This window comes from Ruegeria sp. HKCCD6604 (genome assembly GCF_013110635.1).
GTDB lineage: Bacteria > Pseudomonadota > Alphaproteobacteria > Rhodobacterales > Rhodobacteraceae > Ruegeria.
In genome coordinates, this window is sequence record NZ_WVQW01000005.1 from 114561 (window position 1) to 172231 (window position 57671).

A 57671-nucleotide genomic window follows, 5' to 3' on the forward strand; every position below is an offset into this window, starting at 1 on the left:
ACGCTTGCAGTCGGGGCGGGGAACGTGCCGTGTTACGTGCACAAGTCCAAGGCGCGCGATCTGTCCGAAGTTGCCGAGATGATCGTGACGTCAAAAAGCTTCGACTATGGCACGGCCTGTGTCAGTGAGCAGGCCGTGGTCGCTGATCCTGAAATTGCACGCGATCTGCGCCATGAACTGAAACTCAAAGGCGCCTATTTCTGCACCCCGGCCGAGGCTGATCGGCTGGCTCGGGTCATCTTCAAGGGTGTTCAGGCAATGGATCCCGAACGCGTCGGCCAAAGCCCTCAGGCGCTGGCCGATGCTGCGGGGTTCTCGATTCCGCCGCGCACGCGCTGCCTGGTGTCGGAAGAGACCAAAGTGGGGTGGCAACGCCCGCTTTCGGCTGAAAAGCTGAACCCGGTGCTGGCCTTTTACGAGGCGAAGTCCACCGATCACGGCATCGAACTGGCGCAATCCATTGCCAAATTCGAAGGTTGGGGACATTCCTCGGTCATCCATTCCGATGACCCCGAGGTGGTCGCTCGGTTTTCCACCGTTCCCACGGGGCGGGTCCTGGTGAATACGCCGGGGATCATGGGCGGCATGGGGTATTCCACCGACCTTGAACCATCCTTCATGCTGGGTACCGGTACGTGGTCGGGGTCGATCACCTCGGACAACGTCACCGCCCTGCATCTCATCAACATCAAGCGGGTCGCGTATGAAAGCAGACCCTGGCGCGACATTTACGAGGAGTATGGCGCATGAGCGAGATCACGATCCGGGCGCTGATGCAGATCGACAACCTGCAACCGAAATTCGCTGCCTACAACGGCGCGACGGTGCAAGGGTCAGTGCCTTTGTCCGGTGACACCGTGCTGATCGGAGAGTTCGCGCCGGGCAATGGCGTGTTCTCGCTGATCGACCGGGCGCTCAAGGCGTCTTCGGTCGAAGCGACGACGCAGATGGTCGAGCGCGAATTCGGCTTCTTCATCCTCCGCTCACCTTCAAACGCCGAAGTATCCGCTGCACGGGACGCGATGCTGGCCGAACTTGGGGCTTCCATGACAGACCGGTTGAAGCCTGCCATCAGTTCCACGCAAATCATCACAAGTGTCGAACCCTATCAGGCGCAGCTTTTGAACAAATGGCGCAAGGGCGCGTTGATCGTGCCGGGGCAGACGTTGGGGATCGTGGAATGCGCGCCGGCCGCATATATCTCGATTGCCGCGAATGAGGCCGAAAAGGCCGCCGAGATTGACATCGTCGAGGTGCGCGCGGTGGGGCGGTTTGGTCGCTTGTTCATCTCGGGGTCTGAAAATTCGGTCAAAACCGCCGTCGAGGCCGCGACGCGTGCAATTGAGGCGGTGGACGGACAGGACGGCTGATGGCAACCCCTCGCGTCATAGGCTCGGATGCGGTCGAGGATGCGCGCCGCCGGGGCAGGATCGTATTCGAGGTTTTGCCGGGTGACATCGTGACGGCCCTTGCGCGTGAAACCGCAGAGCGTGTTGGTATCGCCTTGGTGGATGGCCCGCTGGAGAGACCGAAACCGCCGCGTACGGATGGTGCTGTTTCCATGCGCCGGGTGCTGTACCGCCGTTCACCCAAATGGGTTGCCCCTTCGCGTGTGCCGCGCAAAGCCCGCAGGCTGGGCAAACTTGCCTTGATCGGGGCAGGGGGTGTTGGCGGCAATGTCGCGCATCTGGCGGCGATGGCGGACATGGCGGATGAAATCGCGCTGATCGACATCACTCCGGGATTGGCGGCTTCGACTGCGCTGGATCTCAATCATACGTCCGGGATCACCGGTGCGCGGGCCCGATGTGTCGGTGGCGAAGCGATGGATCTGGTGGCCGGGGCGGATGTGGTCGTCGTCACGGCCGGACGAGCCCGCCGTCCGGGCATGACACGTGCCGATCTGATCGATGTGAATGCCCGCGTGATCCGACAGTCGGCCGAAGCGATCCGGTCGGCCGCGCCAAATGCCATCGTGATCGTGGTGACCAACCCGCTGGACGAAATGACGGTCGAGATGCTGCGTGCAACAGGTTTCCCCCGCGAACAGGTTTTGGGTATGGCAGGAACTTTGGACAGCAGCCGGTTTCGCAACGCGCTGGCGATGGCCGCGGGTGTCACGCCTGCGGACGTCGAAGCCTTCACGCTTGGCAGCCATGGGGACGAAATGGCCCCGATCCCCAGCCGTGCCAGGATCAAAGGCCGTCCGCTGGATGTATTTCTGTCCCGCGAACAGATCGAAGCCTGTGTTCAGGATGCGATCACCGGGGGCGGTCAGGTGGTTGCGCTTCGGAAGTCAGGCTCTGCAACGATAGCTCCGGCTCATGCCTCGATCGAATTGATTGATCACATTCGGGGCGCGCGCACGGGCCCGGTTCCGGTTTCGGTCATGCTGCACGGGGAATACGGCATCGACGGTGTCGTGCTGGGCGTGCCAGCCCATCTGGGTGCAGGCGGATTGGTTGAGGTCGAGGAGTTGCGGCTGACCGCCGAAGAAACCGCGGCATTGCAAAACGCGGCTGAAGCGATCCGGGTGAGGCTGGGCCTGTGACCCTGCGTTTTTGGAAATCCGGCGGACGGTTTGAAGAGGTGGCCTCGTACTCTCGGGCCAAGCGCATCGGCCCCTTTGTCTGGGTTGCCGGGACAACGGCCATCGAGCCGACGGGCCGCATCCACGCGCCCGGGGACGTTGGTGCGCAGACCTTTTACATCCTGTCACGCATCGAGGACGCACTGAAAGAGGTTGGCGCCGAACTGCGACATGTAGGGCGGGTGCGCGCCTACCTGACCGATCTGTCCCAAGCAGGCGCGTTTGCGCAGGCGCATGGCGAAGTTTTCAAGGGGATCGATCCGGTTCTGACCGCCGTTCAGGCTGGGCTGACGCAGCCGGGGCTGATGGTGGAAATCGACGTGGATGCCGTGATCCACGATGAAAACGGCGAAATCAGCGGATTCTGAACATGAGTCTTCAAGAAAGGAATTGATCGAACCATCTTCTTGTGTACTGTATACAGAATACAAGAAGGCATAATGAGACACAGGGAGCTAATGTGATGATCAAGACAGCGCTGCTCAGCGGAACATGCATCGCGCTCATGGCCTCGGCGGCCGGAGCGGAAATCAAGGTAGGATTCATTGGGTCGCTTTCCTCGGACACGGGATTGTCGACGCTGCGCGGGGCCGAGATTGCGATTGAAGAGCTCAACGCAAATGGCGGCGTGATGGGCGAACAGATCACTCTGGTCTCGGCGGATACCGGACAGGACCCGACCGAGGGCATCCGGGCCTATGAATACCTTGCGGAAACGGAAGAGGTCGATTTCATCATCTCGGGCTCGATTGACGATGTGTCGCTGGGATGGCTGCCCCGCATGCAGGAATACCGGATTCCGACGCTGGACACCTGGACATCCTATATCGGCATCATCGACATGGTGGTCGAAGACCCTGAAAGCATGGCGCCCTATTTCATGAACATCGCCTCGGATGAGGCGCTGGCCACGTTGTACATCAACTTTGGCGCGGATGTTCTGAAGGAAAAGATGGGGTGGGATTCCGTCGTCATTCTGGCGGAAGATACGGCCTTTGGCGAGGCGATCACCGGCCTTGTCACCGAAGCGCTTGCACCGGTTGCGGGTATCGAGGTCAAGGACATCATCACTTATGACGTCGCCACCGTCGATTTCGCTCCGATCTTCAGCCGCGCGCAGGATACCGGGGCGGACTTCATCTATCAGGTCTCGTCGGTGAATTCGCAGGTTGTGTCATCGCAATACGTGAAACTTCAGGTGCCGATGGCGATGACGGGCGTGAACGTCGCTGCACTGGGTATGGAGTATTGGGAAGATACGGGCGGTGCTGGCGGCGGTATCTCGACCCTGTCTCCGATCCCTTCGGTCGGGTTTCGGCTCGATCCGGCCAGCCAGGAGTTTGTCGATACCTATCAGGCGAAGTATGACAGCCGCCCGCTGCTACCGCATTTCAACGGGTTCAATGCCTATCATGGGCTGAAACAGGCGATGGCCGCAGCCGAAGAGGCCGGCGGTTTCGACAATGTCGAAGGCTGGGCCGATGCGATGAAGAAACAGGATCTGGTTCTGGAACTGGATGGCCAGCTGTGGCTGCGTTACGCCTTTTGGGGCGATGACGAGGTAGAGCCCGTGACAGGCCGGACTTATCCGCACAATATCCGTTTTGATCTGTCCGAGCCGTTCGACGATGCCGCGCCGTCAATGGTCGTGGTCCAATGGTACGAGGACGGCACCGCCGCCGTTGTCTATCCCGAGAAATACGCGACGGGTGAATTCACCTTGCCAAGCTGGGTCAAACAGTAACCTGTCCGTTCGCTTAGCTTGAAATGGGTGCGCGGGTGCGCGCACCCGCAGCCAGGGATCCTTACATGTTGCAAATACTGATCCAGGGGCTTTTGCTCAGCGGTCTCTATGCGCTTATCGCAATGGGTTTCACGCTGATCTTCAGCATCGGTCGGGTCCTGAACCTGGCCTACGGTGCCTATCTGATGGTCGGCGGGTACATGTATTTCTGGGTGTCCCAGACGCTGGGAATGCCAAAGCTGATGGGCGTTGCGGTGGCCGTGGTTCTGGGCGTTCTGATGGGGGTTCTGAAATACCGCCTGGTCGTCAAGACCCTGAAAGGGGATCACGTAGCCGTCGAGATCTCGACTCTGATCCTGGCGGTCGTGATTCAGGCCGGGATCGTTCTTGTATTTGGCGACAGCAGCAAGATCCTGCTGCCGATCGTGCCGGGCGTGATCAACGTGGCCGGAGCGTCCGTCACCTATAATATCCTGATCGCAACGATGATCAGTTGGGCCGTTTTGCTGGGCCTGTATGCTTTTGTCCGCCTGACACATACAGGGCGGGCGATGCAGGCGGTGTCGATGGACGCCAAGGGGGCCGCGATTTCAGGGATCGACCCGGATCGGATCAACCTGATCACATGGGGTATCTCAGGGGCACTGGGTGCGCTGGGCGGCGTGTTTTTCGCCAGCTATACGCAGCTTTCGCCGTCAATGTGGGTTGCGCCTTTGATCATCTCGGTGGCCGTCGTCATTGTGGGCGGCATCGGGTCGATCATCGGCACGCTGGTCGTTGCTCATATCGTCGGCTTTCTCGAAGTCATCGTTGTCGCCACCCTGGCGCCGGAACTGCGCGGTGTCTTCACCATGCTGCTGATCATCGGCGTGCTGGTGACGCGACCGCAGGGCCTGTTCGGCCGCGAGGAGTTGTAACATGGGTCTGCGCTGGTTTCACTTTGTCCTTTGGGGCGGCTTGATTGCGGGGATGCTGCTGCTGCCCCAGGTCGTCTCGAACGGGACGCTGCGCACGATGATCTTTGCCAACTATCTGGCCATCTTCGCTATCAGCTGGGATGTGCTGTCAGGCAGGACCGGGTATGTGAGTTTCGGGCATCCCTTCCTGATCGGTATCGGGGCCTATACGACTGCCATCCTGACCAAACGGTTTGACGTGCCGGTCGAAATCTCAATCCCTGTGGCCGTGTTGGTTACGATGATCGCAGGCCTGATTGTGTTGTTGCCCGCTCTGCGCATTCGCGGCAGCTACTTCGCGCTGGTCACACTGGCTTTCATGGAGCTGCTCTATCAGCTGGTTCAGGTGATCCGCCCGGATCTGACCGGCGGCACACGCGGGATGTCGGGAATTCAAACTCTGACACGCGGCGCGGCAAACGGGTACTACCTGTCCACGGCCCTGATGCTCAGCGTGGCGGTCAGCATGTGGCTGCTGATGAAAACCCGGCTGGGCACTGCACTGGCCGCCATCGGAATGAATGAAGAAAGCGTGCGCGGTTCGGGGCTCAGCACCACGCGGTTGAAGGCCTTTGCGTTTCTGACCAGCGCGTTCATCGCCGGTCTTGGCGGGGCGTTCTATGTCCATTACCTGGGCTCACTCGCGCCCCGCGCGCTGTTTGACATCAACTTTCTTTTCACCATCATCGTAGCGGCATTGCTGGGCGGAACATCGACCATCATCGGCCCCATGATCGGTGCGTTCTTCATGACGTTCCTTCTGGAATACCTGCGCCCCTTGCTTCCCGGGGCTGAACGGTATTTCGTCTACGGTGCCATCGCACTGCTTCTCTACATGTATCAGCCAAAGGGATTGGTTGAACTTGTGCAACGCGGCTTTCAAAGACTGCGGAAAGGGGGGCTGGCATGACCGTTGCGCTGAAAGTTTCCGGTCTCGTCAAACGGTTCGGCGGGCTGGTGGCCACGAATGATCTGTCCTTTTCCCTGCAAGAAGGAGAGTCGCTGGGCCTGATCGGTCCGAATGGCGCGGGAAAGACGACGGTATTCAGCCAGATCATGGGCGAATTGCGGCAGAACAGCGGTACGATCGAGCTGTTCGGCAATGAGATTTCGGCACTGTCGACGCCTCAGCGTATCCGGGCCGGGGTCAGTAGAACCTATCAGATACCTCGGCCGTTCGGCGACATGAGTGTTGCAGAAAACATCAGGGTTGGCCTGATGCCGGACGACATATGGCGCATGATCGTTTCGCGGCCGGATACGGACAGGGAAAAAGAGCTCGCGCTGAGTGTCGGGTTCACGGAAACGGATCTGAGCCGCTCACCCGCCGAACTGGCCATGGGTGATCTGCGCAAGCTCGAAATGGCCCGAACCATGGCCACCGCACCGCGTGTCATGTTGCTGGACGAGGTGTTTGCAGGTCTGACAGTCGGTGAAATCGCGCAGATCTCCGATCTCATACAATCCATGCGCAAGGACGGGATGACCTTTTTGATCGTCAGCCATGATTTGCCGGCGCTGGAACCGCTGATCGACCGCGCCATCGCCATCGAGCGGGGCACCATGATTGCCGAAGGCGCGTTCAGCGACGTGATGAACGACACGGCCGTTCAGGCCTCGTATCTGGGGAGCGTCTGATGTCCTATCTGGAAATCGAGAACCTGTCCGCGTTTTACGGCAAGGCCCGGGCGTTGACCGATATTTCGATCACGGTGCAGCCCGGTGAGATTGTCGCCGTGGTCGGCCCGAACGGTGCAGGTAAATCCACCTTGTTGGACAGCATCATGGGCCTTGTGAAAATCGAAGGCGACATCCGCTTGCGCGGGCACAGCCTTGCCGGTCGAAGCCCTTCGGAAATCGTGCGTCACGGGGTGGGCTATGCGCCCGAGCGGTTCAACCTGTTTCCCTATATGTCGGTGCGCGACAACCTGATGGTGGGGGCCTTCACCGCACGAGACGACATCGAAAACAACCTTGAGATGGTGCACAGTCTTTTCCCGCGTCTGCAAGAACGGGAAGGGCAGGAGACGTCGACCCAATCCGGCGGGGAAAGGCAGATGGTGTCCTTTGGCAGGGCCTTGATGACCAGCCCGGAACTGCTGCTTGTCGATGAGCCGACGATCGGTCTTGCCCCGAAGATCTGTCACGAGATTGCCGAAGTCGTCCGTCAGCTGAACAAGGAATACGGGCTGACCGTCGTCATCACGGAACAGAATGCCAATTTTGCCCTGTCGCTTGCCAGCCGCATCTATGTGCTGGAGTCCGGGCGGATGCAGACGTCGGGTACAGCTGACGAACTGAGAAATGACAAACGCTTGCTCGAGGCCTATTTCGGCGGCCATTGAGTGGCTTGGTTGGCAAGCCGGGCAGGTGCTGTCCGGCCATTCGATGGCGGGTGATTTCAGTTTCAGCCAAGTGCGGCCAGAACCTCGGTGCTCACGTCGATGCCATGGGCTTCGGCGGCTGCCCGATTTGCAAGGCGACCGTCCCCCGGAACCCGGGCGGATCCGTTGCCGGAAATCTCGGCGCAGATGCGGGCGACATATTCGTTGAAGGCCGCGTTGCCGAACCGGGTGGGATCGATGGCAATCAGGGTCGCACCACCTTTGATGTTCAGGGCGCCGAAGGATTCGCGTTCTTCGTTGTCCACGGACAGGGTCCCACCGGCCAGCGCGGCGCCCAACACCTCAACCATGAAAGCGATCGCGGCTCCCTTATGCTCTCCGAACGGCAATAGGCTGCGGGTTTCAAGGATGGCATTCGGGTCTGTTGAGGGCTCGCCTTGGGGATCAAGACCGGCAGGGCGGGGCAGGTCGTGCCCCTCGGCAGCGGCCATGCGGATATCCATGAGGGCCACCATGGACGAGGCCTGATCCCAGACCACGGGCGCGTCGCCGTCACGCGGGCAGGCAAAAGACATGGGGTTGGTGCCAAAAACCGGGCGAACCCCACCTTGCGGAACCACCATGGACAACGAGTTGATCACGGCAAAGGCCACCAATCCGGCTTCGGCCAAAGGTTCGGTGTCAAACCGTAACGCACCCAGATGGTGGCAGTTCGCACAGGTGAACGCGGCAATCCCGTTTTCCCGGGCCATCGCGATCAGGTCCTCGCGGGCCGCTGCCGCTGCAACCTGATAATACCCGTTGTCGGCATCACAGCGCAAAACGCCCGGGGCAACCTTTTCGGTTTTGGGCTTCGCGTGCCCGTTGGCGTAGCCGGACGTGAAGCTTTGGACATAGACCGGCAACATGCGCAACCCGTGACTGCGCGGGCCGTCCCGTTCAGACCGGGTGACGATATCGGCAAGTACATCACTGCTGCGCGAGTCCGCCCCGGCAGAAACAAAAACCGATTTGGCCAAGTCCCGAACTTCGGCAAGTGAAAGCGTTTTTGTCAGTTGTTCGGTCATCGGTTCGAGTCCAGTCTTTCTGTTTTCGCACTCAAGCGCGCGGGCGTGTGTTTGCGGGATCAACAGCACATGTGTCGATGACCACGGCGTCGCGCATCTCATTGTGGACCAGCACCTGCATTTTCGTTCCGGGCGCCGTCATGTTCTGTGGCACTAGTGCCATCGCAATGTCGTGGTTGCAATAATAAGAGAACCCGCCCGAGGTGACACGTCCGATCAGCTTGCCCTGAGCATAGACACCCTCGTCAAACATCACCGATGTTTCGCCAAAGGGCAGCTTCAGCGTGACCAACCGCCGGTACGTCCCTTCCTTTTTCTGTTTCAAAAGAGCGGCCTTGCCTATGAAGTCGCGACCATCAGTTACCACGAACCGATCAAGGCCGGCCTCGTATGGCGTCATGTCCTTGCAAATTTCGCGATTGATGGCGCGATAGGATTTTTCAAGACGCATGGATTCCAGTGCCTCAAGCCCGAAAGGTTTCACACCGGCCTTCAGCAGCAGGTCGACAAGATGGCGGTTGTAACCGACCGGGTGATGCAGTTCCCACCCCAGCTCGCCGGTATAGGACACGCGAAGCAGATGAACGCCCTTGGCGTACCCCACTTCACCCATTTGCGCAGAAAGCCAGGGGAAGGTTTCGTTCGACAGATCATTGTCGGTCAATGGTTGCAGGATCTCTCGTGCCTTGGGGCCAGCCAGAGCAATCACGCCCAATTGTTCTGAAAAATCTTCAAGAAGGACAGAGCTGTCATTGGGCAGCAAACGTCGCAGTTGATCCCAGTTGTAGGCGCGCCAGTTCGGGGTGGAGACCAGGTAAAAATCATTCTCGGCATAGCGGACGACCGTATATTCCGCATCCATGCCGCCCTTTGGGTTCAACAAAAGCGACAGGGTCATTCGCCCCACTTTGGGCAGCTTGTTCGCCATGAGGCCATCCAGCCATTCGGCGGCCCCGGGTCCGCGCAGGGTGAACTTGGTCATCGGTGACATCTCGATGAATCCGGCCACGTCACGGGTGGTGCGCACCTCTTCCTGAACGCGTTCCATGTGGTTGGTGCGACGGAAGGAATGTTCCGGAACAGCGTCCTCGCGCGATTTGGCGAACCAGCGCGGAAACTCATATCCGTTGGAGCTGGTCCAGACGGCGCCATGCGCGCTCAGCAAGTCGTAGGACCCCATCGTTTTCATCGGGCGCGCGTTGGGAAAATCTTCTCCGGGAATGTGCGCGTTCATGTGGGTCCCCCACGTTTCGCGCACCTTGTCCATGGTCCACCGCTTGGACGCGTAATCCGAAAAACGGCGTGGGTCGAGTTCAGACATGTCCATGCCCGGATCCCCATCGACAATCCAGCGGGCCAGGCGTTCACCAACAGTGCCCCCCCACAATATGCCGCCGGGCATGCCTTCGGCCAGCCACAGGTTTTCATGCCCCGGCGCAGGCCCCGCAAGCGGCAACTCGTCCGGTGTCATCTGGAACGGACCTCGGGTGTTGGCCTTGATACCCACCTCTGCAAGTGTCGGAACCCTCTCGATGGCACGTTCCCACTGCGTTTGGACCGCGTCGAAGTCTTCGGGCAAGAGGTCGGCACCAAAGTCAGGCGGAACGCGATCTTCGGCAAATAGCTTGAGGTCTTTGGTGAACTCATAAGGACCGAACTGAATGCCGCCCACATCTTCGCGCAGATAGGCACCGTAATCTTCATCCCGCAGGATCGGGAACTCGGGCAACCCTTGCGCGCGGCGTTCTTTCAGCAGCGGAACGGTTTCCGTTGTCCAATATTGGTGAACGATTGGAATGCAAGGCAGATCCAGACCAACACGGCGCGCGTTTTCGCGGGCATAGTTTCCGGTCGCGAAGACAAGATGTTCGCAAGTGATCTCACCCTGATTGGTTGTCACCCTCCAATGACCGTTTTCCAGTTTTTCATAAGCCAGCGCTTCGGTGTTCTGAAACACTTTGGCGCCTTTCTCGCGCGCCAGCCTGGCCATCGCCATGGTGATGTCGGCCGGGTTCACATAGCCGTCCTCGGTATGCAGGATGCCGCCGCGAATATGTTCCGATTGGTTTAGCAGAGGGTGCAGTTCGGCGATTTCCTCTGGCGTCAGCAGCTTGCAGGGCACACCGGCAGGTTCGGCAATCGAGACATAGGACAGGAACTCGTCCCAGCGTTCCAGCGTATTGGCAACGCGCAACTGGCCCACCTGGCGCAGCCCGACCGAAGCGCCGACCTTCTTTTCGACTTCGGAATAGATGCGGATGGTCTCCATCGTCATCTTCGAAACATTGTGGGATCGCACGAAGGTAACCAGCAGACCCGCCGCATGCCAGGTGGAGCCGGAGGTCAGCGTCGTTCTCTCCAGCATGACTGCATCTGTGCATCCATGCTGCGTCAGACCATAAAGAACCGAAGCCCCAACGCATCCGCCTCCAACGACGACAACCTTGGCATGTGACTGCATTCGACGCATTCCTTCCTAAGGCTGTTTTCGTTTCCAGAGGGTCAGTCAAAACGAAATCAGCGGGCTGAGAACTGATTGAACTGTTTACGTGAAATCCGCGTCAGGCAATTCGAAAAATTTTCCGGTCCAGCTGAGTTCAGTTAAACCATGATCGGGTTTGTCGATGATTTCACGCGGTCTGCGAGGCGGTGCGCAAAAATACCGGCCATCTCTTGTTTGGAATTGTTGTGGTAGCGCAAACTGTGCTGGTAAGGTCCGACATCGGCTTGGGGTGCGCTTTGCTGCGCCCGCGATCCGTGCGGCATACGAAGGGGGAAATCGCGTGTATCTCGGTCTGGATTTGGGGACGTCAGGTCTTAGGGGAATTGTGGTCAGCGAAGAGGGCAAAGTCGTTGCTGAAGCCGAGGCAGGTGTCGAGACATCGATTTTGCATCCCGGCTGGTCGGAACAAGATCCGTCCGATTGGGTAGAAGCCTGCCAAAACGTCGTTGCCCAATTACGCGCGTTGAACGGTGTTGCATTTTCTGCGGTGCGCGGCGTCGGTCTGAGCGGCCACATGCACGGTGCCACGTTGCTGGATCGGGATGGCAATGTGCTGCGGCCCTGTATCCTTTGGAACGACACGAGATCAGCGCAGGAAGCTGCGGAGCTGGATGGTCTGCCGTCGATGCGCGCGATCACCGGGAACATCGTTTTTCCGGGCTTCACCGCACCCAAGCTGGAATGGGTGCGCGGGCATGAGCCTGACATGTTTGCGAAGACATCCAAGGTGTTGCTTCCGAAAGATTATCTGCGTTTCTGGCTCACCGGTTCCTATGTCAGCGACATGTCCGACAGCGCCGGTACGGCATGGCTGGACGTTGGAAAACGTGAATGGTCAGACACTGCGCTGGATCAAAGCCATATGCGCCGGGATCAAATGCCAGAGCTGGTTGAAGGCAGTTCGGCAGGCGGAGAGCTGCGGTCAGAGATCCTTCGGCAATGGGGCCTGACTGGGCCCGTCGTGGTTGCCGGCGGGGCCGGTGACAACGCGGCAGCGGCCTGCGGCATCGGAAGCATCGGTGAGGGCAGCGGATTTCTTTCATTGGGCACGTCGGGTGTGTTGCTTGTCGCAAAGGAAAGCTATGCGCCCGCGCCGGAAACAGCCGTTCATTGTTTTTGCCATGCGGTGCCGGATCGCTGGATTCAAATGGGTGTGATCCTGTCGGCCACCAACAGTCTCAACTGGCTGTCCCGTCACCTCGGTCAACCCGTCGGCACGCTGGCATCGACCCTGCCGGATTCGGTGAAGGGGCCTTCAAAGATTACATTCCTTCCGTACCTGTCCGGTGAACGGACGCCTCACAACGACAGCGACGTACGCGGGGCATTCCTGGGGCTGGATATCGCATCGGAACCCGCTGATCTGACGCAATCCGTGACAGAAGGGGTTTCCTTTGCCATGCGCGATTGTTTGGAGGCGCTCAAAAGCACGGGCACCAATCCCGAAAGTCTTCTGGTCGTCGGTGGCGGTGCGCGGTCTCGGTTTTGGCTGGAAACGCTGGCCACGGTTCTGAACACGCCGCTTGCTGTGCCCGATGGAAGTGGGTTCGGCGCAGCCATAGGTGCGGCGCGTCTTGCTGCATGTGCGGTGGATGGCGCCGACCCCAAGGATGTCATGCTGGCCCCGGAAGTCGCTGAGCGTGTTGAACCACGTGTCGAGCTGTCCGGCGCATATGAGGCGGAATATCAGCGGTATCGCGAATACTATGCTGCTTTGTCCCCTTTGGCCGCGCGCTGATGGCTGATCCCAAACCCAGGCCTGTCGAGCAGGTCCTTCTGGAAGACGGCAACATGTCCGTTTCCCTGTTGAACTATGGCGCAATCACGCGAGGCTGGTGGCTTGGCGAAACACCTTTGATATTGGGCTACGAAAACCCGCAGGATTACCTGTCGGACCCGTTCTACCTTGGCGCGATGGTCGGGCGAGTGGCCAACCGCATCGGCGGGGCACAGTTTGCATTGCAGGGGCGCGTTCATCACCTGACAGCAAACGAAGGGCCGACAACGCTGCATGGTGGCCCGAGCGGGCTGTCGCGCAAATACTGGAATATCGTGAAAACCTCTCCAAATCAGGCGGTTCTGTCCTTGACTTCACCTGAAGATGAAGGCGGTTTTCCCGGTGAAGTCAAATTCGAGGTGCATGTCGAACTGACCTGTCCGCGTCTGATCTATACAATCAGCGCGCGCCCGGATCGCCCAACGCCGATCAGCATCGCGCAGCACAATTACTACACTCTGGGCTGTCCTGAGGATATCCTGGACTGCCGGCTCAGGCTGAGGTCGAACCGGGTGCTGGAGCTGGACGCGCGTTCCGTTCCTTCCGGAGATATCTCAGCCGTCGGCGACAGTGTGCCAGATTTCGCGTTGTCACGCATCGTCGGGGCAAAGGGGCGCGAGCTGGACCATTATTTTGTGTTTGATGACGGTGGAACCCATGATCATCCGGTCGCAGAGGTCACGGCACCTTCGGGATTGAAGATGAACCTGTATTCAGATCAACCCGGCGTACAGGTCTATGCCGGGGCACATCTGTCAGGCCGATTTAGCCCGTGTGCGGGGCTGTGCATTGAACCGTCAGGATATCCGAACGCCGTGAATGTCCCCGCGTTCCCGACCGTCATCCATACGCCGGACAGCCCGTATCAACAAACTCTGACACTTGAGATATCCGAGGAACGATCATGAGACTTCAGATTGCAGCACATGCCGTAGGCATCTGGATGTCGCTTTCAGTTGCTCAGGCGCAAGACCTTGGTCCGAAACCTGAATTCATCGAACCTGACTTTTCAAACGCAGAGTTGGGGCAACTGCTGTTCTACGATCCGATCCTGTCGGGCAACAAGAACATCAGCTGCGCAACCTGTCATCATCCGAAACTGGGAACATCCGACCGGCTTTCACTGGGTATCGGCGAAGGTGGCGCTGGGCTGGGTGGTCAGCGCAAGGTCACACAAGACAACAGGCCCGAGCAGCGCATTCCCCGGAACTCGCCCGCGATGTGGAACCTCGGGGCGCTGGAATTCACGACGTTTTTCCATGACGGTCGCCTCGAGACGGATCCGTCACAGCCCAATGGCATCAGAACCCCGTTGGGGACGCATATGAGGCCGGGGTTCAAATCGGCTTTGGCGGCGCAGGCGATGTTTCCGGTGCTGTCACCTGACGAAATGGCGGGGCATTATTCAGAAAACGAGGTGAGCAAGGCCGTACGACTCGGCTTGCTGACCCAAGAGGGTGGCGCCTGGGATCTGATCGCCGTGCGTGTGGCGGCGATACCAGAGTATCAAAGGCGATTTGATGACATCGCGCCCGGAGAAGACATCTCCTTTACCGCAATCGCCAATGTCATTGCCGATTTCATCGCGTTTGAATGGCGGGCTGACAACAGCCTGTTTGATCGTGCGATGCGAGGCGAAGACACGCTGCCCGAACAAGCGCAGCTGGGGATGGCGCTGTTCTACGGAAAGGCTGGATGCAGCGCCTGCCATTCCGGCTGGTTCCAGACCGATCACGGGTTCCATTCCATCGCCATGCCTCAGATAGGCCCCGGAAAATCAGCTCGTTTCGAAAATCATGTGCGGGATGACGGGCGACTGCGCGTCACGGGCGACAAGGATGATGCGTTCGCATTCCGCACGCCTTCGCTGCGCAACGTGACCCTGACGGCGCCATATGGCCACAGCGGTGCCTACGCACGGCTTGAGGATATCGTGCGCCATCATCTGGACCCGGTTTCCGCGTTGCGGAACTACGCCATCGAAATGGCTGACCTGCCAGAGTTTTTCGGGGCAGAGGATCAAAAGGCTTTGCTTGATCCCCGGCATGTCGAAGCCATAGCTGCGTCAAACGATCTGGCGCCCATCGACCTGAGTGATGACGAGGTCGATGCCATCCTGAGTTTTCTGGGCACGCTGGAAGATCCGGCTGTGCGGCTGGGTGTTCCCCAAACGGTTCCCAGCGGATTGCCCGTCGATCAGTGATCAACGGCCGAGGCGGATCACCTGATTGGCATCTACCTTCTGCCAATCTCCATGTTCACCATCAGGCCAGATCACCCGTACTTCTGCGGTTTCGAGGTCTCCTAAACCAAAGTGGTGGAACCCGGCAATTCCGCTGGCGTGCCCCCCGCCAATGGTCACTTCACGGGTTTGAATGCCCTCGGGCGTCCTGACCTCGATAAAACTGCCGACTGCCTGTCTGTTGGGGTGGCTCTGGCCGAGATCAATCATGAGCCAGTTGCCGGTCGTCGGTTCATTCTGAAAAACCTCTAGGTCCGAGCCACGATTGACCACCACCAAATCCAGCCACCCATCCCCGTCGAAATCCGCCAGGGCCCCGCCGCGGGACTTTGCCATGGACGCGACACCAGCCTCTGATGCTGTTTCGACAAACTGACCGGTGAAGGTCTGCATCAACAGATTGTTGGGGTCGTTCTGCGCCGCGTCGGGCATCTGCTCGACATTGCCTTTGGCGACGAAAATGTCGTCCAGCCCATCATTGTTGACGTCCCCGAACTGTGCATGCCAGCCGGTCGAGGGGCGGCCGTCTCCTCCTGCATGTGGCCTGTGTGCCGTTGTTCCACGGTCGTAAGTCGCATCCCGCCATGTCGGCCCATCTGATGCAGGGTCAAAAACCTGGTATTTCTGGTCCCCCATGGACGTCAGATAAACATCGGAAAACCCGTCACCGGTCAGATCCCGCGAGGCGATCCCCATGCCCCAGATCGAATAGGGTAGCCATCCATCGGCCTCGCTGTACAGGCGCGGGGTGTCTTCCATGGCCCACAATTGCTCTTGCCCGCCACGCACATAATAGTGGCGGTCATTGCTGACACGCAGATCCGCGCGACCGGTGCGCGCCCAGTCGGAAAACAGGATCGACAGGGAACAGTGACCGGGTTCCAAACGGACAGGATCGCCATACTTTTCGCCTTGGGGTCGGTACAAAAGCGTCGGCCCGCAAGCCTCAAAAGGTCCATTCGGATTGCTTCGGTCGACATAGGTTCCAAAGGCCAGCGTTGGCAGGGTTTGCCCCCGTTCCCAAGTGGCGGAAAAGCCGGTGGTCCAATGGTCCTGAGATTGAAAATTCAGTGCCGTGAACGGCTCGAACGCGCAGTTCGGTTTGCCACGAAGCAACAGGTCTTTGCCTACGCGCAAAACCGCAAGGTCCAGGAACCCATCGCCGTCAATATCCACCGGGTATGCGCCGGTCACACGGGTCAAGGATAGATGGCCGGGCGTATCCTGAAGAAAACGGACCTCTGTGTCGGCTGTGTTGATGAACAATTGCGCTGGGCTTGATCCGCCTGCCACGAACATTTCAGGGCGGTCGTCATCATTGCAGTCGAAGACCGCGACACCCCCGCCGACGAAATGTTCCCAGCCGCCATCGTAAACATGGCCGGGGGTTTCCACCTTTTGAAAGCGGGGTGGAACGGTGTCCGCAGCGGCAGCGGAACCTGCCGCAAGCAAGAGTGCCATCTTAGTTCGCATGAGCCGCCAGTTCCCTGACCTTCAGGATAGAGACTTGTTCAATTCCATAAGCCGCTGCCCCTTTTGCCCACATTGAATCGCCCCAGTGGTTGACCTTGATTTCCGGCAACGGCGCGTCGACGCTGACGACGCCGTTTTGGACACGTGCCATCACCTCGTCTGAATGCAGGTAGTCAAATCGGCCTCTGGCGCCGGACAGGATAATGCACTCGGGGTCGAACAGATTGATCAGGTTCGAAACTCCCATCCCGAACATTTGGCCCGCGCGGGCCAGAACGGAAATGGATCGGGCGTCGCCGGCTTTTGCTGCTGCAAGTATATCGACAAGAGTGCGGGGATCCGTTGCTTCACTGGCGATCGTGGCTTCGCGGATCAGGGCGTATTCCCCCACATAGGCCTCCAGGCATCCGCGCTGGCCGCACTGACACAAGGCACCGTCCAACTGAACTTTGAGGTGCCCGAATTCTGCGCCGCATCCGCGTTCACCGCGATAAAGCTTGCCATCAAGGACGATGCCCAGGCCGATGCCATGTTCGATCGTAACAACCAAAAAGTTCTTCAGCCCCTTTCCCAACCCAAAAAGCTGTTCCGCCTTTGCGACCAGATTGGCGTCGTTTTCGATGAAGGCGGGGCAGGGGAGCACCTTGGACAACAGCGGGCTCAAATCCACATTTCGTTCCGTCAGCGAAGATGACCAATGCACAAAGTTCTGATTTGCATCGATAAGGCCAGCGATGCCGATGCAGACACCTGACAAATCGGCAAGGGATCGGTTTGCCGAGGCGCAGGCCTGATCAAGCACGCCGCGGATCTTCTTGGCAAACGCATCCGGGGCCATGCGGGCTTGGTCCAGCGGATGCGTGTACGAAGTGATTTCGGTTCCTTCAAAATCCACGAGAATGACTGAAACCTGCTGGCGGGCGACTTTCACGCCCGCGATCAGATGTGACGCGCCATTTAGTTTCAGCTGTACCCGCGGTCTGCCGCGGCGCGCTGATTTGGAAGGTGTTTCGCTTTCTATTTCCGCAATCAGACCGGCAGACAGCAGATCGGCAGTGGCGGACGTGATGGTCGCTGGGCTGGTCTCCAACGCGGTGGCGATGTCGATTCGCGAAATGGTTCCTGTGGCCCGGATTTTTTCCAGAACGCGCAGGCGAGTGACGTTCCTTTGGTCCGTGGCATTTGAAGAAGCTTTGCTTTTCAGCATCTTGCCCTCGCGAATCTGATCCCTGTTTCAACCTAGGTGGTTTTTTCAGTTACCGATAGCATAAATATTTTACCGACTGAAATAAATATGCTACTCAGAATTATCGGGGCCACGAATCATGAAACGATGGCTCAATGAAACCGGGAGGAAATCATGAAACGAATTCTCAGCGCCTCTGTCGTGGCGGTCCTGATGGGGACAGCTGCATTCGCAGAGCCCACGGTCGGCGTAAGCTGGTCGAATTTCCAGGAAGAGCGTTGGAAGACCGACGAAGCGGCGATCAAGGCTGCACTGGAAGCGGGCGGTGCGGAATACATCTCGTCGGATGCCCAATCTTCTTCTGCCAAGCAATTGTCGGATATTGAAAGTCTGATCGCCCAGGGCGTTGATGCGCTGATCATCCTGGCGCAGGATTCCCAGGCCATCGGCCCGGCAGTGCAGGCGGCGGCTGACGAAGGCATTCCGGTCATCGCGTATGACCGTCTGATCGAAGATGACCGTGCCTTCTATCTGACATTCGATAACGTTGAAGTCGGCCGCATGCAGGCCCGCGCGGTGTTCGAGGCGATGCCGAAAGGCAACTATGTGATGATCAAGGGCTCGCCCACGGATCCGAACGCGGATTTCCTGCGCGGCGGTCAGCAAGAGATCATCCAGGCCGCCGTTGACAGCGGCGATATCGTCATCGTGGGTGAAGCTTATACCGACGGTTGGTTGCCTGCGAACGCACAGCGCAACATGGAACAGATCCTCACCGCGAATGAAAACAACGTCGATGCCGTCGTGGCCTCGAATGACGGTACTGCCGGCGGCGTTGTTGCAGCACTGACCGCGCAGGGCATGGAAGGCATTCCGGTCTCGGGTCAGGATGGCGATCACGCGGCGCTGAACCGGGTTGCCAAGGGTACGCAGACCGTTTCTGTCTGGAAAGATGCGCGTGAGCTGGGCAAAGCTGCCGGGGAAATTGCAGTTGCGTTGAGCAACGGAACCAGCCCCGAGGACATTGAAGGTGCCATCAAATGGACTTCGCCCGGCGGAACCGAGATGAATTCGGTCTTCCTTGCGCCTGTACCGATCACCAAAGACAACCTGTCCGTCGTGGTCGATGCTGGCTGGATTCCGTTGGAAGACCTGTGTCAGGGCGTCGAAAACGGCCCTGCACCCTGTAACTAATCCAAGTTCCAAACCATGATATCTCTGGCCCGCAAGGGTGGGCCAGAGATCATAGCTGAACATGAAAGATCGGATATGACCGAAACTTCGTCTCAGCCGGTACCCCAAAAAGCAAAGTCCAACCTGTTTCAGCAACTGGAACTGGATATGCGGCTATTGGGCATGATCGGCGCCTTCATCATCCTGTGCATCGGCTTCAACATCTTTACGGACGGCCGCTTTCTGACGCCCAGAAACCTGTTCAATCTGTCGATCCAAACCGTCTCGGTCGCCATCATGGCCTGTGGCATGGTGTTCATCATCGTCATGCGCCACATCGATCTGTCGGTCGGCGCACTTCTGGCGACAACATCTGCCGTCATGGCGATGACACAGACCGAGCTGTTGCCGAACGTGTTGGGGATGGGATTGAACCACCCCGCGACATGGGCGATCACGTTGGTGGTGGGTCTTGCGGTCGGGACAATGATCGGTGCGTTCCACGGTTGGATGGTGGGGTATCTGACCATCCCAGCCTTTATCGTGACGCTTGGTGGGTTTCTGGTCTGGCGCAACGTTGCCTGGTACATGACTGACGGCCAGACAATCGGCCCGCTGGACAGCACGTTTCTGATGTTTGGCGGCACCAACGGAACCTTGGGAACAACCGTCAGCCTCCTGTTCGGCCTTGCCGCCACTGCTATCGCGATCTGGGCGTTGTGGAGCGGTCGCCGGTCCAAAGCGGCTCATGGGTTCCCTGTCAAGCCAGTCTGGGCCGAAGCGACACTTGCCGGGATCGTTGGCATTGCCATCATGGGCTATGTCTTTATCGTCAACAGCTATGCCATCCCGACACGTCGGCTTGAACGCATGTTCGAAGCGCGCGGCGAGACCATGCCGGAAGGGCTGGTTGTGGGATACGGCATCCCGATTTCGGTCCTGATCCTGATCATTGTGGCGGTGACGCTGACCGTCGTGGCCCGCAAAACCCGCTTTGGACGCTATATCTTTGCAACTGGCGGCAACCCGGATGCAGCCGAATTGTCGGGCATCAACACCCGTTTGATGACCGTCAAGATCTTTGCCCTGATGGGGTTCCTGTGCGCGCTGTCGGCGGTTGTGGCCTCGGCCCGTCTGGCCAATCACTCGAACGATATCGGAACGCTGGATGAGCTGCGCGTGATTGCCGCCGCCGTGATCGGTGGAACGGCGCTGTCCGGCGGCATCGGCACGATCTACGGCGCAATCCTTGGCGCGCTGATCATGCAGGCGCTGCAATCGGGCATGGCCATGGTTGGCGTTGACGCGCCGTTTCAGAATATCGTCGTCGGCACCGTCCTGGTTCTGGCCGTCTATATCGACATCGTCTATCGCAAACGTCTGGGGGCGAAATGATGCAAGCACAAGAAACACAGAACCGGGCTTCGGGTCGCGGATCGGGCCAGCCTCCGCTGGTGGAAATGCGCGATATCTCGATTTCCTTCGGGGGTATCAAGGCGGTAGACCATGTGTCGGTTGATCTCTACCCGGGCGAGGTCGTGGGCCTTCTGGGCCACAACGGGGCCGGCAAATCCACCCTGATCAAGGTTCTTTCGGGCGCCTATCAGATGGACCATGGCGAAATCCTGATCGACGGCAAGAAGGTCGAGATCAACAACCCCCGCGACGCGCGCGCCAACAATATCGAGACGATCTATCAGACGCTGGCGCTGGCGGACAACCTGGATGCAAGTTCGAACCTGTTTCTGGGCCGCGAAATGGTCACGCCCTTTGGTCTGGTCAACGACGCCGCGATGGAGGCGGAATGCCGCAAGATCATGGCGCAGCTGAACCCGAACTTTCAGAAGTTCAATGATCCGGTCTCGGCCCTGTCGGGCGGTCAGCGTCAATCGGTGGCCATTGCACGGGCGGTGTATTTCAACGCGCGTATCCTGATCATGGACGAGCCCACGGCCGCACTTGGCCCGCACGAAACACAGATGGTGGCGGACCTGATCCAACAGCTCAAGGCGCAGGGGATCGGGATTTTCCTGATCGACCATGATGTACACGCGGTGATGGAGCTGTGTGACCGGGCCTCGGTCATGAAGAACGGGCAATTGGTTGGAACAGTCGATATCGCAGACGTCACCGATGACGATCTGTTGTCGATGATCATTCTGGGCAAAAAGCCCGGCGAAAAGACGGAATGAGGTAAGCGAAATGACGAGCGGTTTTTTTCAGGGAATTGAAGAAGTCCAATTTGAAGGCGAGGACAGCAAGAACCCGCTCGCATTCCGTCACTACAACCCGGACGAGATCATCTTGGGCAAGCGCATAGAGGATCACCTGCGTTTTGCCGTGGCGTGGTGGCATTCCTTCGCGTGGGAGGGCGGGGATCCGTTTGGCGGCCCCACTTTCGAGCGCCCCTGGCACCCACAGGATGACATGGGCCGCGCCAAGATGAAGGCCGATATCGCGTTCGAGATGTTCCAGATTCTGGGACAGCCCTATTTCTGCTGGCATGATGCCGATATCCGTCCAGAGCAGGGGAACTTCGCCGACAATCTGCGCACGTTGAACGAGATCACCGACTATATTGGTGAAAAGATGCAGGCATCCGGCACCAAGCTGTTGTGGGGTACAGCCAACATGTTCAGCCATCGCCGCTGGATGGGCGGTGCCAGCACCAATCCCGATCCCGACGTCTTTGCCTTTGCTGCCGCCACGGTGAAATCCTGCATGGATGCCACCCACAAGCTGGGCGGAGAAAACTATGTGCTGTGGGGTGGGCGCGAAGGGTACGAGACGCTGCTCAACACCAACATGAAAACCGAGCTGGATCATATGGGCCGGTTCCTGAACATGGTGGTCGAGTACAAGCACAAGATCGGGTTCAAAGGTGCGATCCTCGTCGAACCCAAACCGCAGGAGCCATCAAAGCACCAATATGATTTCGATGCCGCGACCTGCATTGGTTTCCTGCGCAAATATGGGCTTGAGAATGAGGTCAAACTGAACCTCGAACAGGGGCACGCGATCCTGGCGGGACACAGTTTTGAACATGAGATTGCCGTAGCCGCGGCCGAGGGGATGCTGGGCTCCATCGACATGAACCGAAACGATTATCAATCGGGTTGGGATACGGATCAGTTCCCCAACAACACCCCCGAGGTTGCGCTGGCCTATTACCACATCCTGAAGGCGGGTGGGTTTACCACTGGCGGCACCAATTTCGACGCCAAGCTGCGCAGGCAGTCGATCGATGCCGAAGATCTGATCGCCGCGCATGTGGGCGGTATGGATATCTGTGCCCGGGGCCTGAAAGCAGCGGCAGCGATGATCGAAGATGGCGGATTGGAACAGGCGCTGGCTGATCGGTACGCGGGCTGGAATACGCCCGAGGCGCAGGCAATGCTGACCTCTGGTCTTGATGAGATTGCAGCGCGGGTGCTGGCCGAGGGTCTCAATCCAGATCCGCGCTCGGGGCGTCAGGAAATCCTCGAGAACTACGTGAACCGTTTTGTCTGATCCCTGTGGGTTCAGCCGATCCGTAAAATAACCTGTGTACAATGCCCCGGAAACGCGTGAGTTTGCTTCAGCGTTGGCCGGGGCTTTCCCTTGCTGGGCGCAACGGCATCAAAGGCCCGTCGGGGTTGAACAGGTGGGGCGAACAGGGTTTTGGCGGATCAATCGGCAGGCAAAGCGGTGTTTCTGAGCGGCAGTCTGATGCTGCATGTGACACGCATGTCATTGACCACCAGCATTGGCCTGATGGCCATTTTTGCCGTCGACTTTGTCGATATGATCTTCATCTCGATGTTGGGCAACGATGCGCTTGCGGCGGCGGTGGGCTATGCCGGTACGCTGCTGTTTTTCACCAACGCGATTAATATCGGATTGTCGATTTCCGCCGGGGCGCTGGTTGCTCGCGAACTCGGGGCCGGGCGGGCTGAACAGGCAAGACACTACGCGTCCAGCGTGGCCGTTATTGGGCTGATTGCCGGGCTGACGACCTCGGGACTGGTCTTGTTTAACCTCAGCTACCTGCTGTCCTTGCTTGGCGCGGAAGGAGAGGTTCTGAGGCTGGCGACGCGTTATGTGTCGATCATCCTTCCGACCATGTTCGTGATGTCCATTGCGATGACGGCGATGGCCGTGCTGCGCGCTCATGGCGATGCGCGGAGGTCAATGATGGCCACGATCTACGGCGGAGTGGTGAATGCAGTTCTGGACCCGATACTGATCTTTGCGGTCGGGCTGGGGCTGGATGGCGCCGCTATCGCCTCGGTCCTGGCGCGGCTGTGCATGCTGGGGGCGGCGTTGTGGCCAGCGCATCGGGTGCATCGGGGATTTGCGCGCCCTTCACTGAAGCAGGTTGCAAAGGATTTGCGCCCCGTGCGGGCGATTGCAATTCCAGCGGTTCTGACAAATGTCGCCACGCCGATCGGCAATGCAATCGTTGTGCGGGAAATCGCGCAATATGGAACGGACGCGGTTGCGGGCATGGCGGTGATCGGGCGCCTTTTGCCGGTGGCGTTTTCGGTTATCTTCGCTCTGTCCGGCGCGATAGGGCCAATCATCGGGCAGAATTTCGGGGCCGAAAAGTTCGATCGCGTGCGTGCTGCCTTTCTGGCAGGGATCAAGTTCACGGCCATTTATGTCGTTTGCATGTCGGCCGTTTTGTTTTTGCTGCGCGCACCGATTGCGGATCTGTTTGCTGCCGAGGGCGAAACCCGCAGTCTGATCTATCTGTTCTGCGGCCCGTTGGCTTTGGCTTCGTTCTTCAATGGCGTGATCTTCGTGACAAATGCCAGCTTCAACAATCTGGGGCATCCGGTCTATTCCACATGGATAAACTGGGGTCGTCACACTATCGGCACTTGGGTTTTCGCGACGATTGGTTCACAGATCGCCGGCGCATCCGGCGTTCTGCTTGGGCAGGCGTTTGGAGGCGTCATCTTTGCAGTCATAGGCTGGGTTATGGTCGCGCGGGTCGTGGCGCGGTTGGAGCGCTCGCAAGCGCTCGAGCCTTTTTCAGATCAGGGTCGGCTTCATTCGCTGTTCGGGCGTCACGGCTGGTGATCAGGTCGGATCAGTTCCCCTGATTGCGCGCTTCCAGCCGTTCCAGATTGACCACGGTTGACAGCATCAGGCGGTCATGGCTCCAATCTTGCGTTTGCTGGATCGACGCAGACCCCAACGCAAGAAGGGTGGCGAAGGTCAATGCCATCCCCAGGAACAGAGCGGGCAGGGTAGGCACCGCCGGCTGTGCATCGGTCAATGCAAGCACGCGCTGACGCAGCACGCGCTTGGCCTTGCCGCCCGTCACAAACGCAACATTCAGAACGCGAGGATTGTTTGCCGAGATCGTACGCGCGCAATAATCCAGCAGGCAAGCCGTGTATTCGCGCGCATCGATCCGTTTGCGGGCCACCACGGACTGGTCACATGCCAGTTCACGCAAGCGGCCGAACTGATATTTGAGCATCAAATAGGCTGGGTTCCAGAACAACAGCGGGCGCAGCATTTCAAAGCCCAGTTCCCATTCCACGTCACCCGCGCGAACATGCTGAAGCTCGTGCGCCAACGCAAAGCGCAGTTCGTGCGGGGTATCCAGCAGGTGGCTTGGCAGAACGACATGGCGACGGCGCAATCCGCGCACGGCGAACGGAACGGTGATGCGATCCGAAAGACGGATGTCAACCTTGGCCGACTGCCGCCAAAGAAAGCTGGATTTGACTGTCTGACGGATCATCGCCGCGTCCCGCAGAGCACGGGCCGCAAACACGGCGGCGACCAAAACAAGCAGCGTCACAAGGGCAGTGATCACCGGCTGTTGCCCCGACAACGCAAGATCCACCCACCGTTCACGGGTGTTCAGCAAGGCCTCGAACTGGGTGGCGGGCATGGCGATATCGCCGCGCAGATAGGCGGCAACGGCGATGTCGCCAAGCGCCATGGCGCTGTCCGGCCATGCATAAGAGGCGAGCGATGACATGCCGAACGCAAGAAACGGGCTGATCAGAACGCACACGCACAGCGCCTTGAGCGCACGCAACTGCGCGACATAGCTGTGGCGCAGGGCTGTTCGGGTCAGGGCTGCGCGGGCCGCCAGCCAGATGACGGCTGACAAGGCCAGCACGATGTTGAGTTCGATAAATGTGTCGAGAACCGGTCTAACCGCTGTCATTTTGCAGTCTCCTTTCTACCAGTGCTCGAATTTCCTCCAGGTCGGCTTCGCTCAGCCCCGCATCATCGACAAGCCGGGCCACCAGTGTGGCGGGTGTGTCGTCAAACAGAGTGCGGGACAGGTTTTGCAGAGAACGGGCCTGATATCTGTCCTTTTCCAGAAGCGGCGTATAGATCAGGGTCTTTCCTGTCTTGCGGCTTTCCACAAAACCTTTCTCGTCCAGAATACGCAGGATCGTGGCACCGGATGTATAGGCCAGATTGCGTTCCGAAGGCAGGCGGTCCAGGACATCTCGCACCGAGCCTTGCCCGAGGGCCCAGAGCTCGTTCATGAACTCCAGTTCAACCTCGGTCAGCAGATTTGTTGTCTTTTTCTTTCGCATCGATCTCGGTGTTGTCATGTTTAGTATGCCTGCCAGACAAGCATCCTTTCGCGATTTCTCAAAGTCTAAACTTTCCAGAACACAAAAACGCCCCAGCCGATAGACAGGAAAAGAGGTGTCCATACCGGCTGCCCGACAATGCCCAGCCATGCGAGGAAGATATAGGCGGACCCCAGAAGGGTGATGAAAAGCCGATCGCCCAATGTGGTAGTCAGCCCCAGTACACCGCGCCGTTCTATGCCATCGCGATACTTGAAGCCCTCAAGAACGCCAATCAGCGCGATGGCCGAAAAGATGCCGACAAATACGGCAAGTGTCGCCGGGGTCCAGGCCATCCAGAAATCGGGCCACAGTGGTGCAGTCCAGGAAAAACCTTTTTCCTCTTGCTGGCCGACACTGCCCCATCCGGCCTGCTGGGCAAAGGCCGTAGAAGGAAGGAAAAGAAGGATGAGAAGAAGTTTACGCATATCGAACCTCACACACGTCCCATCGCGAAACCACGCGCGATGTAGTTGCGGACAAACCAGATGACGATGGCGCCGGGGATGATGGTCAGGGTGCCGGCGGCGGCCAGCAGCCCCAATTCATAGCCCGCGCTGGATGCGGTGCGGGTCATCACGGCGGCGATGGGTTTGGCCTCGACCGCGGTCAGGGTCTTGGCCAGCAGCATTTCCACCCACGAGAACATGAAACAGAAGAAGGCCGCCACGCCCACGCCCGCTTTGATATTGGGCAGGAAGATCGTCACGAAGAAACGCGGGAAGGAATAGCCGTCGACATAGGCGGTTTCATCCAGCTCTTTTGGAATGCCGCGCATGAAGCCTTCCAAAATCCAAACTGCCAGCGGCACGTTGAACAATGTATGCGCCAGTGCCACAGCCAGATGTGTGTCGAACAGGCCGATCGAAGAATAGAGCTGAAAGAACGGCAAGGCGAAGACCGCTGCCGGGGCCATCCGGTTGGTCAGCAGCCAGAAGAACAGCTGCTTGTCACCGAGGAACCGATAGCGAGAGAACGCATAAGCAGCGGGCAAGGCGACGCTGACCGAAAGCACCGTGTTCAACGTCACATAGGTGATCGAGTTGATATAGCCCCAATACCACGTCGGGTCCGTGAAGATGGTGATGTAATTCTCCAGCGTAAAGGTCTGGGGGAACAGGGAAAAGCCCGACAGGATCTCGTTCGTTGTCTTGAAGGACATCGCCACCAGCCAATAGATCGGCAGCATCAGGAACGCGATATAGAGGATCGGGATGAGAGACCGCTTCTTCATTGCGCGTCATCCTTTGTCATCAGAGTGTAGAAGAGCCACGAAACCAGCAGCGTGATGGCGAAATAGATCAGGCTCATCGCAGCCGCAGGGCCAAGGTCGAACTGCCCCAGCGCGATTTTCACAAGGTCGATCGACAGCAGGGTGGTCGAGTTGCCGGGCCCACCGCCGGTCAGCACGAACGGCTCGGTATAGATGTTGAAACTGTCCATGAACCGCAGCAGGACCGCGATCGTCAGAACCGTCTTCATCTTGGGTAGCTGGATGTAGCGGAACACCGACCATGGGCTTGCGCCGTCGATCTTGGCCGCCTGATAGTAGGCGTCCGGGATCGACACGAGGCCTGCATAGCACAGCAACACGACCAGCGACGTCCAGTGCCAGACATCCATAACGATGACGGTGATCCAGGCCGAAAGCGGCTGTTGCGTCATGTCATAGTTGATGCCCAGAACGTCATTCAGGAAATATCCCAACAGACCGATTTTGGGCAGGGTGAAGATGTTCCACATGGACCCAACGACGTTCCACGGGATCAGCATCGGCAGGGCCATCAGCACCAGACAGACAGGCACCCAGAATCCTTTGCGCGGCATCGACAGGGCCACGATGATGCCAAGAGGCACTTCGATGATCAGGATCAGGAAAGTAAACAGGAACTGTCGTCCAAGTGCGGCCTGAAACCGGTCCGACCGCAGGATCTGTTCGAACCAACCCAAGCCTTCCCAGAAAAACTGGTTGTTGCCAAAGGTTTCCTGCACCGAATAGTTGACCACCGTCATCATCGGCACCAGCGCGTTGAACGCGACCAGTGCCAGCACGGGCAGGACAAAGAACCACGCTTTTTGATTTTCTGTTCTCATTGGGCCCGCTCCTCGGTTGCGATCCAGCCGTCGCGGTAGACGCGGGATTGTTCGGGTTTGAATTGCAGGAAAACCTGTGATCCGGGTTCGGGCACGCTGTGTTCGGTCACGGCCTTGAGGGCGGTATTGCCGACCATCGCGCTGACCACAAAGTGGCGACCGATGTCGGAAACCTTGGTCACATGCGCCGGGATGCCGGTCTCGCCCAAGCCGACATATTCCGGGCGAATCCCCAGATCGGTACGGCCGCCATCACCGTGAATGGGACCTTCCAGCATGACTTCGTGCCCTTCGAACAGGGCGCGGTCGCCGCGCGCCTCGCAGGGCAGCACGTTCATACCGGGCGAGCCGATGAAATGGCCCACGAACGTGTGCTGCGGGCGCTCGAACAGCTCCACCGGAGTGCCGATCTGCACCACTTCGCCCTCTTGCATCACCACGACCTCGTCCGCGAAGGTCAGGGCCTCGGTCTGGTCGTGGGTGACGTAGATCATCGTCGCCTTGACGCGCTGGTGCAGTTCTTTCAGCTTGGACCGCAGCTTCCATTTCAGATGCGGGTCAATCACGGTCAGAGGTTCATCGAACATCACCGCGTTTACGTCGTCGCGGACCAGGCCGCGACCCATCGAGATTTTCTGCTTGTTGTCCGGGCTGAGGCCGCTGGCACGGGTATTCAGCATGTCGGTGACATCCAGCATCTCGGCGATCGCATCGACGCGGCGCTTGATCGTCGCCGGATCGACGCCGCGGTTCTTCAACGGAAAGGCCAGGTTTTCGCCCACGGTCATCGTGTCGTAAATCACCGGAAACTGGAACACCTGTGCGATGTTGCGCTGATCAGGGGGCAGAGCGGTCACGTCACGGTCGTCGAACAGGATCTGCCCTTCGGACGGGGTCAGCAGGCCCGAGATGATGTTCAGCAGCGTGGACTTGCCGCAGCCCGACGGGCCCAGCAGGGCATAGGCCCCGCCATCACGCCAGGTCACGTCGATTTCCTTCAGCGCATAATCCTCGGGGCCTTTTGGCGACGGCATGTAGCTGTGGCGGAGGTTCGAAAGTTTGATCTGTGCCATGTCAGGCCACCCTTTTGCCGTCTTGGCCGAAATACCGGCAATGGGCCGGGTTCATGAAGAATGCGTGGTCCTCGCCCACCTGATAGGGATGGACTCCGGCGGCCAGCGACACCCAGGCGTCCTCGCCATGCTGGAAATGCGCGCTGGAATCCGAACCCGAAAGCTCGGTCACGATCACGCGGCCGGTCAGTTCCACGTCCGCGTCAGACGTCCGGAACGGCGTCACGCGATGCGGCCGCACCGCGACCATGTAATCTCCGTCGGCCATGTCGGTAACGGCCCAGCCACCTCCACCGGCCAGTTGCGCCTGCGCAGCGGAAACGGTGATGCGTGCGACATTGATCGGCGGGTCCGAAAAGACCCGCGCGGCGGCGATGTTCTCGGGGTTGCGATAGATGTCAGCGGTTGGCCCGAACTGGGTCACGCGGCCATCTTCCATCAGGGCGGTGTAGCCGCCCAGCAGCAGCGCCTCTTCGGGCTCGGACGTGGCATAGACCACCACGGCCCCGCGACCTGCGAACAGGTCGGGCAGCTGCTCGCGCAGTTCTTCACGCAGTTTGTAGTCGAGGTTGGCCAGCGGTTCGTCAAGGAACACGGCGCGGCTTTCTTTGGCAATGGCACGCGCCAGCGCGGTACGTTGTTGTTGCCCCCCCGACAGTTCGTGCGGGCGGCGGTGCAGCATCGGGCGCAGTTGCAGCAGGTCGGCGGCCTCTTCCACGCGGCCTTCGATCTCGGATTGCGCCATGCCTGCCACACGCAGGGGCGAGGCGATGTTGTCGAATACGGTCATATGTGGGTAGTTCACGAAGAACTGGTGCACGAGGCTGATTTTTCGCTTCTGCGTATTCAGCCGCGTGACGTCCTGCCCATCCATCAGGACCTTGCCCGAGGCGATCGGGTCCAGACCAGCCATCATCTTGATCAGAGAGGTCTTGCCCGAGCCCGTCGCGCCCAGCAGCACGTTGAAGTGGCCTGTCTGAAGGGTCAGGTTTGTGGGCTTGATATGGATGACGTTGCCGACCCTTTTGGTCGCGTCTTGAAGTTCGATCATGTCCGTGGGTTCCGGTCCTTCAGTGCAATGCACTGGTCTTGAAGTGGGGGTGCCTGACGCGGCACCCCCGGGTTTCAACGGCTTACTTTGACTGCCAGCGCTGAACCAGTTCGTCATAGTTGACGGTCTGGCCCTGCGGCTTTTCGTTCTCAAGCTTGGCCTTGGGTGAGCCCGGCTTTTCCAGCCAGAAAGATGGGTCCTGCGGCTCGTTCAGGCGCGGACCACAGCCGCCGTAGACACCGGCGCTTTCATCAGCGGCCTGCATCCGGGCCATAGTGATGTCCATCTCTTCGGCCAGACGATCCATCGCCTCTTGCGGGGTGAAGGCGCCCGAGTTCACGTCACCGATCTGCTGCCACCAGATTTGGGCCAGCTTCGGATAGTCCGGCACGTTGATGCCGGTCGGCGACCATGCCACGCGGTCAGGTGAGCGGTAGAACTCGACCAGACCACCCAGCTTGGGCGCGCGTTCGGTGAACGACTCGTGGTTGACCGAGCTGTCGCGGATGAAGGTCAGACCCACATGGGACTTCTTCACATCGACAGTTTTGGAGGTAACGAACTGGGCATAAAGCCAAGCTGCCTGGGCACGATCCGAGGGGGTCGATTTGAGGAACGTCCAGGAGCCCACGTCTTGGTAGCCAACCTTCTGGCCTTCTTCCCAATAGGGGCCGTGCGGGCTGGGCGCCATCCGCCACAGCGGCGTACCTTCGTCATCCACGGTGTTGTTGCCTTCGGACTTCGGCTTGACCATGTCGGCGGTGAAGGCCGTGTACCAGAAGATCTGCTGGGCCACGTTGCCCTGGCTGAGTGCCGGCAGCGACTGGTAGAAGTCATAAGACGCGGCACCCGGAGGCGCATAGGCCCGCAGCCATTCATCCCATTTCCGGATCGCATAGACCGCAGCCGGACCGTTTGCAGCACCACCGCGCGACACCGAAGCGCCAACAGGGTTACAGGTGCCCGCTTCCATGCGGATGCCCCATTCGTCGACAGGCACACCGTTCGGTTCGCCCTTGTCGCCGGCACCGGCCATCGACAGCCAGGCATCGGTCATGCGCCATCCGAGGTCGGGCGCGCGCTTGCCGTAATCCATGTGGCCGTAGATCGTGGTACCATCGACTTCTTTCACATCATTGGTGAAGAACTCGGCGATATCTTCATACGCGGACCAGTTGACCGGAACGCCCAGATCATAGCCGTACTTTTCTTTGAACGCGGCTTTGTTCGCCTCATCATCGAACCAGTCCTTGCGGAACCAGTAAAGGTTCGCAAACTGCTGATCGGGCAGCTGATACAGCTTGCCATCCGGTCCGGTGGTGAACTGAATGCCCATGAAGTCATCCAGATCCAGCGTCGGCGAAGTCGTCGCGGCCCAGTCACCGCCCATCATGTCCGTCAGCGGATAGGCCAGCTGCAAACGCGAATGGGTGCCGATCAGGTCACTGTCGTTGACATAACCGTCATACAGGTTCCGACCCGTTTGCATTTGGGTTTGAACGGCCTGAACCACTTCACCTTCACCCAGAATCTGGTGGTTGACCTTGATGCCGGTGATTTCCTCGAACGCCTTGGTCAGCACCTCGGATTCGTAGGAATGTGTCGGGATACCTTCGGACAGGACGTTGATTTCCATACCTGCGTAAGGCTGTGCAGCTTCGATGAACCACTGCATCTCGGCCATCTGTTCGTCTTTCGACAAGGTCGATGGCTGGAATTCGTCGTCGATCCAACGTTGTGCTGCGGCTTCGTCGGCCCAAGCAGGACCGTGCCCCGCAATGACGGCAGCCGCCGCCACTGCGGAAAGTAGATGTCTCCGCATCTGTCTCCTCCCAAAATTATGGTTCTCCGGCGGAAACCGGATGACGGACAGCATCAGCGATTTCTTGCGTATGTGTCAAACTAAAAATTTAGTAATTGACGTTCAGGCAACCCAAAAGAGGTGGCGCTGAACTCGTTTGCCAATTTGTGAATTCGTTGTAAGCTAGGATTGTCATTGCAAAAATTACCGCTGAGACGTGCGGCGCGAATTACGAAAAACGACTTGGAACAGTGAGGATAGGCAATGTCCCGAAGTCTGTTGAAGTACACGCGTGTTCTGGAAATCGTCGGGGACACAATCAAGGTTCGGGTTCCGATCCAGAACAAAGGAGAGCCGGCTGTCCGGTTCAACGACCTCGCTGTGATCGAGACGGTGGATGGCCGAAAAACACTGGCCCAGACGATCTTCATCGACCGGGATGTCGTCACGTTGCAGGTGTTTTCCGGCACCAAGGGCATATCGACCGAAGCAACGGCAACCTTTCTCGGTCACCCGATGCAGACACCTTATTCGGCCAACATTCTGGGCCGCGTTTTTGATGGTGCCGGTGTGGCCATTGATGGAGGCCCCGACCTGTCTGCGGAACCGCATATCGATATTGGCGGACCCACTGTCAATCCGGCGGAACGCGCGGTTCCAAACAGAATGATCCGCACGGATGTGCCGATGATCGACGTGTTCAACACATTGGTCGAGAGCCAGAAAATTCCGATCTTCTCGGTTTCAGGCGAGCCATTCAACGCGTTCCTCAGCCGAATCGGTATTCAGGCCGATGCAGATATCGTGATCTTTGGCGGGCTGGGGCTGATTTTTGACGACTACCACACGTTTCGCACCTCGTTCGAAGATGCGGGTGTGTTTTCGCGTACCGTCATGTTCGTCAATCAGGCGATGGATCCTTTGGTGGAACGTCTTCTGGTGCCGGACATGGCATTGGCAGTGGCCGAGAAGTTTGCTGTGGAAGAGGGCAAACGCGTGCTGGTCCTGCTGACGGACATGACCGCCTATGCTGACGCGATGAAAGAGGTTGGCATCAGTCAGGAGAGGGTGCCATCTCAGCGCGGCTATATGGGGGACCTGTATTCGCAGCTTGCGCGCCGATACGAAAAAGCCTGTGACTATGCCAAAGGCGGGTCGGTCACGGTTCTGACCGTCACGACCATGCCCGGAAACGACGTGACCCACCCGGTGCCTGACAACACCGGCTATATCACTGAAGGGCAGTTCTATCTGCATTCCGGCGTGATCGATCCGTTCGGCAGCCTATCGCGCCTCAAGCAGAACGTGATCGGCAAGACCACCCGCGAAGATCATGGGCAGATCATGAACACGATGATCCGTTTCTATTCTGAAAGCCGCGATGCCGCGCAAAAACAGGCGATGGCCTTCGACCTGTCAGACTATGATCACCAATTGCTGAAATTCGGCGGCCTGTTCCGGTCGCGGTTTATGGACATCAATGTTTCGATCCCGCTGGAAGAGGCGCTGGATCTGGGTTGGAAGACACTTGCAGAGTGCTTTGCGCCGGAACAGCTGCTGATGAAGCAGGCATTGATCGACAAGTATTTCCCGAAGGATGCCAATGGCGCGGTTGCAGCTGAATAAATCGTCGCTTGCGCGCGAGCAGACACAGCTGAAAAGCTACGAGCGGTTCCTGCCGTCGCTGGACCTGAAGCGACAACAGTTGATGGCTGAACGGGTCCGGGCCCGGGAAGAGGTCGACCGCCTCGAGCAAAAGGTGCAGGCGCTGGTGCGGCAGGTTGGTGAAAAGCTGCCGATGCTGGCCCAGCAGGGTGTCGCTCTGGATGGGCTGGTCACGCTCAAGGACTACAAGGTCAAAGAGGTCAATGTGGTGGGGGTCAAACTGCCTGACCTTGATCGGATCGAAGTGGTGGTGCGCCCATATTCCGTTTTGGCCAAGCCCCATTGGGTCGATGCCGCTGCGCTTTTGCTGCACGACGTCATCGAAGCGCGGGTGCGGGTGAAGATTGCCGAAGAACGCGTTCGCATCTTCGACAAGGCGGTGGCCACCATCACCCAGCGGGTCAACTTGTTCGAAAAGGTTCTGATCCCGCGCGCCAAGGCCAACATCAAGAAAATCCGCATCTACCTGAGCGACGAACAGATGCAGGCCGTCGTGCGGTCGAAGATATCGAAACGCAAACACGCGCAGGAGGCTTTGACATGAGCGTTGCGCGTCTGAAAAAGATGTCTCTGATCGGGCCTGCTGCCCGAAAGGCGGAAACGCTTGAGGCGCTTCAGGCCCTTGGCTGCATGCATGTTTTGCCGCTTGTTCCCACACCGAAAGAGCCGGAAAAGATCAGTGAGCGCGGTGCAAGAGAGGCGTATAAGGCATTGCGTTTCCTTGCAGAAGTGCCTGACCCGCGCTGCCAGGTCCAGCGTGCGTCTGATTTCGACATGGATCGTTTCGTGCGCGAGGTGACCGACCTCATGCAGCGCGTTCGGGATACAATGGACCGGCGTGACTTTCTGGCGCATCGCATCGCCCAGGTGCGACCTTGGGGGGATTTGGATTTTCCGCCGACCGATGCGCTGGCTGGCAACAGGCTGTGGTTCTATCAGCTGCCGCTGAAGCACCGGGATGCATTGTCCGAGGTCAGATTCCCCTGGGCGATATTGGAGGAAGACCACCGGTACCTGTATGCCGTTCTGATTTCACCTGACGAACCCGATGATGGTGTTCTTCCTGTTCCGCGAACCCATGTCGGTTCGCTGCCGGTACACGAGCTTGTGGCCCAGTTGGAAGAGGCCGAGATCGCCCTCGAGGCGTTGGAAGCCGAACGCGTGGCGCTGACGCGCTATCTGACACTGATGCGCCGGAACCTGTCCGTCGCCGAAAGTGCCGCCGAGCTTGCCCATGCAACGCAGAAAGTGCGCGATGAAGAGGCAGTGTTTGCTTTGCAGGGGTGGGTTCCCGTGGATCAGGTGGATGCTGTTCTTGCCATGGCAAACGCCAAGGGTTCAGCTGTCCTGATTGAAGATCCGGGGTCGGGCGACGCGCCTCCGACCTTGCTGGAGCAGCCCGAGAACCGCAGGGCCGCTGTCGATCTGGCGCTGTTCTATCAGGTGCCCGGATATCAGGACTGGGACCCCAGCGTCATCGTCTCGGCGTCCTTCGCAATCTTCTTTGCCATGATCGTGGCGGATGCCGGGTACGGCGCCGTCATCCTGCTGGCGGTGCTGGCCTTTTGGAGACGGATGGACCGCACCGCTGGTCAAAGATCCTGGCGTCTGTTCGGCCTGATCATCTCGGCTGTTACGATATTTTACGGGGTCATGGTGGGCAGCTATTTTGGGGTATCACCGGCTGCGGGCTCGATTTGGGCAAGGCTCAAGGTGCTGGATTTGAACGATTTCGGCGCGATGATGATGGTCTCGATCGTCGTTGGCGTTATACACCTTGTCCTAGCCAACGCACTTGCGGCTCGCGCAGCGTGGGGGCAACGCATGGCGGTTGCCAATTTGGGCTGGATTGCGGCCCTGATCGGCGGGTTTGCCCTTTGGCTCGGCTACATGAACGGCAAGTCGCCGGTGCCGGGCGCAGCTATCCTGAGCGCCGGCATCGTGGCGATTGTCCTGTTTTCCAGCGAGCGGGTCATCCAGCGGCCGATGGACTGGATCTGGCGTTTGCTCGAAGGGTTTCAAAGCCTTGCCGGGGCGATGGGCGCGTTTGGGGATGTTCTCAGCTATATGCGTCTTTTCGCGTTGGGCCTTGCTTCGGCCTCGCTGGCGATCACGTTCAATGATCTGGCGGTGTCGGTCATGCAGGCCCTTAGGGGGCCGGGCATTCTGTTTGGGCTGCTGATATTGATCATAGGTCATGTTTTGAACTTCGCGCTCGCGATGATGAGCGGCGTCGTGCACGGTTTGCGTCTCAATTACATCGAATTCTTTAAATGGGGTCTGCCGGATGAAGGCGTCATCTTTCGTCCATTTGCCCGCAAGGAGGTTCAGGAATGAATGAGCTTGTTCTTACACTGGGTTGGCTGGGTATTTATGCGCCAATGGCGTTGGGGGCTGCAGCCAGCGCTATTGGGTGTTCGATCGCCGGTATGGCCAGTATCGGGGCCATGACGGAAACCGAGGGCGGCTATGGCCGTTTCGTGGGTGTATCCGCGTTTCCCTCAACGATGGTCATCTATGGGATCGTCATCATGTTTACCCTGAACCGCGACGTGACACCTGAAAACGCGGGCGGTCTGTTCGGGATCGGCATCCTGTCGGGTATCGCGCTGATGTATTGCGGCATCTGGCAGGGTCGGGCCTGTGCGGCTGCGATCAATGCGACCAAGGAAAAGCCCGAGATTTTTGGCCTTGCTCTGGCCCCTGCCGCAATCATCGAAGGGTTTGGTGTTTTTGCCTTCGTGTTTGCGTTGGTCATCAGTGCGGGGATCAGCTGATGGCACAAGACAGAACGATTGCGCATGGGGTTGACGCGCTGATCGACAAATTGCGCAACGATGGGGTTGCCGCTGGTCAGGCCGAAGCCGAGAAGTTGCGCGCAGAAGCAAAAACCGAAGCCGCGCGCATCGTGGCGGAGGCAAAGCGCGAAGCCGATGAGTTGAAAAAGAAAGCCCGCACGGAGACAGACAATTACAGGGCTGCCGGCGAAGAAGCATTGAACACGGCAATGCGGGATGCCGTGCTGACCATGAAGGCGGGTCTGACGGATCGCTTCAAGGCAGATGTCGAACGCCTTGTAACCAAAGAGATGTCCGATCCCGAGCTTCTGAGGCAGATGATCCTCGAGGTGGTAGGCCGGGCCGGGGAAGGTGCAAATTTGAATGGCAGGGTTTCCGTCGTTCTTCCTGCCCGGGTCGCCACGCAGGAAGACATCAAGCAAAACGCCGATGACATTCAATCCGGCAAGCTGACAAAATATGTTCTTGGGCTGACTGCGAAGATGCTGCGCGAGAATGTCGAGTTGCACGCAGCCGATGACGTGCAGGAAGGCATCCGCGTTCGCGCAGAAGATCAGGGTGTTGTTCTGGACCTTACGGAAAAGGCAGTGGCATCGCTGTTGATGGAGCATTTGCAGCCCCGGTTCCGTGCCGTTCTGGAAGGGGTCATCCGCTGAGATGTCAAAGCAGGACGCCTATATCGCGTTGATGTGCAGCCTTCCGGGTTCGGAACGGTTGTTCGTTGCCAAGCAGCCGCCCCTGTCACGTATCAGGCTGGACCGTCGATTGACGGCTTTGACACCTGAGGACAGCAAAGTTCTGAAGATCCTCGAGCACACGTTGAGCTGGAGCGCCTACGACATGGATGTCTCCGACGCTCAGGCGATCCAGCGCTGCAAACAAGCGATGGAGGACATCCCTCAGCCCACCTTGCGCAAACTCTTCATGGAACGCATGGAACTGCGCTCGGTGGTTGCGGCATTGCGATTGAGAAAACGCGGAGAACCAGCGCCTTCAGGCCCATTCGGAGTCGGACGATGGAGCCGCCACATCCCTGCCAATTGGGGTGATCCCAGTTTTCGGTTGGAACGACTCATGCCCTGGATCAAAGAGGCAACCCAATTGCTGGAAAACGAAGATCCGCTGGGTCTGGAACGTCTGCTTTTGTCGATAAGCCACAAGCAGCTCAAGCGGCACGCGGCTCGTCACATGTTCGATTTCGAGGCGGTCGCCATCTACGTTCTGATCTGGAACATCTTCGACCGCTGGGCGCAAAGCAGCGCTGCGGAAGCCGCCAAGAGATTTGAGAAACTGGCACAACAGGCCATGGCCGACTTCGCTGATGTCGATTTTGAGGGAGCAAGCGCATGACAGCCCCAATCTCAGCCAAACATTCATCGACCGCTCGCGTCGTCCTGGTTCAGGAAGGGCTTGTGCGGATACAGGCCAATCCGGACGCGACCGGTCGCCCCGGTCAACTGGTCAAAAACGAAGTGGTTTACATATTGCCTTCGCGTTCCGGCCCCGGTGGGCGTCAAGAAAGGCTCAAGGGCGAAGTGCTGCGCGTACGTGGGGATATGGCGGACGTTCAGGTCTATGAAAGCACTGATGGGGTGGCGGTCGACGACCCGGTGGAGCAATCAGGTCAGCTCTTGTCAGTAGAGCTGGGTCCGGGGCTGCTGGGGCAGGTGTTTGACGGGTTGCAGTCGCCTTTGCCCAAGGTGGCGGCAGCATTTGGTACCTTCCTGCCGCGCGGCGCAGATGTCGCGCCCTTGGATGAAAACGCGAAATGGTCCTTTACGCCGTCCGTGAAGGTGGGCGACACGGTCACTGCCGGGGACAGTATCGGAACGGTGCCCGAAGGCCATTTCAGCCACAAGATCATGCTGCCGTTCAACTGGACCGGTGCGTACAAGGTGGTCTGGGTGCAAAAAGGCGCGGCCACGATCCATGACATCGTGGCCCGCCTGGAAGACGAAGGCGGTGGCGAGCATACGCTGACGCTTTCGCAGAAATGGCCTGTTCGGAGACCATTGCCGGAGAACATCCTGAAGCGCGCACTGTCCAAGCGGTTGTATCCCACAGAACCGGTTCTGACGTCGCAACGGCTGATCGACACGTTCTTTCCGATTGCACGCGGCGGCACCGCCTGTATTCCCGGGCCGTTCGGTGCGGGCAAGACCGTGCTGCAAAACCTGATCGCACGGAATGCGAAGGTTGATATCGTGATCGTCGTGGCCTGCGGCGAACGTGCTGGTGAGGTGGTCGAGACCATCGAGGAATTTCCGAAGATGACTGATCCAACCACCGGTGGCAGCCTGATGGATCGGACGATCATCATCTGCAACACGTCCTCCATGCCGGTAGCCGCGCGCGAGGCGTCGATCTTCACCGGGATCACGTTGGGGGAATACTACCGCCAGATGGGCAATGATGTCTTGTTGATCGCCGACAGCACCAGCCGGTGGGCGCAAGCCATGCGCGAGACCTCTGGCAAGCTCGAGGAAATTCCGGGCGAAGAGGGGTTCCCGGCCTATCTGGAAAGCTCGATCAAGGGTTTGTACGAACGCGCCGGGGCGCTGAAAACGAATGACGGCGATCTTGGCAGCCTGACGCTGATCGGAACGGTTTCGCCTGCTGGCGGCAATTTTGACGAGCCGGTAACCCAGTCAACCTTGTCGACGGTCAAGTGTTTCCTCGGGTTGTCATCCGAACGCGCCTACAAGCGGTTTTATCCAGCGGTCGATCCGATGCTCAGCTGGTCTCGGTACACTGACCAATTGTCCGACTGGTATGACAGGAACGCCGAGCCAGGGTGGACAGCCAAAGTGCGCACCCTTTTGGCCCTGATCGAAAAAGGCGAACAGGTCGATCAGATGATGCAGGTCACCGGGGAAGAGGGCGTCACAATTGACGACTTTGTAACCCAACAGAAAGCGTTGTTCGTCGATATGGTCTACTTGCAGCAGGACGCATTTGACACAGTCGATGCGACGGTGCCGCTTGAACGGCAGATAAAGACGTTCAAGCTTGTGTACGATGTGACGCAATCCAAGGCGGTCTTTGTCGACAAGACCGAGGTAAGGCAGGTGTTCACGCAACTGACCGGGCTGATTAAAAACTTTCACTACGCGGCAGAAAACACACCCGAATACAAATCCACCTGGCAAAAGATCGAAAACCTGTGCCAGGAAAAGTTCGGAGTGTGATCAGGTGAAATGGTAGCCCGTAGGGGATAGCGTATTTTTTTAGTAGTTTCCCAAAGCTGACCAATTGCAAAATGCTCGGCTTGCAGCTTTTTTGTGGGAGCCGAGTAGCAAGCTTAGTTGATCAATAATTCACGAGGTATACGTGGTAGAACCATATTTATTCTCGGGCCGAATTCTCCCCGAGAGAGCCCAGTTGTCCTTCCAATCGGATTTGACAATACACCGAAAGGAGACTGACACCACCTTTCGGGCTGAAGTAAGTATTATCCTGAACCAGCTTGTAGTTCGCGTCCACTCAGAACTGGAATGGAACATTTTCGACCTTCGCAATATTGTACTGAATGCGGTTCGAGTGGATTTGACTGCACTTGGCTACCTGTTGGGTAGAGGATACGAAATTGAAATAACTCGCGTGGTCAACCATTCAAAAGGCGTTGACTACGTGTACGGCATTGAGGTTCCTTGTATTTCAGAGCCTAGGGGCAAAATAGACGTAGACGCCCGACTTAGAAAATTGCGGACTTTGTTTCTAAGCGAAGGCGGAATGTTCGTTTCACGTTGCTTCAACGACTTAACGAGCGCCATTCAGCATGCTGATGACAGTCCATTCTATTGTTATCGTGCTATTGAAGCTATTCGTCGTCACTGCGCAGTTTCGCACGGACTTTTGGATAAGGATCGGTCGACCCAGTGGCAGAAATTTCGAGAGGTAGCAGGTATAACTAAGGGTGAGATCAGCTTCATATCTGAAGCGGCCAAAGACTTACGTCATGGAGGATTACCAAATTTTTCAGAGAATTTTCGCGAGGACATTCTCACAAAAACTTGGGCAATCGTCGACAAATACCTCGACGCGTATGAGTGATTGGGGCGTGTGTTATTGAGATCTGGAACCAAAAGCTTCTGTAATCGGTCACACACTTCTTTTTGAAACAATATTCGGCATTGTGTGGGCCCCGCAAAGTCTATGAGGCACTCTGCCGTCGTAAATCAATTCGCATTTTTTAGAATGATCAACTTATTCAAAAAACGGGAAACCCTGCGCCGGCTAAGCAGATACGCTCCATTTTAGTTATCATTTGAAATGGAAAATGGTAGCCCGTAGGGGAATCGAACCCCTCTTTCCAGGTTGAAAACCTGGCGTCCTAACCGATAGACGAACGGGCCACTTGGTAGTGACGCAAGCACAAGTGGTAGCCCGTAGGGGAATCGAACCCCTCTTTCCAGGTTGAAAACCTGGCGTCCTAACCGATAGACGAACGGGCCACGCTGGCTTGTGGGGGGCCTTTTACGGTTTCACCGTGACCCCCGCAAGCCGAAAAACGCAGGGACTTGAAAGTTTTTTGCGCGGTCAGAGCGAGATGTCAATTTGCCTCTGCCGCGTCCTCGAGCCTGAGCTGCACGGATTGCCGTCCGCCCCAGGTGTTCACCTCAAGCCGGCCTGCAAAATGAAAGCGTGCGCCACCATGATTTGACAGTCTCTCGCCCATCGGACCGTCAAAGGCACCAAAGGCAATCGCATCCAGCCCGCCGCCCATGCCATCGGACAACGACAGCTTCAGGTGCGTTTCCCCCACACGTTTGGCAAAACGCACCTGTAGATCCGGAATCGCGTATCGCGGGGCAGGGGCTCCGGCACCGAACGGCCCGGCCTGTTCGATCTGTTCGACCAACTCCACTGTTGCGGCGCCGGGCATAAGGGCACCTTCCAGCTTCAAATCCGCCGGGCCGCCCTGACCTGCGCCTTGTTTTGCCAGCAACTCGCTGAGGCGTTCCATCGCAGGTTCCAGTTTGTCGCGCATGACGGTAAGTCCAGCGGCCATCTTGTGCCCGCCACCCTTGACCAGCAACCCTTCGGCCGCGAGCCGCTGGATCGACGCCCCCAGATCCACGCCCGAGACCGAACGCCCCGAGCCTTTGCCCTCATCACCGTCAAAGCCGATCACGATGGCCGGACGGTTGGCGGTTTCCTTCAAACGAGACGCCACGATGCCCACCACACCCGGATGCCAGCCTTCACCGGCGGCCCAGACCAGCGGTGCGTCGAGTCCGCGACCCTCGGCCTGCTCCATCGCGGCTGCGCGCACGGCGTTTTCAATGTCCCGGCGTTCTGTGTTCAGCGCGTCCAGACGTTCGGACAGGGCTTGTGCCTCGTGCAGGGAATCCGTGCTCAGCAGGCGGGCGCCCAGATCGGCCTGCCCGATGCGACCACCCGCGTTCACGCGGGGGCCAAGCAGAAAACCCAGGTGATAGCTGTTGGGCGCCGTATCCATGCGCGAGACATCGGACAGCGCGACAAGTCCGGGGCGCTGCCTTTGGGCCATCACTTTCAGGCCTTGTCGAACCAGGGCGCGATTGGCGCCGATCAAAGGCGCAACGTCAGCCACGGTTGCCAGGGCCACCAGGTCCAGCATCGATATCAGGTCAGGCCCCTTTGCGCCTGCCGCGCGCAACTGGCGCCCTGCTTCGACCAGCATCAGAAACACGACACCCGCCGCGCAGAAATAGCCCAGATCACCGCTTTCATCCTGCCGGTTGGGATTCACGACTGCAACGCAATCCGGCAGGGTTTCGCCGCCCAGGTGGTGATCCAGAACGATCACGTCCGCCCCCGTAGCCGCGGCAATCGGTTCATGGCTGAGCGTGCCGCAATCGACGCAAATGATCAGGTCGTGGCTGGTTGCCAGTTCCCGCATTGCCGGAACATTCGGACCATATCCCTCATCAATCCGATCCGGCACATAAAGCGTCGCCTGCAACCCCATCTGCCGAAGCCAAACCAGCAGAAGAGCGGCAGAGCAGCCGCCGTCAACATCGTAATCCGCGAACACCGCGATTTTCTGGCGATGGCGTACGGCGTCCAGAAAACGCGCCGCCGCCGTTTCCATGTCCTTCATGTCGCAGGGATCTGGCAGCAGCTCCTTGAGCTTGGGGTCCAGAAAGCCGCGCGCCTCCATGACCGGCACGCCACGACGGGCCAGAATCTGACATACCGCACGCGGCAGGTCGGTCTGTTGAGTCATCATCTCGGCAGCCCGTTCCAGCTCGGCTTTCGGGCCAACCCAGCGCCGCCCGGTCAGTGATTGTTCTACGCCAAGAAAACCCATTGCCTGCCCCTTGTGAACCAAGGCCGGATCCTTTCGGACCCGGCCTTTTCATCTTTTCCCAAATACTCCCGCCGGAGGCAACGGCGCAAGCCGTTAGGCGTTATCGTGCGGCCAGGTGGGGGTGCGATACGACATGCGGCGTACGGATCCGGTCTTTGAACGCATCAGCAGCGTCGTGGTTTCCACCCAACCCGGCTCGCGCTTGATGCGCGGCAACAGAGAACCGCCGGTTACACCCGTTGCGGCAAAGATCACATCTGCGGTCACCATCTCATCGCGCGAATAGACCCGGTCCAGATCGGTGATACCCGCCTTGGCAGCACGGCCCCGCTCGTCATCGTTGCGGAACAACAGGCGACCAAAGATCTGACCGCCCATGCATTTCAGCGCAGCGGCAGCCAAAACCCCCTCGGGGGCGCCACCCTGGCCCATATACATGTCGATGCCGGTCACTTCGCTTTCTGCGCAATGCATGACACCTGCCACGTCACCATCGGTGATCAGGCGGATCGATGCTCCGGTTTCGCGCACTTCGGCGATCATCGCCTCGTGACGGGGACGTTCCAGAATACAGACGGTGATGTCCGCAGGCTTGCAGTTCTTGGCTTTTGCCAAGGATTCCACCCGTTCACGTGGAGACATGTCCAGATTGACGACGCCCTCGGGCAGGCCCGGACCAACAGCAAGCTTGTCCATGTAAACGTCGGGCGCATGCAGCATCGAGCCGCGCGGGCCCATGGCAATCACGGTCAGCGCGTTGGGCATGTCCTTTGCGGTCAGCGTTGTGCCTTCCAGCGGATCCAGCGCGATGTCCACGCCGGGGCCGTTTCCGGTGCCGACTTCTTCGCCAATATAAAGCATCGGAGCTTCGTCGCGTTCACCTTCACCGATCACCACGACGCCAGCAATGTCCAGCATGTTCAGCTGTTCTCGCATCGCATTCACGGCGGCCTGGTCGGCGGCTTTCTCGTCACCACGCCCCACCAGCGAAGCCGAGGCCAGCGCAGCCTGTTCCGCCACCCTTGCCAGCCCCAGAGACAGCAGGCGGTCGTTGAAATCGGTTTTGGCAGCACTCATTGTCATGTATCCTCTGGTCATTTAAGCCGTTTCTATCGGCATAGCTTGCGTTTCATGCAGGCCGCAAGTTCAAACCTCTTCAATCCGCAATGCGACGGGGGCACCGGCAACCACATCCGTTTCCCGGAACCGGTCCAGCGCAACGTCCAGCGCGGCGCGGGTGGTTTTGTGGGTAACGATCAGCACAGGCGCCGTGCTTTCTGCATGGGCATATTGGCGCATCCTGTCTATGGAAACACCGGCATCGCCCAGAATGGCTGCAACCTTGGCCAGTGCGCCCGGTTTATCCAGCAGACCCAGCCGCAGATAATAAGGCGCCGGCAGGCCCGTGACGGCGGGGGCCGCAGCCTCAAGCGATTTGGCCGGTCGGCCAAAGGTCGGGATTTGCAGCCCGCGTGCCAGATCGCACACGTCGCCCATCACGGCGCTGGCCGTCGGGCCTTCACCCGCACCGGGGCCGCGCAGCACAACCTGTTCAACCGCGTCGCCTTCGATCACCACCATGTTGGTGCCGCCTTCCAATTGCCCCAAGGGCGAGTCGCTGGGCACAAGGCAAGGCTGCATCCGCTGTTCCAGCCCGCGCGCGGTGCGCTGCGCGACGCCCAGCAATTTGATGCGAAAGCCCATATCCTCGGCTTGGTCGATATCGTCGAGGCTGATTTGCTGAATGCCTTCGATCTCAATCCCGTCGAAATTCGGCTTGGTGCCAAAAGCGATCGAGGCCAGCAAAGCCAGTTTGTGCGCGGCGTCGATGCCACCGACATCCAGATTGGGGTCGGCCTCAAGATACCCAAGTTCGGCGCATTCGTCGAAAAGGGCGTTATAGCCCTGACGCTGCGATTGCATCCGGGTCAGAATGTAGTTGCAGGTGCCGTTCATCACGCCCATCACGCGCGTGATCTCGTTTCCGGCCAACCCTTCGGTCAGGGATTTGATTACGGGGATACCGCCCGCGACTGCGGCCTCAAACCGGATGACGCGGCCAGCAGCTTCGGCCTGTTCGGCCAGTTCCTGCCCGTGAATGGCCAACAATGCCTTGTTGGCGGTCACGACGTCTTTGCCGCTGGCCAACGCGGCTTCGACCGAGGCCTTGGCCGGACCGTTTTCGCCGCCCATCAGTTCGACATAGACATCGATATCGTCACGTTTCGCCAGCGCAACCGGGTCGGTTTCCCAGGCACAATCCGACAGGTTCACGCCGCGGTCCTTGTTCGGATCCCGCGCCGATACGGCCGCGATTTCAATCGACCGGCCCGTGCGCGCCTTCAGCAAATCTGCGTGGCGGCGAACAATCTTGACGACACCCACGCCGACAGTTCCCAAGCCCGCAATTCCCAGCCGCAGTGCCTGTGTCATGTCGTGGGTTCCTTTCCGCTCGAAACTTGTCTGCATTCGGACGCCTGCCCGATCAGCGCTGCCTTATCGGGTTCAGGCCAAGGGTGCAATCCGTCACCGGGGGATTGTCGAGGTCAAATGTCACGCTTTAGTTGGTTTGCGCGTTTTGCAGCGCCTGGGCCTTTTTCGCAAGCGCCTCGCTGCGCTGCGTCAGGTCTTCCTCCACCTCTGCGGCCTGGCTTACGGGATCAATCGAAGGCCCCAACGTTTCCTGCACCGGAACAAGGCGCGGATAGGGGGCCGATTTGACCGAGGCCGGTTCACTGCCTTCAAGTTCGGGAAAGTCTGAACACCCGGCAAACACAAGAATAAGAGGCAGAACAGGCAGCAGTTTCATGTGGCACGCTTTTCGGTTTCGTTCGTCATTTCGTGATGCACCTTTTGCCGGCGCCGATCAAGCGGGGTTCTATATGAACATTTGTTCAGATACTGTGGGCGGATGGCACGTACTCAAGGCTCCCACTCTGATATCACAGGCCCGCGCATTCGAAAGGCGGCCCTGAACCTGTTTGCCCGCCACGGCTATGCCGCGGTTTCGATGCGGCAGATCGCGAAAGAGGTCGGCGTTCAGGCGGGGGCGCTATACAATTACACGCCGGACAAGCAGAGTTTGCTGTATCGGTTGATGCGAGAGCATATGCAGGATCTGCTTTCGGCGCTCAACGCGCTAGAGCGCTGCGATGACTGCCAGCAAGCGTTGCGCAGATTTGTCGGTTTTCACATTCGTTTCCACCTGCAACGCCCAGACGAGGTGTTCATCGCCTATATGGAACTGCGCAACCTCTCGCCCGAAAACTTCGCTGAAATCGAAGACCTTCGGCGCCAATACGAAAACGCGCTGGAGGACATTCTTCACTCTGGCCAGCAGGCTGGTCAGTTTGCGATACCGGACACCAAGATCGCCACGCTGGCGGTGATTGCCATGTTGAACGGTGTGATGACCTGGTACAGGTCCGGAGGGCGGCTGTCACTGGACGAGGTCGAACAGATTTATTGGAACATGGTGCATAAGGCGGTGACAGCCTGACAGGGCCAGACAGTCACTGTGTCAGTGCGCAGGGCGAATGAAGGTCCCGTTTCGCAGTTCGCGAAACGCTTGTTCCAATTCGGACCGCGTGTTCATCACAATGGGCCCGTGCCATGCGACGGGCTCATTGATCGGAGCCCCCGAGATCAACAGAAACCGAACGCCTTCGGGGCCAGCCTGAACGGTGATTTCGTCCCCCGTCCCGAAACGGACAAGCGTGCGGTCACCCGACATATCCCGGATATTCACCTCTTGCCCGGCGACCTCTTTTTCCAACAGCACACCGGACGGGCGTGACGCATCTGCAAAAGCTGCCTGACCTTGAAAGACATAGGCGAAGGCTCGGCGATAAGTGTCGATGCGAAAGGTCTTCTTCACACCCGCCGGAACCGAGATGTCCAGATATTGTGGATCTGCCGCAATGCCGTCCACGGGGCCGGTTTTGCCCCAGAACTCTCCGACAATCACACGAACGGTGGTGCCGTCGTCATCAGTGACTTCGGGGATATCCTTGCTTTGAACATCCTGATAGCGCGGGGCAGTCATCTTCTGATCCGAAGGCAGGTTACCCCACAGCTGAAACCCATGCATCTGCCCCGAGGTGTTTCCCTGCGGCATTTCCTGATGCAGGATGCCGGACCCCGCCGTCATCCACTGCACGTCGCCCGCGACCAAAGTGCCGGTGTTGCCCAGCGAATCCGAATGCTCGACCGATCCGGCCAGAACATAGGTGATCGTCTCGATTCCGCGATGCGGATGCCAGGGAAAACCAGCCTTATAGTCCTGCGGGCGTTCGTTCCTGAAGTCGTCGAACAGCAGGAAAGGATCAAGTTCGGACGGGTCCTGAAACCCGAATGCGCGGTGAAGTTTCACGCCAGCCCCTTCCATCGTCGGGGTGGCCCTGCGTGTTTCCAGTGTGGGTCTAAGGGACATATTCGCCTCCGGTTCGTTTGATCAGCATGTAACCCCTGCGTGATTGCGGTCAATCAGCGTTAATTAACCGGAGCTGTGCAAATTTGCTAAGCAACCAAAGCCCTGTTGTTTCCCCTGGAAAGTCGCTAAGTCGAAGCGGAGCGAACAGGAGACATCCATGCAGGACGAAGTGCTGGCAACGATTCAGGCATCATCCCCCAGACGGTGGATCGGAGTAGGGATGCTGTCGACGGTTGGGGTGCTGGTCACATACGTCGCTTTGGCATCGCCGCCCGAACCGGCGTGGCAAGTATTTCTGTTTGCCGTAGGGGGCGCGTCGCTTTGGCTGGCCTATCGTGTATGGCACGCGACCCAGGACCATATTGAACTGACACAGTCGGAATTGCGTACCGGGTCAGGTCAAATGATCGCAAAGGTGGCTGATATTGAGTCGGTGGATCGCGGCGTATTCGCGTTCAAGCCGTCAAACGGCTTTCTGGTTCGCACCAAGCACAAAGATACGTACCAATGGGCCCCCGGATTGTGGTGGCGGATTGGTCGCCGGGTCGGCGTCGGCGGCATGACGTCTGCCGCCGAGGCCAAGTTCATGTCAGAAGTCTTAAGCGCTATTATCCACGCAGACGACCGGAGGGCGCACTAGGTTGCAAGCGACCTTGGTGGAAAAGCGGGGACGGGTGAAGATGAAGTTTTGAAAGTTAATGCCGGTCGCCAGATCCCAGCCAGGTTTGAACTGAGGAATATACTCGTTGGATGTTTCCACCAGAATGACCGTGTCCTGATCCGGCATTGGCGGCAGACGGTTTTCGATTTCCTGAATGTTGTTGTCGTTCCATTCCGTGTCATAGCCGCGCACGGTCGACCAATCCACGTAGTGGCGGTTGTCGTTCTCGTCAAAACGGATCAGAGAGACACGCATGCGCACTTCAGACCGGTTGTTGACCATTTCGCCCATAAGTTCGTGAAGCGAGTCGATGTAAACATCAGTCACAGCGGCCGATTCACGTGAGATCAGATCGCTGACCGTATAGGCAGCCTTCAGGTTCGACGCGCTTTGACGAAATCCCTCGAATGCGGTGAACGTAAACGTAATCGTCCACAGCAACAGTGGGAAGATCATGATGGCCTCGACGGTCAGAATACCACTTTCGTCCTGCTTGAAGGCCTTGATGCGGTTTTTCACGTTTCTGAATACAAACATAGCTTTACCGTGGCTCCTGCACGAATGCGGTCGTTGCGGTCACTGCATAGTGGCCGCTTTCGTCGACCACTGTGTTTGCGATGATCGAGCTTTCCAGAACAGGATCGATACGCAGGCAGGCCCGCAAAATCATCAACTCGTTTGAGGCCCCGCTTTTGAAGTCGAGCACTGGTTTGGGGTCTTCCGAACTGTCGGTGCAGGGTATTTCGTCCGAAAGTACGATGCCATTGAATGCATTCTGGCGAAGCATTTGCAGCCGCAGGTTGGTTTTACAATTCTTGATACCGGAAATGTCGCAAATCCGGTCCTTGATTACATCGTGGCTCCAGTTGGTGCCTGTGCCCAGACGGATATCCCGAACGACCAGATCAACACCCCGTTCCAGCGCGGCGTGCTTGGTGGTGATTATCGACATCTCTCCACCAATACCAATGAATGCCAGGAAAAACGGAATGATCATGACAAATTCGATCGTCGCGTTCCCGGACTCGGATCGCTTGAAAGTACGGAGTTTTGACAGTGATTTGCGGATCATTGCGTCAGCCTCAATTTGCGGATGGACGAAGCAATCGCAGTAAACGCCTTGTCCAGATCCAATCCAGCTACATTGTGAACATGGCTGTCCGAGCTTGCGCAGGATTTGATGGTATTCAAGCCGCTGGTGGGGGCCTCGAAAGCGATGCCATAGATGATGACACCCTTGTCTTTGGCCGCGCCGCAGATGCTGGTCGTGCGCGCGTTCTTTGTGGAAGATCCCACTGATTTTCTGAGGCCGTAGTACCAGTTATTCTCGTGGTTGCTTTGCCAATAGAAGTTGTTCTTGGCGTTCCACCACAGCGAAGCTCGGGCAAAAAGCTCAGGATAGGTCAGGCGAGTGGCGGTGCCGATCTCTTCGTTAGAAGAGTTTTCATTGGGTGGGTTCCCAAAAGGATGGCCTGCCGTGACATAGCTGCCGTTTTCTTCTGTATGTTGCATCCAGACCCAACGATCTGGGTTGGTCGAATAGCGGATACTATATTCACCCTTTTTCCCGTCGGGTCTTTGATAGTCAGGGTTGAACCAAACTTCAGTCAGGCCACTACGCGCGGACGAGTCCAACATGTACTGCGAAGTGTTTTGCCCGTCGGTCATTACGATTACGACCTTAAGCACGTCCGAGTCATAAGATTCCGGGCGCAGAGCGAATTTTGCAGGAACCTTGTTTTCGGCGGCCAAGGCATTGATCACAGGCTGGAATGACGGATCCAGCATGCCGACACCCCATTTCATGCCTACGTCGATAGATGTGTTGCCACTTGCGGTCAGGGCATCGATGCGGTTGTGCAGATATTGGACATTGTCGGTGACAGCTGTAATTTCACTGCCGCTGCGAACAGGGCATACGAAATAGGCCGGGGGCTGTTCTCCATCGGTTGAAACGCCGTTGACGTTTGCCGAATTGTATCGCCAAGGATCGAAATGCCCAGTGCGCTGATAGAAGGTATTCGGGCTAAGCGTCGCAGATCCGAATTGTCCGGAAGTAAAGTTCACGCAATGGGAATAGTTGTGCTCTGAGGTCACGTTGGTGAATTTACCCAGTATGTCCTGCCCGGCATTGACCTGAGTGGCATAGGGGACAATCGACATCGAAATCTTCGTTTCACCAGATTCCTCAAGCATTTTGGTGACAAAGCCCTTCGCCGCAGTTCTCAAGACTTCGATCTTCGACTTTCCGGCGGTCGCAGAAGACCTGGTCATGGAACCGGACATGTCCAGAACCAGCGAGATTTCAACAGAACCGATGGACTCTATGGCAGTGCTTGCCGCTTTCATATTCAGTTCGGTAACTTTTCCGAACCTCATGAAACGCGTCGGAACGACTGCATTGGCGGTCGCGGCCACCTTTCTGGAGCCAAACCCTTCGGTGACGGTCACGGTTTTCTCAAGATGGCCCAGCCCGGCCTTTTCCATATAGGCGTCGACAACATCCTTGGGTGGCAGCTTTTGGTCAAGATCTGCTGCAGCAAGCACCGCACGGTCCAGCGTGGATTGCAGGCTGGCGCGGTCGCGCTCGTACGTCATCAGATCCATCGCCATGCCGGTGATGGCCAGCATCAGGATTAAAATGAGCAGGGTGAATATCGTAAAAGTGCCGTCTTCTTTTCGGGCAAACAGCCTCAACCGGGAAATCTTGTGTTTCGGCTTCGAGCCGTCGTTCTGAAGCGAGAAAATTATCATTTGATGACTCCGCCTCGCACATAGAAGTCGTGCGCCAAAGAAAGGAAATTCCGGTTAAATTTAATTTTCAAACGTGGCGTGAATTGGGCGAAAAAGGCTTGGTTTTGGCCTTTTTGCGTACTCAAGGGGTATAATTTTCACGTTTTCCCCTGGTCTGTCGATGAAATGAAGACAATCAGTTAAGCGATTGACTGGATTGGGCGACTCACCATCAGGTCCTCAAGTCTCTGTTAAGAAGGTGATGAAAAAAAGTGCATTGTTTGATTGCAGCCAGACTTGAGTGGTGCGACAAAACGTCATGACGTTTCGTCATCCAGCGGTACGGAGGATTTTATGACCGGCATCCAAGAACCAAGCTTTCGCGAGAGTGTTGACCTGATGTTCAACAGGGCGGCCGCCCTGATGGAACTGCCGCCGGGGCTGGAGCAGAAAATCCGGGTTTGCAACGCGACCTATACAGTTCGGTTCGGTGTGCGTTTGCGTGGTGAGATCCATACGTTCACCGGGTACAGGTCCGTCCATTCCGAACATATGGAGCCGGTCAAAGGCGGCATTCGCTATGCCACTGCTGTGAACCAGGATGAGGTCGAAGCGCTGGCTGCGTTGATGACGTACAAATGCGCTCTTGTCGAAACGCCTTTTGGCGGATCGAAAGGCGGGCTTTGCATTGATCCGCGGAAATACGAAGAACACGAGCTGGAGCAAATCACACGACGCTTTGCCTATGAACTTGCAAAGCGGGATCTTATAAACCCGTCGCAAAACGTTCCCGCGCCCGACATGGGAACGGGCGAACGCGAAATGGCCTGGATGGCTGACCAATACGCCCGGATGAACACCACCGACATCAATGCACGGGCCTGTGTGACCGGCAAGCCATTGAACGCAGGTGGTATCGCTGGGCGGGTTGAAGCCACCGGACGTGGCATTCAGTACGCTCTGCGCGAATTTTTCCGTCACCCCGAAGACGTCAGGGCGGCAGGCCTGTCGGGCAAGCTGGACGGCAAGCGTGTTGTGGTGCAGGGGCTCGGCAATGTGGGCTATCACGCTGCGAAGTTTCTGAGCGAGGAGGACGGTTCACGCGTTGTAGGTATCATCGAATGGGACGGAGCGCTCTATAACCCGGATGGTATCGACGTCGAAGCCGTCCGCCAGTGGATCGTCAAGCATGGCGGCGTCAAGGATTATCCGGACGCGACTCATTCAGCGGAAGGCACAAGCGTTCTGGAGGCTGAGTGTGACATTCTGATCCCGGCTGCTCTGGAGGGTGTCATCAACCTTTCCAACGCCGAGCGGATCAAGGCACCTTTGATCATCGAGGCAGCGAACGGCCCGGTCACCGCTGGCGCGGATGAGATTCTTCGCAAGAAAGGTACCGTTATCATCCCGGATATGTATGCCAACGCGGGTGGTGTGACGGTGTCTTATTTTGAATGGGTCAAGAACCTTAGCCACATTCGTTTCGGCCGGATGCAGCGTCGGCAGGAAGAGGCGCGACATGAACTGATCGTCAGCGAGCTGGAGCGGCTGGACCGTTATCTGGGTGACGCGTGGTCGATGTCTCCGGACTTCAAAGCAAAATACCTCAAGGGTGCCGATGAGCTTGAACTGGTGCGCTCGGGCCTCGATGACACGATGCGTATCGCCTACCAGTCGATGCGTGAAGTGTGGCACAGCCGCGACGATGTCGAAGACCTGCGTACTGCGGCCTATATCGTGGCGATCGACCGCGTGGCCAAAAGCTATCGCGCCAAGGGGCTCTGAAGCAGGTGGGCGGGGTGATCATTTCGCCCCGTCGCTGCGCGCCGCGGCTTGAATGTCGATGGCGGCCCGTTAGTTTGACGGATAGTAGACACTCAGAGAAACGAATCCCGGAGACCTCCATGTTGCGTATAGCCATTGTCGCGGCTCTGCTGGCCACCCCTTTGGCCGCTCAGGAAACTAAGGAACAAAGCTGCAAGTATCAGGCGGATGTGGTGGCAGCGATCCAAAAGGCGCGGCTGGACCGCGTGAAAGAACGAGATGTGGCGCAAGCCGTGGCTGATAGTGGCCCGACATGGCCCGAGAACTACAACGCCGCGATTCCGCTGATCACGCCGTGGGTCTATGAACAAAAGATGCGCGACGTGCGCAAAAAGGATCTGGGCGCCGCTTGGCTTGAGCTGTGTTTGCAACAATAATCCACAGCCCGGACATTTCCCTGTGGACAAACGCGCGCCTTCCCCTTGGCGCGCTTTCCTGTTTCTGTCAGGTTTGACTCATGTCACTGCCCCCAGGATTTCTGGATGAACTGCGCACCCGCCTGAGCCTGTCTCAGGTCGTCGGGCGCAAGGTGATTTGGGATCAGCGCAAATCCAATCAAGGCAAAGGTGACATGTGGGCGCCTTGCCCTTTTCATCACGAAAAGACGGCCTCATTCCATGTCGATGATCAGAAGGGGTTTTATTACTGCTTCGGCTGTCACGCCAAAGGCGACGCGATCAGCTTTGTAAAAGAAACGGAAAATGTTTCGTTCATCGAAGCGGTGGAAATCCTCGCCCGCGAGGCTGGCATGCCGATGCCTGCGCGGGATCCGAAAGCACAGGAAAAGCAGGATCGCCGCAGTCAGCTTGCCGATGTGATGGAACAGGCGGTGCAGTTTTTCCGCTTGCAGCTGAAAACAGGGGCGGGGGCAGAGGCACGGGATTACCTGTCGCGTCGGGGTTTGGATCAAAGCGCGCTGGATCGGTGGGAGATCGGGTTTGCGCCGGACAGTTGGCAGGCGCTTTGGGATCACCTGCGCGGCAAGAGCATCCCAGAGGAGCTGATCCTTGGCGCCGGGCTGGCCAAGCCTTCAAACAAAGGCAAAAAACCCTATGACACATTCCGCAACCGGATCATGTTCCCGATCCGTGATCCGCGTGGGCGCTGCATTGCATTCGGTGGCCGCGCGATGGATCCGAATGACAACGCGAAATACCTGAACTCGCCCGAGACCGAGTTGTTCGACAAGGGGCGCAGCCTTTACAATCAAGGTCCGGCGCGGCAGGCGGCGGGCAAAGGGCAGCCGCTGATCGTGGCCGAAGGGTATATGGACGTGATCGCGCTGGCCGAGGCGGGGTTTGGCGCGTCGGTTGCGCCTTTGGGAACGGCCATTACTGAACATCAGTTGCAACTGCTCTGGCGGATCGCGGATGAACCGATCATAGCGCTGGACGGGGATGCCGCGGGTCTGCGGGCGGCAATGCGGGCGGTTGATCTGGCACTGCCGCTGCTGGAGGCCGGAAAATCCCTGCGTTTTGCCTTGATGCCCGAAGGCAAGGACCCGGACGATCTGTTGCGCGCCGAAGGGGCAGGGGCCGTGAAGGCCGTTCTGGAAGGGGCCATACCGATGGTCAAACTGTTGTGGCAGCGCGAGACCGAAGGAAAGGTATTCGACAGCCCGGAACGCAAGGCAGCACTGGACAAGGCACTGCGGGACAAGATCAAGCTGATCCGAGATCCCTCGATCCGCTCGCATTACGGTCAGGAAATCAAAGACCTGCGCTGGCAACTGTTCCGCCCCCGACGACAACCTCAAAACCGTCCGTGGCAACCGCGGGGAAAATGGCAGCCGCAGCAGACCGCGACGCCGGGCGCGCGCAGTTCGTTTCTGGCCTCTTCGGAAAACGCGGATATCCAGCTGCGTGAAGCCGCTATTCTGGCGATCTCGATTCTGAATCCCAAGGTTGTTGTCCAATTTGAGCAACAGTTGGAAGAAATGGAATGCCACAATCCTGACTACGCGGCGTTGCGCGATGCTGTTCTGCGCCACGCAATTGATGATCCGGACAACCTGAAAGACCACATTATCGCATCAATGGGGCCTGACGCCCTTGAAAACCTGCTGACCCTTCGCCATGTGGCAGTCATCCCCTGTGTGTCCAAGCCAGGCGACGTTGAAAAGGCCGAGATGACACTGGCCGAGGAACTCGCAAAGATCAAAGCGCTCCGGGGGTTGGATGCCGAGATTGCCGAAGCGGCGGAAGAACTGTCCGATCTGCCCGATGAGGCGCTGACATACCGGCTGGCGCAAGCCGCCGAAGAGCGCAACCGCACGAGTAGAAGCCAGAACGAGGATAGGGCCGTTTTCGACATTGCTGACAATGGGGCGCGAATCAATCGTGACGAGAAAGACGCGTTTGCGGCGATCATGTCTGGTATCAAATTCGAGCGGAAACGCCGTTAAGTGGTGTTTTCGTAAGGCACTGGAAAAGAAAAACGGGTAAACGGGTGGCCGAATCACTTATACGCGCTAATGATTCGGCTGAGACGAATCACCCATCCCTGCAGGAGCATTGAATGGCCGCCAAGGATACGAACGAAGACCGCAAATCCGACGAGCAGGAACAGGAAATCTCGCTGGACATGAGCCAGGCGAACGTCAAGAAGATGATCGCCGAGGCTCGCGAGAAAGGTTACATTACCTACGACCAGCTCAATCAGGTGTTGCCGCCTGATCAGGTCAGTTCGGAACAGATCGAAGACGTAATGTCGATGCTGTCCGAGATGGGCATCAACATCATCGAAGATGAAGAGGCCGAAGAAGAAGAGAACAAAGGCTCGACCGAACTGGTTGCCGCGGAAAGCAACCGTGAGGTTGCACTGGCCGGTTCCGGCACTGAAAAGCTGGATCGCACCGACGACCCCGTGCGCATGTATCTGCGTGAGATGGGGTCGGTCGAATTGCTGAGCCGCGAGGGTGAGATCGCAATCGCCAAGCGGATCGAAGCCGGTCGCAACACGATGATTGCGGGCCTGTGTGAAAGCCCGCTGACCTTTCAGGCGATCACCATCTGGCATGACGAATTGTTGTCCGAAGACATTCTTTTGCGGGATGTCATTGATCTGGAAACCACGTTCGGCAACCAGTTGGACGAAGACGGTGACGTTGAAGAGCCGGTCGTCGATACCTCGGCCGTGCAGGCGAACAAGCCAGCCAAGGATACCGGCCCCGAGCTGGATGCGGATGGCAACCCGCTGAACAACGATGACGATGACGACGAAGACGATCAGGCCAACATGTCACTGGCCGCGATGGAAGCGGCGCTGAAGGATCAGGTCCTGACCACGTTGGAGCGTATCTCGACCGACTTCTCGATGCTGTCAGAAATGCAGGACAGCCGGATTTCGGCCACGCTGAACGAAGACGGTACGTTCAGTGAAAAGGACGAAGAAACCTATCAGAAACTGCGGGCTGAGATCGTCGAACTGGTGAATGGCCTTCACCTGCACAACAACCGGATCGAAGCGCTAATCGACCAGCTTTACGGTATCAACCGCCGCGTCATGTCTCTGGACAGCGCGATGGTCAAGCTGGCCGATCAGGCACGCATCAACCGCCGTGAGTTCATCGAAGCGTATCGGGGACGTGAGCTGGATCCGAACTGGCTGGCCGAGATGGCCGAAAAGCCGGGCCGGGGATGGCAGATGTTCATCGAACGCTCGACCGCGAAGGTCGAGGAACTGCGCAACGACATGGCTCAGGTCGGCCAGTATGTCGGTCTGGATATCTCGGAATTCCGCCGCATCGTGCAGCAGGTTCAGAAGGGCGAGAAAGAGGCGCGGCAGGCCAAGAAGGAAATGGTCGAAGCCAACCTGCGCCTAGTGATCTCGATCGCCAAAAAGTACACCAACCGCGGCCTGCAATTCCTTGATCTTATTCAGGAAGGCAACATCGGCCTGATGAAGGCGGTGGACAAGTTCGAATACCGTCGTGGCTACAAGTTCTCGACCTATGCGACCTGGTGGATCCGCCAGGCGATCACCCGCTCGATCGCAGATCAGGCCCGCACGATCCGTATTCCGGTTCATATGATCGAAACGATCAACAAGCTGGTGCGCACGGGCCGTCAGATGCTGCATGAAATCGGCCGCGAGCCGACGCCGGAAGAACTGGCCGAAAAGTTGCAGATGCCGCTCGAGAAAGTGCGCAAGGTGATGAAGATCGCCAAAGAGCCGATTTCTCTGGAGACGCCGATTGGCGACGAGGAAGACAGCCAATTGGGCGACTTCATCGAGGACAAGAATGCCGTGCTGCCCCTGGACAGCGCTATTCAGGAAAACCTCAAGGAAACCACCACAAGGGTTCTGGCCTCGCTCACCCCGCGCGAAGAACGGGTTCTGCGGATGCGTTTTGGCATCGGCATGAACACCGATCACACTTTGGAAGAAGTCGGCCAGCAGTTCAGCGTGACCCGCGAACGGATCCGTCAGATCGAGGCCAAGGCGCTGCGGAAGCTGAAGCATCCCAGCCGTTCACGAAAACTCCGGTCTTTCCTGGATCAATAAGAACAAAGATATATCAGAACAAAGGCGCCCCTCAGAGGCGCCTTTTTTCGTTCACATTGGCTGGTTCTCGCATCACGTTGGCGCGAATGCACAAGGCCGGGGCGGTGTGCCTTTCTATATCGGTCTTGTCCACTCATGGGACAGGCCGGGGCGAGGTTTTTCAGGCTGATGACCCCCGGCCAGCTGTCCGAATGGGATGTTCCACTCGGGTCTTGAAGGCGCTGGGCGGTTGACCTGTCCACCGTTTGAAGGCGGTCGAAAAAGCAGCCTGATCGGCATACCCCAGCGCGTATGAGATTTCAGACAGAGTCATGCCATTTGTGATGAAAGTCTGGGCCAGATCACATCTTAGATCGTCCACAATATCGCGATAGCTTGTGCCTTCTTCCTTGAGACGTCGACTGAAGGTTCTGAGGCTCATCCCCAGATCAGCCGCCGCATCTTCGGCTTGCAGGATTGCGCCGGGCAGGGATCGGGTGATCAGACCTTCGACACGGGCGCGGGTCTGGTGCTTGGGGGGTGGTTTTTCGGCCAGCAGACGTTCACCGTATTCCAGCAAATGCTCCCGCAGCTTGGGATCATAGGTCGGCACTTTCAATTCCAGCGCAGATAGCGGCAGAATGATCTCAATCTTTTCAGCGCTGAAAACCACCGGGCAGCCTGCCAGCTTTTCGTAGGTTTTGGCGTGGCTTCCAACTTTGTGCTGAAAGCGCATCTCGATCGGGTGCAACTTCACCTGCGTGAGGTTTCTCATCCTGGCCAGCGCAGCGAACAACAGGAATTCCGTGCGCCGATGATAGCGGGCAAAGCTGGCGTCTTTCCAATCGGCCTCAAGGGCCGCGAAGTTACCGGCAACACGGAAGCTGAGCCCGATGGCCGGATCGATGATGCCGTGAAAACGGGACAGGTTTTCCATCACCTGCCTCAAATCGCGGGAGTATTTACTGATATACCCCGTCACGGTCGAGGCCGACGTGACCTCGAGCCCAGTGCGTGCCGCAAATGTGATGTCACCAACGGCGTCACAGGCGTGCCGGATGAACAGAGCCTCTTTATGTGCGCTGTAGACTGCGGCAGGGGGCGCGATAT

General features: G+C 58.1%; 52 protein-coding genes and 2 tRNA genes (2 of these 54 cut by a window edge). 31 read left to right on the top strand and 23 right to left on the bottom strand.

Annotated features, from left to right (window positions below):
• From GS614_RS13545 to GS614_RS13585, 9 genes are all read left to right on the top strand, one after another.
• Positions 1-750, top strand: the 3' portion of a protein-coding gene (locus GS614_RS13545; RefSeq protein WP_171726564.1) for an aldehyde dehydrogenase family protein. It extends 630 nt beyond the left edge of the window; only the last 750 of its 1380 coding nucleotides appear in the window; the start codon falls outside the window, past its left edge; the stop codon is at positions 748-750.
• Positions 747-1370 carry a BMC domain-containing protein gene (locus GS614_RS13550; RefSeq protein ID WP_152457501.1) on the top strand — a complete coding sequence of 208 codons (624 nt, stop codon included), beginning with the start codon at positions 747-749 and terminating at the stop codon, positions 1368-1370. The genes GS614_RS13545 and GS614_RS13550 overlap by 4 nt, the downstream gene beginning before the upstream one ends.
• Positions 1370-2551 (top strand): malate dehydrogenase, encoded by a 1182-nt coding sequence (locus GS614_RS13555; RefSeq protein WP_171726565.1) that lies wholly within the window; start codon positions 1370-1372, stop codon positions 2549-2551. The genes GS614_RS13550 and GS614_RS13555 overlap by 1 nt, the downstream gene beginning before the upstream one ends.
• A complete protein-coding gene (locus GS614_RS13560) occupies positions 2548-2958 on the top strand; it encodes a Rid family hydrolase (protein ID WP_171228440.1) in 411 nt (136 codons plus the stop codon). The genes GS614_RS13555 and GS614_RS13560 overlap by 4 nt, the downstream gene beginning before the upstream one ends.
• A 95-nt stretch (positions 2959-3053) precedes the next feature.
• Complete coding sequence (locus GS614_RS13565) at positions 3054-4334, top strand: ABC transporter substrate-binding protein (RefSeq protein WP_171170476.1); 1281 nt, start codon at positions 3054-3056, stop codon at positions 4332-4334.
• Positions 4335-4399: 65 nt separating this feature from the next.
• Positions 4400-5251, top strand: coding sequence for a branched-chain amino acid ABC transporter permease (locus tag GS614_RS13570; protein ID WP_171119493.1), 852 nt, complete (start codon positions 4400-4402; stop codon positions 5249-5251).
• 1 nt (position 5252) lies between these two features.
• The gene (locus GS614_RS13575; protein WP_171726566.1) at positions 5253-6200 is read left to right on the top strand and encodes a branched-chain amino acid ABC transporter permease; all 948 of its coding nucleotides are present in this window, start codon (positions 5253-5255) and stop codon (positions 6198-6200) included.
• Positions 6197-6928: an ABC transporter ATP-binding protein gene (locus GS614_RS13580; protein ID WP_171726622.1), complete on the top strand. Its 732-nt coding sequence runs from the start codon at positions 6197-6199 to the stop codon at positions 6926-6928. The genes GS614_RS13575 and GS614_RS13580 overlap by 4 nt, the downstream gene beginning before the upstream one ends.
• Complete coding sequence (locus GS614_RS13585) at positions 6928-7635, top strand: ABC transporter ATP-binding protein (RefSeq protein ID WP_171170480.1); 708 nt, start codon at positions 6928-6930, stop codon at positions 7633-7635. The genes GS614_RS13580 and GS614_RS13585 overlap by 1 nt, the downstream gene beginning before the upstream one ends.
• Before the next feature lie 62 nt (positions 7636-7697).
• Here GS614_RS13585 and GS614_RS13590 read toward each other — a convergent pair whose 3' ends face one another.
• Positions 7698-8702 (bottom strand): Ldh family oxidoreductase, encoded by a 1005-nt coding sequence (locus tag GS614_RS13590; RefSeq protein ID WP_171726567.1) that lies wholly within the window; start codon positions 8700-8702, stop codon positions 7698-7700.
• A gap of 31 nt (positions 8703-8733) precedes the next feature.
• Positions 8734-11163 (bottom strand): FAD-dependent oxidoreductase, encoded by a 2430-nt coding sequence (locus tag GS614_RS13595; protein WP_171726568.1) that lies wholly within the window; start codon positions 11161-11163, stop codon positions 8734-8736.
• Positions 11164-11485: 322 nt separating this feature from the next.
• On the opposite strand from GS614_RS13595, the gene xylB reads away from it, so the two are divergent.
• Genes xylB through GS614_RS13610 form a run of 3 tightly spaced genes read left to right on the top strand, consistent with a single transcriptional unit; the run spans position 11486 to position 15185 of the window.
• Complete coding sequence (xylB, locus tag GS614_RS13600; protein ID WP_171726569.1) at positions 11486-12943, top strand: xylulokinase; 1458 nt, start codon at positions 11486-11488, stop codon at positions 12941-12943.
• A complete protein-coding gene (locus GS614_RS13605) occupies positions 12943-13890 on the top strand; it encodes an aldose epimerase family protein (protein ID WP_171726570.1) in 948 nt (315 codons plus the stop codon). Before xylB ends, GS614_RS13605 begins: the two co-directional genes overlap by 1 nt.
• Positions 13887-15185, top strand: a complete 1299-nt coding sequence (locus tag GS614_RS13610; protein WP_253285371.1) for a cytochrome-c peroxidase — start codon at positions 13887-13889, stop codon at positions 15183-15185. Before GS614_RS13605 ends, GS614_RS13610 begins: the two co-directional genes overlap by 4 nt.
• On the opposite strand, the gene GS614_RS13615 is transcribed toward GS614_RS13610, so the two are convergent.
• Positions 15186-16685 (bottom strand): CRTAC1 family protein, encoded by a 1500-nt coding sequence (locus GS614_RS13615; protein ID WP_253285372.1) that lies wholly within the window; start codon positions 16683-16685, stop codon positions 15186-15188. It abuts the gene before it with no gap.
• Between the two features lies 1 nt (position 16686).
• The gene (locus GS614_RS13620) at positions 16687-17904 is read right to left on the bottom strand and encodes an ROK family transcriptional regulator (RefSeq protein ID WP_152457514.1); all 1218 of its coding nucleotides are present in this window, start codon (positions 17902-17904) and stop codon (positions 16687-16689) included.
• 153 nt (positions 17905-18057) lie between these two features.
• Between GS614_RS13620 and xylF the strand changes: the two genes are divergently transcribed.
• The 5 genes from xylF to GS614_RS13645 all read left to right on the top strand — a co-directional run bounded on the left by xylF (position 18058) and on the right by GS614_RS13645 (position 24120).
• Entirely contained in the window at positions 18058-19077 is a 1020-nt protein-coding gene (xylF, locus tag GS614_RS13625; RefSeq protein ID WP_152457515.1) for a D-xylose ABC transporter substrate-binding protein, read from the top strand.
• Between the two features lie 75 nt (positions 19078-19152).
• Positions 19153-20451, top strand: a complete 1299-nt coding sequence (locus GS614_RS13630) for a sugar ABC transporter permease (RefSeq protein WP_171726624.1) — start codon at positions 19153-19155, stop codon at positions 20449-20451.
• Positions 20451-21248 (top strand): ATP-binding cassette domain-containing protein, encoded by a 798-nt coding sequence (locus tag GS614_RS13635; protein ID WP_171119504.1) that lies wholly within the window; start codon positions 20451-20453, stop codon positions 21246-21248. The genes GS614_RS13630 and GS614_RS13635 overlap by 1 nt, the downstream gene beginning before the upstream one ends.
• 10 nt (positions 21249-21258) lie before the next feature.
• A complete protein-coding gene (gene xylA / locus GS614_RS13640) occupies positions 21259-22566 on the top strand; it encodes a xylose isomerase (RefSeq protein WP_171726572.1) in 1308 nt (435 codons plus the stop codon).
• A gap of 150 nt (positions 22567-22716) precedes the next feature.
• On the top strand, positions 22717-24120 hold the full coding sequence (locus tag GS614_RS13645) for an MATE family efflux transporter (protein ID WP_253285374.1): 1404 nt from the start codon (positions 22717-22719) through the stop codon (positions 24118-24120).
• 10 nt (positions 24121-24130) lie between these two features.
• Here GS614_RS13645 and GS614_RS13650 read toward each other — a convergent pair whose 3' ends face one another.
• The 8 genes from GS614_RS13650 to GS614_RS13685 form a co-directional block, all read right to left on the bottom strand.
• Complete coding sequence (locus GS614_RS13650) at positions 24131-25228, bottom strand: M56 family metallopeptidase (RefSeq protein ID WP_171726574.1); 1098 nt, start codon at positions 25226-25228, stop codon at positions 24131-24133.
• Positions 25215-25610 carry a BlaI/MecI/CopY family transcriptional regulator gene (locus tag GS614_RS13655; protein ID WP_170346648.1) on the bottom strand — a complete coding sequence of 132 codons (396 nt, stop codon included), beginning with the start codon at positions 25608-25610 and terminating at the stop codon, positions 25215-25217. The genes GS614_RS13650 and GS614_RS13655 overlap by 14 nt, the downstream gene beginning before the upstream one ends.
• 65 nt (positions 25611-25675) lie before the next feature.
• On the bottom strand, positions 25676-26077 hold the full coding sequence (locus tag GS614_RS13660; protein WP_171206551.1) for a DUF2160 domain-containing protein: 402 nt from the start codon (positions 26075-26077) through the stop codon (positions 25676-25678).
• A gap of 8 nt (positions 26078-26085) precedes the next feature.
• Positions 26086-26883 carry a carbohydrate ABC transporter permease gene (locus GS614_RS13665; RefSeq protein WP_152457520.1) on the bottom strand — a complete coding sequence of 266 codons (798 nt, stop codon included), beginning with the start codon at positions 26881-26883 and terminating at the stop codon, positions 26086-26088.
• On the bottom strand, positions 26880-27743 hold the full coding sequence (locus GS614_RS13670) for a carbohydrate ABC transporter permease (RefSeq protein WP_152457521.1): 864 nt from the start codon (positions 27741-27743) through the stop codon (positions 26880-26882). The genes GS614_RS13665 and GS614_RS13670 overlap by 4 nt, the downstream gene beginning before the upstream one ends.
• Positions 27740-28816: an ABC transporter ATP-binding protein gene (locus tag GS614_RS13675; protein WP_171613594.1), complete on the bottom strand. Its 1077-nt coding sequence runs from the start codon at positions 28814-28816 to the stop codon at positions 27740-27742. The genes GS614_RS13670 and GS614_RS13675 overlap by 4 nt, the downstream gene beginning before the upstream one ends.
• Before the next feature lies 1 nt (position 28817).
• Entirely contained in the window at positions 28818-29867 is a 1050-nt protein-coding gene (locus GS614_RS13680; protein WP_171726575.1) for an ABC transporter ATP-binding protein, read from the bottom strand.
• 82 nt (positions 29868-29949) lie between these two features.
• Positions 29950-31689 (bottom strand): ABC transporter substrate-binding protein, encoded by a 1740-nt coding sequence (locus tag GS614_RS13685; RefSeq protein WP_152457524.1) that lies wholly within the window; start codon positions 31687-31689, stop codon positions 29950-29952.
• Between the two features lie 243 nt (positions 31690-31932).
• Between GS614_RS13685 and GS614_RS13690 the strand changes: the two genes are divergently transcribed.
• The 8 genes from GS614_RS13690 to GS614_RS13725 all read left to right on the top strand — a co-directional run bounded on the left by GS614_RS13690 (position 31933) and on the right by GS614_RS13725 (position 40184).
• Positions 31933-33294, top strand: a complete 1362-nt coding sequence (locus GS614_RS13690) for a V-type ATP synthase subunit B (protein WP_171119510.1) — start codon at positions 31933-31935, stop codon at positions 33292-33294.
• Positions 33272-33877 carry a V-type ATP synthase subunit D gene (locus GS614_RS13695; RefSeq protein WP_171363145.1) on the top strand — a complete coding sequence of 202 codons (606 nt, stop codon included), beginning with the start codon at positions 33272-33274 and terminating at the stop codon, positions 33875-33877. The genes GS614_RS13690 and GS614_RS13695 overlap by 23 nt, the downstream gene beginning before the upstream one ends.
• Positions 33874-35670, top strand: a complete 1797-nt coding sequence (locus GS614_RS13700) for a V-type ATP synthase subunit I (RefSeq protein WP_171726576.1) — start codon at positions 33874-33876, stop codon at positions 35668-35670. Before GS614_RS13695 ends, GS614_RS13700 begins: the two co-directional genes overlap by 4 nt.
• Positions 35667-36110 carry an ATP synthase subunit C gene (locus GS614_RS13705; protein ID WP_152457528.1) on the top strand — a complete coding sequence of 148 codons (444 nt, stop codon included), beginning with the start codon at positions 35667-35669 and terminating at the stop codon, positions 36108-36110. Before GS614_RS13700 ends, GS614_RS13705 begins: the two co-directional genes overlap by 4 nt.
• Positions 36110-36787, top strand: a complete 678-nt coding sequence (locus GS614_RS13710; RefSeq protein WP_171726577.1) for a hypothetical protein — start codon at positions 36110-36112, stop codon at positions 36785-36787. The genes GS614_RS13705 and GS614_RS13710 overlap by 1 nt, the downstream gene beginning before the upstream one ends.
• 1 nt (position 36788) lies before the next feature.
• Positions 36789-37481, top strand: a complete 693-nt coding sequence (locus GS614_RS13715; protein ID WP_171119514.1) for a hypothetical protein — start codon at positions 36789-36791, stop codon at positions 37479-37481.
• A complete protein-coding gene (locus GS614_RS13720) occupies positions 37478-39319 on the top strand; it encodes a V-type ATP synthase subunit A (protein WP_171726578.1) in 1842 nt (613 codons plus the stop codon). Before GS614_RS13715 ends, GS614_RS13720 begins: the two co-directional genes overlap by 4 nt.
• 142 nt (positions 39320-39461) lie before the next feature.
• Entirely contained in the window at positions 39462-40184 is a 723-nt protein-coding gene (locus GS614_RS13725) for a hypothetical protein (protein ID WP_171726579.1), read from the top strand.
• Between the two features lie 227 nt (positions 40185-40411).
• Here the strand turns inward: GS614_RS13725 and GS614_RS13730 are convergent.
• The 6 genes from GS614_RS13730 to GS614_RS13755 form a co-directional block, all read right to left on the bottom strand.
• A tRNA-Glu gene (locus tag GS614_RS13730) sits at positions 40412-40486 on the bottom strand.
• Positions 40487-40510: 24 nt separating this feature from the next.
• Positions 40511-40585: transfer RNA gene (locus GS614_RS13735), tRNA-Glu, on the bottom strand.
• A 98-nt stretch (positions 40586-40683) separates the two neighbouring features.
• Positions 40684-42426: a single-stranded-DNA-specific exonuclease RecJ gene (recJ, locus tag GS614_RS13740; protein WP_171726580.1), complete on the bottom strand. Its 1743-nt coding sequence runs from the start codon at positions 42424-42426 to the stop codon at positions 40684-40686.
• Positions 42427-42519: 93 nt separating this feature from the next.
• On the bottom strand, positions 42520-43503 hold the full coding sequence (glpX, locus tag GS614_RS13745; protein WP_171119518.1) for a class II fructose-bisphosphatase: 984 nt from the start codon (positions 43501-43503) through the stop codon (positions 42520-42522).
• 69 nt (positions 43504-43572) lie between these two features.
• Positions 43573-44859 (bottom strand): homoserine dehydrogenase, encoded by a 1287-nt coding sequence (locus tag GS614_RS13750; protein WP_171726581.1) that lies wholly within the window; start codon positions 44857-44859, stop codon positions 43573-43575.
• A gap of 127 nt (positions 44860-44986) precedes the next feature.
• Positions 44987-45235: a hypothetical protein gene (locus GS614_RS13755; protein ID WP_171119520.1), complete on the bottom strand. Its 249-nt coding sequence runs from the start codon at positions 45233-45235 to the stop codon at positions 44987-44989.
• Between the two features lie 102 nt (positions 45236-45337).
• Here GS614_RS13755 and GS614_RS13760 point away from each other — a divergent pair, with 102 nt between their 5' ends.
• Complete coding sequence (locus GS614_RS13760; RefSeq protein ID WP_152457537.1) at positions 45338-45925, top strand: TetR/AcrR family transcriptional regulator; 588 nt, start codon at positions 45338-45340, stop codon at positions 45923-45925.
• A gap of 21 nt (positions 45926-45946) precedes the next feature.
• Here the strand turns inward: GS614_RS13760 and GS614_RS13765 are convergent, their stop codons facing one another.
• Entirely contained in the window at positions 45947-46858 is a 912-nt protein-coding gene (locus GS614_RS13765) for a pirin family protein (protein ID WP_171726582.1), read from the bottom strand.
• Between the two features lie 157 nt (positions 46859-47015).
• On the opposite strand from GS614_RS13765, the gene GS614_RS13770 reads away from it, so the two are divergent.
• Complete coding sequence (locus tag GS614_RS13770) at positions 47016-47498, top strand: hypothetical protein (RefSeq protein ID WP_152457539.1); 483 nt, start codon at positions 47016-47018, stop codon at positions 47496-47498.
• On the opposite strand, the gene GS614_RS13775 is transcribed toward GS614_RS13770, so the two are convergent.
• The 3 genes from GS614_RS13775 to GS614_RS13785 are packed head-to-tail and all read right to left on the bottom strand — an operon-like array spanning position 47457 to position 50273.
• Positions 47457-48056, bottom strand: coding sequence for a TadE/TadG family type IV pilus assembly protein (locus GS614_RS13775; protein ID WP_152457540.1), 600 nt, complete (start codon positions 48054-48056; stop codon positions 47457-47459). The genes GS614_RS13770 and GS614_RS13775 overlap by 42 nt on opposite strands.
• A gap of 4 nt (positions 48057-48060) precedes the next feature.
• On the bottom strand, positions 48061-48591 hold the full coding sequence (locus tag GS614_RS13780; protein WP_171119523.1) for a TadE/TadG family type IV pilus assembly protein: 531 nt from the start codon (positions 48589-48591) through the stop codon (positions 48061-48063).
• Positions 48588-50273: a Tad domain-containing protein gene (locus GS614_RS13785; RefSeq protein WP_171726583.1), complete on the bottom strand. Its 1686-nt coding sequence runs from the start codon at positions 50271-50273 to the stop codon at positions 48588-48590. Before GS614_RS13785 ends, GS614_RS13780 begins: the two co-directional genes overlap by 4 nt.
• 333 nt (positions 50274-50606) lie before the next feature.
• Here GS614_RS13785 and GS614_RS13790 point away from each other — a divergent pair, with 333 nt between their 5' ends.
• The 4 genes from GS614_RS13790 to rpoD all read left to right on the top strand — a co-directional run bounded on the left by GS614_RS13790 (position 50607) and on the right by rpoD (position 56582).
• Entirely contained in the window at positions 50607-52037 is a 1431-nt protein-coding gene (locus tag GS614_RS13790) for a Glu/Leu/Phe/Val dehydrogenase (RefSeq protein ID WP_152457543.1), read from the top strand.
• Positions 52038-52156: 119 nt separating this feature from the next.
• Positions 52157-52453, top strand: a complete 297-nt coding sequence (locus GS614_RS13795; RefSeq protein ID WP_152457544.1) for a hypothetical protein — start codon at positions 52157-52159, stop codon at positions 52451-52453.
• An 80-nt stretch (positions 52454-52533) separates the two neighbouring features.
• Complete coding sequence (gene dnaG, locus GS614_RS13800) at positions 52534-54480, top strand: DNA primase (RefSeq protein WP_171726584.1); 1947 nt, start codon at positions 52534-52536, stop codon at positions 54478-54480.
• Between the two features lie 113 nt (positions 54481-54593).
• Positions 54594-56582, top strand: a complete 1989-nt coding sequence (gene rpoD, locus GS614_RS13805; protein ID WP_171119526.1) for an RNA polymerase sigma factor RpoD — start codon at positions 54594-54596, stop codon at positions 56580-56582.
• Positions 56583-56742: 160 nt separating this feature from the next.
• On the opposite strand, the gene GS614_RS13810 is transcribed toward rpoD, so the two are convergent.
• Positions 56743-57671, bottom strand: the 3' portion of a protein-coding gene (locus tag GS614_RS13810) for an AraC family transcriptional regulator (protein WP_152457547.1). Its footprint extends 112 nt past the window's final position; 929 of the gene's 1041 nt are visible here — the last part of the coding sequence; the start codon falls outside the window, past its right edge; the stop codon is at positions 56743-56745.

Coding starts and splice junctions, on each gene's coding strand:
- GS614_RS13550 (WP_152457501.1), top strand. CDS start 747: ATGAGCGAGATCACGATCCGGGCGCTGATGCAGATCGACAACCTGCAA.
- GS614_RS13555 (WP_171726565.1), top strand. CDS start 1,370: ATGGCAACCCCTCGCGTCATAGGCTCGGATGCGGTCGAGGATGCGCGC.
- GS614_RS13565 (WP_171170476.1), top strand. CDS start 3,054: ATGATCAAGACAGCGCTGCTCAGCGGAACATGCATCGCGCTCATGGCC.
- GS614_RS13570 (WP_171119493.1), top strand. CDS start 4,400: ATGTTGCAAATACTGATCCAGGGGCTTTTGCTCAGCGGTCTCTATGCG.
- GS614_RS13575 (WP_171726566.1), top strand. CDS start 5,253: ATGGGTCTGCGCTGGTTTCACTTTGTCCTTTGGGGCGGCTTGATTGCG.
- GS614_RS13580 (WP_171726622.1), top strand. CDS start 6,197: ATGACCGTTGCGCTGAAAGTTTCCGGTCTCGTCAAACGGTTCGGCGGG.
- GS614_RS13585 (WP_171170480.1), top strand. CDS start 6,928: ATGTCCTATCTGGAAATCGAGAACCTGTCCGCGTTTTACGGCAAGGCC.
- GS614_RS13590 (WP_171726567.1), bottom strand. CDS start 8,702: ATGACCGAACAACTGACAAAAACGCTTTCACTTGCCGAAGTTCGGGAC.
- GS614_RS13595 (WP_171726568.1), bottom strand. CDS start 11,163: ATGCAGTCACATGCCAAGGTTGTCGTCGTTGGAGGCGGATGCGTTGGG.
- GS614_RS13605 (WP_171726570.1), top strand. CDS start 12,943: ATGGCTGATCCCAAACCCAGGCCTGTCGAGCAGGTCCTTCTGGAAGAC.
- GS614_RS13610 (WP_253285371.1), top strand. CDS start 13,887: ATGAGACTTCAGATTGCAGCACATGCCGTAGGCATCTGGATGTCGCTT.
- GS614_RS13615 (WP_253285372.1), bottom strand. CDS start 16,685: ATGGCACTCTTGCTTGCGGCAGGTTCCGCTGCCGCTGCGGACACCGTT.
- GS614_RS13620 (WP_152457514.1), bottom strand. CDS start 17,904: ATGCTGAAAAGCAAAGCTTCTTCAAATGCCACGGACCAAAGGAACGTC.
- xylF (WP_152457515.1), top strand. CDS start 18,058: ATGAAACGAATTCTCAGCGCCTCTGTCGTGGCGGTCCTGATGGGGACA.
- GS614_RS13630 (WP_171726624.1), top strand. CDS start 19,153: ATGACCGAAACTTCGTCTCAGCCGGTACCCCAAAAAGCAAAGTCCAAC.
- GS614_RS13635 (WP_171119504.1), top strand. CDS start 20,451: ATGCAAGCACAAGAAACACAGAACCGGGCTTCGGGTCGCGGATCGGGC.
- xylA (WP_171726572.1), top strand. CDS start 21,259: ATGACGAGCGGTTTTTTTCAGGGAATTGAAGAAGTCCAATTTGAAGGC.
- GS614_RS13650 (WP_171726574.1), bottom strand. CDS start 25,228: ATGACAGCGGTTAGACCGGTTCTCGACACATTTATCGAACTCAACATC.
- GS614_RS13655 (WP_170346648.1), bottom strand. CDS start 25,610: ATGCGAAAGAAAAAGACAACAAATCTGCTGACCGAGGTTGAACTGGAG.
- GS614_RS13660 (WP_171206551.1), bottom strand. CDS start 26,077: ATGCGTAAACTTCTTCTCATCCTTCTTTTCCTTCCTTCTACGGCCTTT.
- GS614_RS13665 (WP_152457520.1), bottom strand. CDS start 26,883: ATGAAGAAGCGGTCTCTCATCCCGATCCTCTATATCGCGTTCCTGATG.
- GS614_RS13670 (WP_152457521.1), bottom strand. CDS start 27,743: ATGAGAACAGAAAATCAAAAAGCGTGGTTCTTTGTCCTGCCCGTGCTG.
- GS614_RS13675 (WP_171613594.1), bottom strand. CDS start 28,816: ATGGCACAGATCAAACTTTCGAACCTCCGCCACAGCTACATGCCGTCG.
- GS614_RS13680 (WP_171726575.1), bottom strand. CDS start 29,867: ATGATCGAACTTCAAGACGCGACCAAAAGGGTCGGCAACGTCATCCAT.
- GS614_RS13685 (WP_152457524.1), bottom strand. CDS start 31,689: ATGCGGAGACATCTACTTTCCGCAGTGGCGGCGGCTGCCGTCATTGCG.
- GS614_RS13690 (WP_171119510.1), top strand. CDS start 31,933: ATGTCCCGAAGTCTGTTGAAGTACACGCGTGTTCTGGAAATCGTCGGG.
- GS614_RS13695 (WP_171363145.1), top strand. CDS start 33,272: ATGGCGCGGTTGCAGCTGAATAAATCGTCGCTTGCGCGCGAGCAGACA.
- GS614_RS13700 (WP_171726576.1), top strand. CDS start 33,874: ATGAGCGTTGCGCGTCTGAAAAAGATGTCTCTGATCGGGCCTGCTGCC.
- GS614_RS13705 (WP_152457528.1), top strand. CDS start 35,667: ATGAATGAGCTTGTTCTTACACTGGGTTGGCTGGGTATTTATGCGCCA.
- GS614_RS13710 (WP_171726577.1), top strand. CDS start 36,110: ATGGCACAAGACAGAACGATTGCGCATGGGGTTGACGCGCTGATCGAC.
- GS614_RS13715 (WP_171119514.1), top strand. CDS start 36,789: ATGTCAAAGCAGGACGCCTATATCGCGTTGATGTGCAGCCTTCCGGGT.
- GS614_RS13720 (WP_171726578.1), top strand. CDS start 37,478: ATGACAGCCCCAATCTCAGCCAAACATTCATCGACCGCTCGCGTCGTC.
- recJ (WP_171726580.1), bottom strand. CDS start 42,426: ATGGGTTTTCTTGGCGTAGAACAATCACTGACCGGGCGGCGCTGGGTT.
- glpX (WP_171119518.1), bottom strand. CDS start 43,503: ATGAGTGCTGCCAAAACCGATTTCAACGACCGCCTGCTGTCTCTGGGG.
- GS614_RS13750 (WP_171726581.1), bottom strand. CDS start 44,859: ATGACACAGGCACTGCGGCTGGGAATTGCGGGCTTGGGAACTGTCGGC.
- GS614_RS13755 (WP_171119520.1), bottom strand. CDS start 45,235: ATGAAACTGCTGCCTGTTCTGCCTCTTATTCTTGTGTTTGCCGGGTGT.
- GS614_RS13760 (WP_152457537.1), top strand. CDS start 45,338: ATGGCACGTACTCAAGGCTCCCACTCTGATATCACAGGCCCGCGCATT.
- GS614_RS13765 (WP_171726582.1), bottom strand. CDS start 46,858: ATGTCCCTTAGACCCACACTGGAAACACGCAGGGCCACCCCGACGATG.
- GS614_RS13770 (WP_152457539.1), top strand. CDS start 47,016: ATGCAGGACGAAGTGCTGGCAACGATTCAGGCATCATCCCCCAGACGG.
- GS614_RS13775 (WP_152457540.1), bottom strand. CDS start 48,056: ATGTTTGTATTCAGAAACGTGAAAAACCGCATCAAGGCCTTCAAGCAG.
- GS614_RS13780 (WP_171119523.1), bottom strand. CDS start 48,591: ATGATCCGCAAATCACTGTCAAAACTCCGTACTTTCAAGCGATCCGAG.
- GS614_RS13785 (WP_171726583.1), bottom strand. CDS start 50,273: ATGATAATTTTCTCGCTTCAGAACGACGGCTCGAAGCCGAAACACAAG.
- GS614_RS13790 (WP_152457543.1), top strand. CDS start 50,607: ATGACCGGCATCCAAGAACCAAGCTTTCGCGAGAGTGTTGACCTGATG.
- GS614_RS13795 (WP_152457544.1), top strand. CDS start 52,157: ATGTTGCGTATAGCCATTGTCGCGGCTCTGCTGGCCACCCCTTTGGCC.
- dnaG (WP_171726584.1), top strand. CDS start 52,534: ATGTCACTGCCCCCAGGATTTCTGGATGAACTGCGCACCCGCCTGAGC.
- rpoD (WP_171119526.1), top strand. CDS start 54,594: ATGGCCGCCAAGGATACGAACGAAGACCGCAAATCCGACGAGCAGGAA.